56 protein-coding genes, 1 tRNA gene and 1 pseudogene (1 of these 58 only partly in view) are annotated in these 54,843 nt (G+C 71.8%); 17 read left to right on the top strand and 41 right to left on the bottom strand.

What is annotated here, in order from left to right:
- The 5 genes from CIB93_RS37420 to CIB93_RS10950 all read right to left on the bottom strand — a co-directional run.
- Window positions 1-46, bottom strand: partial view of a hypothetical protein gene (locus CIB93_RS37420; RefSeq protein WP_143660023.1) — the start only. 245 nt of this gene lie to the left of the window's left edge; only the first 46 of its 291 coding nucleotides appear in the window; it begins with the start codon at window positions 44-46; the stop codon falls past the left edge of the window.
- A 171-nt stretch (window positions 47-217) separates the two neighbouring features.
- A tRNA-Ser gene (locus CIB93_RS10965) sits at window positions 218-305 on the bottom strand.
- A gap of 90 nt (window positions 306-395) precedes the next feature.
- On the bottom strand, window positions 396-824 hold the full coding sequence (gene tadA, locus CIB93_RS10960; protein ID WP_096626557.1) for a tRNA adenosine(34) deaminase TadA: 429 nt from the start codon (window positions 822-824) through the stop codon (window positions 396-398).
- Between the two features lie 183 nt (window positions 825-1,007).
- Window positions 1,008-1,562, bottom strand: a complete 555-nt coding sequence (locus tag CIB93_RS10955) for a hypothetical protein (RefSeq protein WP_096626555.1) — start codon at window positions 1,560-1,562, stop codon at window positions 1,008-1,010.
- 239 nt (window positions 1,563-1,801) lie between these two features.
- Window positions 1,802-2,053, bottom strand: a complete 252-nt coding sequence (locus CIB93_RS10950) for a hypothetical protein (protein WP_096626553.1) — start codon at window positions 2,051-2,053, stop codon at window positions 1,802-1,804.
- A 102-nt stretch (window positions 2,054-2,155) separates the two neighbouring features.
- Between CIB93_RS10950 and upp the strand changes: the two genes are divergently transcribed.
- On the top strand, window positions 2,156-2,791 hold the full coding sequence (upp, locus tag CIB93_RS10945; protein ID WP_096626551.1) for a uracil phosphoribosyltransferase: 636 nt from the start codon (window positions 2,156-2,158) through the stop codon (window positions 2,789-2,791).
- Window positions 2,792-2,828: 37 nt separating this feature from the next.
- On the opposite strand, the gene CIB93_RS10940 is transcribed toward upp, so the two are convergent.
- Window positions 2,829-3,428: a LytR C-terminal domain-containing protein gene (locus tag CIB93_RS10940; RefSeq protein ID WP_096626549.1), complete on the bottom strand. Its 600-nt coding sequence runs from the start codon at window positions 3,426-3,428 to the stop codon at window positions 2,829-2,831.
- 185 nt (window positions 3,429-3,613) lie between these two features.
- Window positions 3,614-3,910, bottom strand: coding sequence for a type II toxin-antitoxin system VapB family antitoxin (locus CIB93_RS10935; protein ID WP_096626547.1), 297 nt, complete (start codon window positions 3,908-3,910; stop codon window positions 3,614-3,616).
- A 116-nt stretch (window positions 3,911-4,026) separates the two neighbouring features.
- Between CIB93_RS10935 and CIB93_RS10930 the strand changes: the two genes are divergently transcribed.
- On the top strand, window positions 4,027-5,700 hold the full coding sequence (locus tag CIB93_RS10930; RefSeq protein WP_096626545.1) for a helicase HerA-like domain-containing protein: 1,674 nt from the start codon (window positions 4,027-4,029) through the stop codon (window positions 5,698-5,700).
- Between the two features lie 58 nt (window positions 5,701-5,758).
- On the opposite strand, the gene CIB93_RS10925 is transcribed toward CIB93_RS10930, so the two are convergent.
- The 4 genes from CIB93_RS10925 to CIB93_RS10910 all read right to left on the bottom strand — a co-directional run bounded on the left by CIB93_RS10925 (window position 5,759) and on the right by CIB93_RS10910 (window position 9,936).
- Entirely contained in the window at window positions 5,759-7,285 is a 1,527-nt protein-coding gene (locus tag CIB93_RS10925) for a M28 family metallopeptidase (RefSeq protein WP_096626543.1), read from the bottom strand.
- 143 nt (window positions 7,286-7,428) lie between these two features.
- Window positions 7,429-8,157, bottom strand: coding sequence for an HhH-GPD-type base excision DNA repair protein (locus tag CIB93_RS10920; RefSeq protein ID WP_096626541.1), 729 nt, complete (start codon window positions 8,155-8,157; stop codon window positions 7,429-7,431).
- 96 nt (window positions 8,158-8,253) lie between these two features.
- Window positions 8,254-9,501, bottom strand: coding sequence for an RNA polymerase sigma factor (locus tag CIB93_RS10915; protein ID WP_096626539.1), 1,248 nt, complete (start codon window positions 9,499-9,501; stop codon window positions 8,254-8,256).
- Between the two features lie 42 nt (window positions 9,502-9,543).
- Window positions 9,544-9,936, bottom strand: coding sequence for a YciI family protein (locus CIB93_RS10910; RefSeq protein WP_096626537.1), 393 nt, complete (start codon window positions 9,934-9,936; stop codon window positions 9,544-9,546).
- A 207-nt stretch (window positions 9,937-10,143) separates the two neighbouring features.
- Between CIB93_RS10910 and cbiE the strand changes: the two genes are divergently transcribed.
- The 4 genes from cbiE to CIB93_RS10890 all read left to right on the top strand — a co-directional run bounded on the left by cbiE (window position 10,144) and on the right by CIB93_RS10890 (window position 13,360).
- Window positions 10,144-11,415, top strand: coding sequence for a precorrin-6y C5,15-methyltransferase (decarboxylating) subunit CbiE (gene cbiE / locus CIB93_RS10905; RefSeq protein ID WP_096626535.1), 1,272 nt, complete (start codon window positions 10,144-10,146; stop codon window positions 11,413-11,415).
- Window positions 11,412-12,161 carry a precorrin-4 C(11)-methyltransferase gene (gene cobM / locus CIB93_RS10900; RefSeq protein WP_096626533.1) on the top strand — a complete coding sequence of 250 codons (750 nt, stop codon included), beginning with the start codon at window positions 11,412-11,414 and terminating at the stop codon, window positions 12,159-12,161. The genes cbiE and cobM overlap by 4 nt, the downstream gene beginning before the upstream one ends.
- A 183-nt stretch (window positions 12,162-12,344) precedes the next feature.
- Window positions 12,345-12,692 carry a transcriptional regulator gene (locus tag CIB93_RS10895; protein ID WP_096626531.1) on the top strand — a complete coding sequence of 116 codons (348 nt, stop codon included), beginning with the start codon at window positions 12,345-12,347 and terminating at the stop codon, window positions 12,690-12,692.
- Window positions 12,689-13,360, top strand: coding sequence for a nucleotidyl transferase AbiEii/AbiGii toxin family protein (locus CIB93_RS10890; RefSeq protein ID WP_096626529.1), 672 nt, complete (start codon window positions 12,689-12,691; stop codon window positions 13,358-13,360). The genes CIB93_RS10895 and CIB93_RS10890 overlap by 4 nt, the downstream gene beginning before the upstream one ends.
- A 267-nt stretch (window positions 13,361-13,627) precedes the next feature.
- On the opposite strand, the gene CIB93_RS10885 is transcribed toward CIB93_RS10890, so the two are convergent.
- The 3 genes from CIB93_RS10885 to CIB93_RS10875 all read right to left on the bottom strand — a co-directional run bounded on the left by CIB93_RS10885 (window position 13,628) and on the right by CIB93_RS10875 (window position 16,297).
- Complete coding sequence (locus CIB93_RS10885) at window positions 13,628-15,082, bottom strand: flotillin family protein (RefSeq protein WP_096626527.1); 1,455 nt, start codon at window positions 15,080-15,082, stop codon at window positions 13,628-13,630.
- 97 nt (window positions 15,083-15,179) lie between these two features.
- Window positions 15,180-15,689: a hypothetical protein gene (locus CIB93_RS10880; protein WP_096626525.1), complete on the bottom strand. Its 510-nt coding sequence runs from the start codon at window positions 15,687-15,689 to the stop codon at window positions 15,180-15,182.
- Window positions 15,690-15,793: 104 nt separating this feature from the next.
- A complete protein-coding gene (locus tag CIB93_RS10875) occupies window positions 15,794-16,297 on the bottom strand; it encodes a peroxiredoxin (RefSeq protein ID WP_096626523.1) in 504 nt (167 codons plus the stop codon).
- A 79-nt stretch (window positions 16,298-16,376) separates the two neighbouring features.
- On the opposite strand from CIB93_RS10875, the gene CIB93_RS10870 reads away from it, so the two are divergent.
- Window positions 16,377-17,105 (top strand): alpha/beta hydrolase, encoded by a 729-nt coding sequence (locus CIB93_RS10870; RefSeq protein WP_096626521.1) that lies wholly within the window; start codon window positions 16,377-16,379, stop codon window positions 17,103-17,105.
- A 223-nt stretch (window positions 17,106-17,328) separates the two neighbouring features.
- On the opposite strand, the gene CIB93_RS10865 is transcribed toward CIB93_RS10870, so the two are convergent.
- Window positions 17,329-17,574 carry a hypothetical protein gene (locus tag CIB93_RS10865; protein ID WP_096626519.1) on the bottom strand — a complete coding sequence of 82 codons (246 nt, stop codon included), beginning with the start codon at window positions 17,572-17,574 and terminating at the stop codon, window positions 17,329-17,331.
- A gap of 280 nt (window positions 17,575-17,854) precedes the next feature.
- Between CIB93_RS10865 and CIB93_RS10860 the strand changes: the two genes are divergently transcribed.
- Window positions 17,855-19,393 (top strand): ParB/Srx family N-terminal domain-containing protein, encoded by a 1,539-nt coding sequence (locus CIB93_RS10860; RefSeq protein ID WP_096626640.1) that lies wholly within the window; start codon window positions 17,855-17,857, stop codon window positions 19,391-19,393.
- A 93-nt stretch (window positions 19,394-19,486) separates the two neighbouring features.
- Here the strand turns inward: CIB93_RS10860 and CIB93_RS10855 are convergent, their stop codons facing one another.
- The 4 genes and pseudogenes from CIB93_RS10855 to CIB93_RS10840 all read right to left on the bottom strand — a co-directional run bounded on the left by CIB93_RS10855 (window position 19,487) and on the right by CIB93_RS10840 (window position 22,609).
- Window positions 19,487-20,128 (bottom strand): hypothetical protein, encoded by a 642-nt coding sequence (locus tag CIB93_RS10855; protein ID WP_257002137.1) that lies wholly within the window; start codon window positions 20,126-20,128, stop codon window positions 19,487-19,489.
- Window positions 20,125-21,387 carry an MAB_1171c family putative transporter gene (locus tag CIB93_RS10850; protein ID WP_096626517.1) on the bottom strand — a complete coding sequence of 421 codons (1,263 nt, stop codon included), beginning with the start codon at window positions 21,385-21,387 and terminating at the stop codon, window positions 20,125-20,127. The genes CIB93_RS10855 and CIB93_RS10850 overlap by 4 nt, the downstream gene beginning before the upstream one ends.
- Before the next feature lie 67 nt (window positions 21,388-21,454).
- On the bottom strand, window positions 21,455-22,042 hold the full coding sequence (locus CIB93_RS10845; RefSeq protein WP_096626515.1) for a toxin: 588 nt from the start codon (window positions 22,040-22,042) through the stop codon (window positions 21,455-21,457).
- A gap of 10 nt (window positions 22,043-22,052) precedes the next feature.
- Window positions 22,053-22,609: pseudogene (locus CIB93_RS10840) on the bottom strand (hypothetical protein).
- A gap of 414 nt (window positions 22,610-23,023) precedes the next feature.
- On the opposite strand from CIB93_RS10840, the gene CIB93_RS10835 reads away from it, so the two are divergent.
- From CIB93_RS10835 to CIB93_RS10825, 3 genes are all read left to right on the top strand, one after another.
- A complete protein-coding gene (locus CIB93_RS10835) occupies window positions 23,024-23,377 on the top strand; it encodes a MerR family transcriptional regulator (protein ID WP_096626511.1) in 354 nt (117 codons plus the stop codon).
- 303 nt (window positions 23,378-23,680) lie between these two features.
- Complete coding sequence (locus tag CIB93_RS10830; RefSeq protein ID WP_015609674.1) at window positions 23,681-23,884, top strand: cold-shock protein; 204 nt, start codon at window positions 23,681-23,683, stop codon at window positions 23,882-23,884.
- Window positions 23,885-24,085: 201 nt separating this feature from the next.
- A complete protein-coding gene (locus CIB93_RS10825) occupies window positions 24,086-25,672 on the top strand; it encodes a DEAD/DEAH box helicase (RefSeq protein WP_096626509.1) in 1,587 nt (528 codons plus the stop codon).
- Between the two features lie 202 nt (window positions 25,673-25,874).
- Here the strand turns inward: CIB93_RS10825 and CIB93_RS10820 are convergent, their stop codons facing one another.
- Both CIB93_RS10820 and CIB93_RS10815 read right to left on the bottom strand, forming a co-directional pair.
- Window positions 25,875-26,960 carry an acyltransferase family protein gene (locus CIB93_RS10820; protein ID WP_096626507.1) on the bottom strand — a complete coding sequence of 362 codons (1,086 nt, stop codon included), beginning with the start codon at window positions 26,958-26,960 and terminating at the stop codon, window positions 25,875-25,877.
- A 50-nt stretch (window positions 26,961-27,010) separates the two neighbouring features.
- Window positions 27,011-29,278, bottom strand: a complete 2,268-nt coding sequence (locus tag CIB93_RS10815) for an MMPL family transporter (RefSeq protein WP_096626505.1) — start codon at window positions 29,276-29,278, stop codon at window positions 27,011-27,013.
- A gap of 259 nt (window positions 29,279-29,537) precedes the next feature.
- On the opposite strand from CIB93_RS10815, the gene CIB93_RS10810 reads away from it, so the two are divergent.
- The gene (locus CIB93_RS10810; protein WP_096626503.1) at window positions 29,538-30,764 is read left to right on the top strand and encodes a cation:proton antiporter; all 1,227 of its coding nucleotides are present in this window, start codon (window positions 29,538-29,540) and stop codon (window positions 30,762-30,764) included.
- Window positions 30,765-30,813: 49 nt separating this feature from the next.
- Here the strand turns inward: CIB93_RS10810 and CIB93_RS10805 are convergent, their stop codons facing one another.
- Window positions 30,814-31,239 carry a universal stress protein gene (locus tag CIB93_RS10805; protein WP_096626501.1) on the bottom strand — a complete coding sequence of 142 codons (426 nt, stop codon included), beginning with the start codon at window positions 31,237-31,239 and terminating at the stop codon, window positions 30,814-30,816.
- Window position 31,240: 1 nt separating this feature from the next.
- Window positions 31,241-32,776 carry an APC family permease gene (locus CIB93_RS10800; RefSeq protein WP_096626499.1) on the bottom strand — a complete coding sequence of 512 codons (1,536 nt, stop codon included), beginning with the start codon at window positions 32,774-32,776 and terminating at the stop codon, window positions 31,241-31,243.
- Between the two features lie 172 nt (window positions 32,777-32,948).
- Between CIB93_RS10800 and CIB93_RS10795 the strand changes: the two genes are divergently transcribed.
- Window positions 32,949-33,719, top strand: a complete 771-nt coding sequence (locus tag CIB93_RS10795; protein ID WP_096626638.1) for a peptidoglycan recognition protein — start codon at window positions 32,949-32,951, stop codon at window positions 33,717-33,719.
- 17 nt (window positions 33,720-33,736) lie between these two features.
- Here the strand turns inward: CIB93_RS10795 and CIB93_RS10790 are convergent, their stop codons facing one another.
- The 14 genes from CIB93_RS10790 to CIB93_RS10725 form a co-directional block, all read right to left on the bottom strand.
- Entirely contained in the window at window positions 33,737-34,102 is a 366-nt protein-coding gene (locus tag CIB93_RS10790) for a PH domain-containing protein (protein WP_096626497.1), read from the bottom strand.
- 123 nt (window positions 34,103-34,225) lie between these two features.
- Window positions 34,226-36,172: an ABC transporter permease gene (locus CIB93_RS10785; RefSeq protein ID WP_096626495.1), complete on the bottom strand. Its 1,947-nt coding sequence runs from the start codon at window positions 36,170-36,172 to the stop codon at window positions 34,226-34,228.
- Window positions 36,173-36,255: 83 nt separating this feature from the next.
- Complete coding sequence (gene modA / locus CIB93_RS10780; protein WP_096626493.1) at window positions 36,256-37,074, bottom strand: molybdate ABC transporter substrate-binding protein; 819 nt, start codon at window positions 37,072-37,074, stop codon at window positions 36,256-36,258.
- A 79-nt stretch (window positions 37,075-37,153) separates the two neighbouring features.
- A complete protein-coding gene (locus tag CIB93_RS10775) occupies window positions 37,154-37,549 on the bottom strand; it encodes a molybdopterin-binding protein (protein ID WP_096626637.1) in 396 nt (131 codons plus the stop codon).
- A 190-nt stretch (window positions 37,550-37,739) separates the two neighbouring features.
- A complete protein-coding gene (locus CIB93_RS10770) occupies window positions 37,740-38,543 on the bottom strand; it encodes a VOC family protein (RefSeq protein ID WP_096626491.1) in 804 nt (267 codons plus the stop codon).
- 85 nt (window positions 38,544-38,628) lie between these two features.
- Complete coding sequence (locus CIB93_RS10765; RefSeq protein WP_096626489.1) at window positions 38,629-38,829, bottom strand: hypothetical protein; 201 nt, start codon at window positions 38,827-38,829, stop codon at window positions 38,629-38,631.
- 61 nt (window positions 38,830-38,890) lie between these two features.
- Window positions 38,891-39,892: a TerC family protein gene (locus CIB93_RS10760; protein WP_257002136.1), complete on the bottom strand. Its 1,002-nt coding sequence runs from the start codon at window positions 39,890-39,892 to the stop codon at window positions 38,891-38,893.
- 31 nt (window positions 39,893-39,923) lie between these two features.
- Window positions 39,924-40,769: an enoyl-CoA hydratase/isomerase family protein gene (locus CIB93_RS10755; RefSeq protein WP_373558732.1), complete on the bottom strand. Its 846-nt coding sequence runs from the start codon at window positions 40,767-40,769 to the stop codon at window positions 39,924-39,926.
- Entirely contained in the window at window positions 40,766-41,896 is a 1,131-nt protein-coding gene (locus tag CIB93_RS10750) for a cytochrome P450 (protein ID WP_096626635.1), read from the bottom strand. Before CIB93_RS10750 ends, CIB93_RS10755 begins: the two co-directional genes overlap by 4 nt.
- Before the next feature lie 281 nt (window positions 41,897-42,177).
- Complete coding sequence (locus CIB93_RS10745; RefSeq protein WP_096626487.1) at window positions 42,178-43,593, bottom strand: cytochrome P450; 1,416 nt, start codon at window positions 43,591-43,593, stop codon at window positions 42,178-42,180.
- 65 nt (window positions 43,594-43,658) lie between these two features.
- Window positions 43,659-44,249, bottom strand: coding sequence for an ATP/GTP-binding protein (locus tag CIB93_RS10740; protein WP_096626486.1), 591 nt, complete (start codon window positions 44,247-44,249; stop codon window positions 43,659-43,661).
- Window positions 44,224-44,598 carry a DUF742 domain-containing protein gene (locus tag CIB93_RS10735; protein ID WP_096626484.1) on the bottom strand — a complete coding sequence of 125 codons (375 nt, stop codon included), beginning with the start codon at window positions 44,596-44,598 and terminating at the stop codon, window positions 44,224-44,226. The genes CIB93_RS10740 and CIB93_RS10735 overlap by 26 nt, the downstream gene beginning before the upstream one ends.
- Window positions 44,595-44,999, bottom strand: coding sequence for a roadblock/LC7 domain-containing protein (locus tag CIB93_RS10730; RefSeq protein ID WP_096626482.1), 405 nt, complete (start codon window positions 44,997-44,999; stop codon window positions 44,595-44,597). The genes CIB93_RS10735 and CIB93_RS10730 overlap by 4 nt, the downstream gene beginning before the upstream one ends.
- Window positions 44,996-46,324, bottom strand: a complete 1,329-nt coding sequence (locus tag CIB93_RS10725; protein WP_096626480.1) for an ATP-binding protein — start codon at window positions 46,322-46,324, stop codon at window positions 44,996-44,998. The genes CIB93_RS10730 and CIB93_RS10725 overlap by 4 nt, the downstream gene beginning before the upstream one ends.
- A gap of 457 nt (window positions 46,325-46,781) precedes the next feature.
- On the opposite strand from CIB93_RS10725, the gene CIB93_RS10720 reads away from it, so the two are divergent.
- The 4 genes from CIB93_RS10720 to CIB93_RS10705 all read left to right on the top strand — a co-directional run bounded on the left by CIB93_RS10720 (window position 46,782) and on the right by CIB93_RS10705 (window position 49,732).
- Window positions 46,782-47,432 (top strand): response regulator transcription factor, encoded by a 651-nt coding sequence (locus tag CIB93_RS10720; RefSeq protein WP_179500056.1) that lies wholly within the window; start codon window positions 46,782-46,784, stop codon window positions 47,430-47,432.
- Window positions 47,429-48,610 (top strand): sensor histidine kinase, encoded by a 1,182-nt coding sequence (locus CIB93_RS10715; RefSeq protein ID WP_096626476.1) that lies wholly within the window; start codon window positions 47,429-47,431, stop codon window positions 48,608-48,610. Before CIB93_RS10720 ends, CIB93_RS10715 begins: the two co-directional genes overlap by 4 nt.
- A 260-nt stretch (window positions 48,611-48,870) precedes the next feature.
- Window positions 48,871-49,488 (top strand): response regulator transcription factor, encoded by a 618-nt coding sequence (locus CIB93_RS10710; protein WP_096626474.1) that lies wholly within the window; start codon window positions 48,871-48,873, stop codon window positions 49,486-49,488.
- Window positions 49,489-49,537: 49 nt separating this feature from the next.
- On the top strand, window positions 49,538-49,732 hold the full coding sequence (locus tag CIB93_RS10705) for a hypothetical protein (protein WP_096626472.1): 195 nt from the start codon (window positions 49,538-49,540) through the stop codon (window positions 49,730-49,732).
- 99 nt (window positions 49,733-49,831) lie between these two features.
- Here the strand turns inward: CIB93_RS10705 and CIB93_RS10700 are convergent, their stop codons facing one another.
- The 4 genes from CIB93_RS10700 to CIB93_RS38785 all read right to left on the bottom strand — a co-directional run.
- The gene (locus tag CIB93_RS10700; protein ID WP_096626470.1) at window positions 49,832-50,680 is read right to left on the bottom strand and encodes an ABC transporter permease; all 849 of its coding nucleotides are present in this window, start codon (window positions 50,678-50,680) and stop codon (window positions 49,832-49,834) included.
- Window positions 50,677-51,417 (bottom strand): ABC transporter ATP-binding protein, encoded by a 741-nt coding sequence (locus CIB93_RS10695; RefSeq protein WP_096626468.1) that lies wholly within the window; start codon window positions 51,415-51,417, stop codon window positions 50,677-50,679. Before CIB93_RS10695 ends, CIB93_RS10700 begins: the two co-directional genes overlap by 4 nt.
- Window positions 51,418-51,455: 38 nt before the next feature.
- A complete protein-coding gene (locus CIB93_RS10690) occupies window positions 51,456-53,606 on the bottom strand; it encodes a peptidase domain-containing ABC transporter (RefSeq protein ID WP_257002135.1) in 2,151 nt (716 codons plus the stop codon).
- Window positions 53,607-53,617: 11 nt separating this feature from the next.
- The coding region (locus CIB93_RS38785; protein WP_306454808.1) for a lanthionine synthetase LanC family protein at window positions 53,618-54,843 on the bottom strand (1,226 nt) is incomplete at its 5' end.

Raw genomic sequence — 54,843 nt, 5'->3', positions numbered from 1 at the left:
CAGCCACCAGCACCGTGGCGATCGCCTGTGTCACTTCTGGGTCCATGCTCCGCCTTCCCCCCGCCGGACGACCCTCAGATTGTGAGGCCTCCGAAGACTGCCCGCTGGCTAATCGGAAGACTCAGTACGAGTAACTGAGACGGGAAGTGAGACGGGAACCGAGACAGAGGGCAACGCGAAGGGCCCGGCTCATCGAGCCGGGCCCTTCGTCTACCAGCGGTAGCGGTGGGATTTGAACCCACGGTGACGGGTTACGCCACACTCGCTTTCGAGGCGAGCTCCTTCGGCCGCTCGGACACGCTACCGAGAGAGAGCTTAGACCATCCCGGGGTGCGGAAAGAAATCGGTTCCCGGCGGCCGGACCGCAGGGAACGGCAGCGTGCGACCGTACGGGGTCAGAGCGCCCGGAAGAAGGCCGTCAGCTGCTCGGCGCACTCCGCTTCCAGCACCCCGCCGATGACCTCCGGACGGTGGTTGAGGCGGCGGTCGCGGACGACGTCCCAGAGAGATCCGGCCGCCCCCGCCTTCTCGTCCCGGGCCCCGTAGACGACCCGGTCCACCCGGGCCTGGACCAGCGCGCCCGCGCACATCGTGCAGGGCTCCAGGGTGACCACGAGCGTGCAGCCGGTCAGCCGCCACTCGCCGTGGGCCGCGGCCGCGCGGCGCAGGGCCAGGATCTCCGCGTGCGCGGTCGGGTCGCCGGTGGCCTCGCGCTCGTTGTGCCCGACGGCGAGCGGCGCGCCGTCGGGGCCGAGGACGACGGCGCCGACCGGTACATCGCCGGCCGACGCCGCCTGCGCGGCCTGGGCCAGGGCGCGGCGCATCGGTGACTGCCAGGGGTCGCGTACCGGATCGGGCTGGGGTACAGGACCGGGGGAGGGCGGGGGTGAGGGGTGCGGAGGCGGTGCGGTCACCCGCGGACCCTAGTTAATCGCACGACAAAAACGACGGTCAGCGGACAGGGCACGACGGTCAGCGGACTGCGGACGGCGCACCCCGGCGCCGCCCTAGCGGACCGATTCCAGGACGTCGGACGCTCCCACGGCCTCCGCGATCTCCGCGAGCGCGTCCGTCTGCAGGGTCAGCAGCTCCTTCTCGGACATCCCGAGGTCCGCGAGGACCCCGAGCTCACCGATCGGTCCCGCCGGTACGGCGTCCGGGTCGGCGGCGTCGTCGTCCGGGCCGGCGGCCCCGGGGGCGGATCGTTCCGGCTCGCCGTCCTCGGTGCCGTCGAGGTCGACGAGCTCCTCCAGGGCGGCGATCTCGTCCTCGGCCCCTGGTTCGCGGCCGAGCATCTCGTCGGTGAGCAGGATCTCCCCGTACGAGGAGCGGGCGGCGGCGGACGCGTCCGAGACGTAGATACGGGGGTCCTCCTCACCGTCCACCCGGACGACGCCGAACCAGGCGTCCTCCTGCTCGATGTAGACCAGGACCGTGTCCTCGTCCACCGAGGCGTCCCGGGCCAGATCCGTCAGGTCGGACAGGGTCTCCACATCGTCGAGCTCTGTGTCGCTCGCTTCCCACCCGTCTTCGGTGCGCGCGAGCAGTGCGGCGAAGTACACCGTGACTCTCCCACTGGTCATAGGTGAATCGGTCCGACGGGAGGGCAGCCGGTGATCCGTCCGCCCTGAGCCCCGCCCAATCGGCATCGTGGCAGAAACAAGCGCCGTGCGAGACCTCTTCGACCGTTGCGTCGGCCATCAGTTCCAGGAGTGCCTGGTCGGCCCTCGCCCTGACGGAGCCGATGATGGCTCGATCAGAGGGGGAGTGCGCCGGTGGTACGAGAGGGCGGCACGGGGCTTCACCAGCGGAAGGTGCGCATCCGCATCTGTTGCCGCATACGGGCCGCACGGGCCCGGCGCGGCTGCACCCGGTCGCGCAGCTGCTTGGCCTCGTGGAGCTCGCGGAGGAACTGGGCGCGTCGGCGGCGGCGGGCCGCGTCACTCTCCTGCGCGTCCTCGACATCACCCGTCACGCCCTGCGGGTCGCGCGCGTCGAGCGCGTCGCCCACCCCGCGTGAGCCCGGGTTCCGCTGCTCTTCCCCGTGCGGCATCGACTCACCACCCCAATGCTGGGTCCGTATGCCCCCACCTTCCCCCCGAACAGGTGGTTGATGCCAGCGCAGAGTGCCGGGCGGCACGGTTACTGTTGACGCATGCGGATCCACGTCGTCGACCACCCGCTGGTGGCGCACAAACTCACCACGCTGCGCGACAAGCGCACCGACTCCCCGACCTTCCGGCGGCTCGCCGACGAGCTGGTCACCCTCCTCGCCTACGAGGCCACCAGGGATGTGCGCACCGAGCAGGTCGACATCGACACCCCGGTGACGCCCACGACGGGGGTCAAGCTGTCGCACCCCCGTCCCCTCGTCGTCCCGATCCTGCGCGCCGGCCTCGGCATGCTGGACGGCATGGTGCGCCTGCTGCCGACCGCCGAGGTGGGCTTCCTCGGCATGATCCGCAACGAGGAGACGCTGGAGGCGGAGACGTACGCGACGCGGATGCCCGAGGACCTCTCCGGCCGCCAGGTCTACGTCCTGGACCCGATGCTGGCCACCGGCGGCACCCTCGTCGCGGCGATCCGCGAGCTGATCAAGCGCGGCGCCGACGACGTCACCGCCGTCGTCCTGCTCGCGGCGCCCGAGGGCGTCGAGGTGATGGAGCGCGAGCTGGCGGGCACCCCGGTCACCGTCGTCACCGCCTCGGTCGACGAGCGGCTCAACGAGCACGGCTACATCGTGCCGGGCCTCGGCGACGCGGGTGACCGGATGTACGGCACGGCCGAGTAGTCCGTGGGGCCTGCGGGTACCCCGGGTACCCGCAGGCTCAGCAGGAGGACGGGGCCGGGGACGGCTTCGCCGTCAGGGCCGCCATCGCGGCGGTCGCCTCCTGCGGGGTGTTGAACGCCTTGAACTTCGCGCCGAGGATCAGGTCGACCTCCGCGGTCTTGCGGGTGTCGGTCTTCTGCACGGTGCCCACCAGCTGCGTGCCGAGCACGGTGAAGCTCCCGTTCGTCGCGGTCGGCGCGCCCAGCAGCACGGCCGTGCCCGGCACCTTCTTGTCGTACTCCTTGGACGCGTTGCCCACCTCGCCGACGGCGAAGCCGCGCTTCTTGAGCTCCTCGGCCGCGGACTTGGCCAGGCCGCTTCGGGTCGTCGCGTTGTAGACGTTCACCTTGATGGCGGCCGGTTTCGGCAGCGCCCGGGCGGGGGTCGATGGCTTCGGGGTGGGGCAGTCCCGCTGGTGGCCGACCGCGTTGGCGCTCTTGTCGCCGCCGGTGAAGGCGTCGATGAGCTGGAGCGTGCCCCAGCCGGCCAGGCCGAGGGCGACGACCGCGCAGACCCCCGCGAGGACCAGCCTGCCGCGGCGCCGGGGGCGACGCATGCGGGGGTAGGTGTCGCCCGTGATGCGGTACTTTCCGCCCATGCCGGGGGGAGTGAGCATGCTCATGGAGGCAGCGTAGTGCGACCCGGTGATGATGCGTACTAAATGATCAACGTATGGCACCCGGATGCGCACGAAAGCACCCGAAAGGCCCGAATCGGCAGGCGAGGGTCGGGTACGGGTGAAGAGGGCCGGGTGAAGAGGGCCGGGTGAAGCCCCCGGGGGCGTCAGCCCAGGTCGAGGACGCGGGCGTGCAGCACCTGGCGCTGCTGGAGCGCGGCCCGGACCGCCCGGTGCAGCCCGTCCTCCAGGTAGAGGTCGCCCTGCCACTTCACGACGTGGGCGAAGAGGTCGCCGTAGAACGTGGAGTCCTCGGCGAGGAGGGTCTCCAGGTCCAGCTGGCCCTTGGTGGTCACGAGCTGGTCCAGGCGGACCGGACGCGGCGCGACATCCGCCCACTGTCGGGTGCTTTCCCGGCCGTGGTCGGGGTAAGGCCGCCCATTTCCGATGCGCTTGAAGATCACACGGAAAGCCTACCGGGCAAGGGGCTCCGGGCGCAGCCGGGGAACCTCACTGCGATGCTTGCGCAAGGGTCGTATACGGCTGCATAGCGTGAGATACCGGGACAGGGGTCACCAGGATGAGCGGGAGCGCGAACACGGACACGGGTACGGGCGGGGGCACGGACCCGGGCGCCGGCGGGGACCCGGACCCCGCTACGGCCCCGGGCGCCGACCTGGACCCGGACCCCTTGCCGGACCCCGCGCGGGAGATCGCCGCCGGGTACGCCGTCTCCGGCGACGCCCTCGACCTCGGCGCCCTGCTGTGGGACGGCGCCTGCCTGTCCGCCGCCCCCGTCCGCATCCCGCTCGCCATGCTCAACCGGCACGGGCTGGTCGCGGGCGCCACCGGCACCGGCAAGACCAAGACCCTCCAACTGATCGCCGAACAGCTCTCCGCGCACGGGGTGCCCGTCTTCCTCGCCGACATCAAGGGCGACGTCTCCGGCGTATCGGCCCCGGGAGAGGGCGGGGCGGCGGTGGACGAGCGAGCAGCCCAGGTGGGGCAGGAGTGGCGCGCCACGGGTTTCCCGAGCGAGTTCTACGCGCTCGGCGGCATCGGCCCCGGCATCCCGCTGCGGGCGACCGTCACCAGCTTCGGCCCGGTCCTCCTGGCCAAGGTGCTCGGCCTCAACAAGACCCAGGAGCAGTCGCTCGGGCTGATCTTCCACTACGCGGACGCCAAGGGCCTGGAGCTGGTCGACCTCAAGGATCTGCGGGCCGTCGTCGCCTTTCTCGTATCGGAGACCGGGCGGGCCGAGCTCAAGGAGATCGGCGGGCTGTCGACGGCGACGGCCGGGGTGATCCTGCGGTCGGTGACCGCGTTCGAGCAGCAGGGGGCGGGCCCCTTCTTCGGGGAGCCCGAGTTCGACACGGCCGATCTGCTCCGGCAGGCCCCGGACGGGCGCGGACTGGTCTCCGTACTGGAACTGGCCGCCGTACAGGACCGGCCACAGCTCTTCTCGACGTTCCTGATGTGGCTGCTGGCCGACCTGTTCCACGATCTGCCCGAGGTCGGGGACGCGGACCGGCCGCGGCTCGTCTTCTTCTTCGACGAGGCGCACCTGCTGTTCAGCGACGCCTCGAAGGCCTTCCTGGAGTCGATCACCCGGACCGTGCGGCTGATCCGCTCGAAGGGGGTCGGGATCTTCTTCGTCACCCAGTCACCCACGGATGTGCCCGCCGCTGTGCTCGGCCAGCTCGGCAGCCGCGTCCAGCACGCGCTGCGCGCGTTCACGCCCGACGATGAGAAGGCGCTGCGGGCGACGGTGAGGACCTTCCCGGACTCCCCCTACGACCTGGGGGAGGTGCTGACCGGGCTCGGTACGGGCGAGGCGGTGGTGACCGTGCTCAGTGAGCGGGGCGCGCCGACCCCGGTGGCCGCGACCCGGCTGCGGGCCCCGGAGTCGCTGATGGGGCCGGTGGCGCCGGACGTCCTGGAGGCGGCGGTGCGGGGGTCGGTGCTGTACGGGCGCTATGCGGAGGCCGTGGACCGGGAGTCGGCGTACGAGAAGCTCGCGGCGGACGACGAGCAGCGCGTCCGGGATGCGGCGGACCGGGATGCGGTGGACGCGGCGGTGAAGGGGCCGGAGGGGGACGGGGGAGGTCCTGCGAAGGGGCGCGAGGGCGACGCCTCGCTGGTGGAGCAGGTGGTGGGCAGCGGGATGTTCCGGTCGCTGGCCCGTTCGATGGGGACCCAGCTGGGGCGGGAGATCTCGCGCTCGCTGTTCGGCACGGCCCGGCGGAGGCGGTGAGCCCGGTACGGGGTTCCGTACCGGGCTCACGGGCTTCACTCGCTCCGGGAAGGGGCGGTCACTCGGTGACCTCGTGGCCGTGGCCCTCGCGGAGGCCGCCACCGCTGCCCGGGGTGCCGGTGCTGGGGGCGGGGGTGACCGGGCGGGTCAGGGAGCTCAGGTCGTGGGCGTACGTCCCGACGGCGTTGGCGATCACGTCGATGTTGGTGTCGAAGTGGCCCATGTCGATGTTGCTCAGGTCGTCGCAGGCCGCGTGGTAGCAGGGGTCGTACGCGATCCCCGCCTCGCCGCCGAACACCTCGGCCTGGGCCGCCGTCTTGATGCCCTCGGCCCCGGTGTCCGTACCGCCGGAGGGGATGCCGACCTCGATGAACGGACCGTAGTCCGAGCGGCCGGTGAAGTCCGTGCCCTCGTGCGGCTTGCCCTTGCCGTCGAGGAACTCGTTGATGTCACGTTCGAGTTGGGCCGATCCCTCCGGGCCCGGGCCCGCGCCGACCCCGTCGGAGTCGTCGCCGTCGAAGACGAACTGGGCGCCGTTGGGCGAGGCGATCATGTCGAAGTTCAGGTAGAGCTTGATCTGCTCGCGCTGCTTCTCGCTCAGCGCCTCGACGTACTTCTCCGAGCCGATCAGACCGTTCTCCTCGGCCGACCACCAGGCGAACCGGACCTTGTTGGCGGGCTTGCTCTTCGACTTCGCCAGCTTCAGGGCGACGTCGAGCAGCCCGGCGGAACCGGACCCGTTGTCGTTGATGCCGGGGCCCTCGGTCACCGAGTCGAGGTGGGCACCGAGCATCACGGTGCGGTCCGCGCTGCCGCCGCGCGTCTCGGCGATGACGTTGCGGGTGCCCCGCTCCTCCTGGAGCTCGCGGATCTCGAAGGAGACCGTGACCTCGCCGCCCGCGAGGTCGGCGGCGAGCTTCTCGCCCTCCTCCTGGGTGAGCCCACCGGTCGGGATACGGCCCGCGGCGGCCTCGCCGAGCGTGCCGGAGAGCACGCCCTCGGTGTTGTTGTAGATGACCGCTCCGACCGCACCGGCGTCCGCGGCGGCCGCCTGCTTGTCGGCGAAGGTGCAGCCGCCGCGCCGGATCAGCGCGATCGCGCCGGTGAAGTCCGCGGCGGCGTAGTCGGACGCCTCGCAGCCGGTGGTCTCGTCGAGGGGCACCGCGACGAGCGCCGCCGTCACCCCGCCCACCTCGGTCGAGGGGGTGTACGTCATCGCCTTGATCGTCACGTCGCGGGGCGTCGGGGCGGTCACGGAGAGCTTTTCGGCCAGCGTCTGGGTGTAGGTGAAGCGGAAGCTCTCGTACGAGACCTGGTACCCGGCCCGCTGGAGCTGGCGGTAGACGTACGCCGCCGAGGCGTCGTGACCGAGCGACCCCGCGGCGCGGTGGCCCCCGGTCGAGTCGGCTATGGCCTGGAACTGCTGGAGGTGGCGGTAGGCGTCGCGGGCGGACGCGCTCTTCACCAACTTCCTTGAGAGCTTGGCGGCTTCCTTGGCGGGGTCGTGCGGCGTGGTGCGCCCGTGGTTCGGGGACGCGGCCAGGAGAAGCGGTGTGGCCAGGGCGGTGGCGGCCACAACAGCCATGGCTCTGCGACGTGTTGCGTGCACAGGAGTCCTTCCGGTCTGAACGAATGTGCAGGGAAAGCTAGCGAGCGGAGTGACTTCTGTGAACCGTTGTGGCTGGTTCTGACCGATGGGCCGGGTCGGGTGGCCGGTTCGGGAGGGCGTCAGGGCATGGGCGGCTTCTTCGCGGACTTCGTGGCGGAGGCCCTTTTCGCGGCCTTTGCCGGCGCCGCAGGGGCCTTCTTTGCTGCTTTCGTCGCTTTCGCCGTCTTCGCGGCCTTGGCTGCCGCCTTGGCCTCCTGCTTGTACGCGCGTACCTCGGCGAGCGACTCCGGCCCGGTGATGTCGGCGACGGAGCGGCGCGATCCGGCCTCTCCGTACGGGCCCGCCGCCTCCCGCCATCCCGGGGGCCGTACGCCGAACTGCTTGCCGAGCAACGCCAGGAAGATCCGTGCCTTCTGCTCGCCGAACCCCGGCAGCGCCTTCAGGCGTTCGAGCAGCTCCGAGCCGGAGGAAACGTCCCGCCACACCGCACTCGCGTCACCGCCGTACTCCGCCACCAGGTACTGGCACAGCTGCTGCACGCGCTGGGCCATGGAGCCCGGGTAGCGGTGCAGGGCGGGCTTGGCGGTGAACAGCGCGGTGAACGCTTCCGGGTCCTGGGCGGCGATCAGCCCCGCGTCCAGGTCGTCCGAGCCCATCCGCCCGGCGAGCGTGTACGGCCCCGTGAACGCCCACTCCATCGGCACCTGCTGGTCGAGCAGCATGCCGACCAGGGCAGCCAGCGGGCTGCGGCCGAGCAGCTCGTCGGCCTCCGGCTGCTGGGCGATCCGCAGGGCGACGTCCTCGCCGAAGCCCTGCCCGAGGTCTTTGCCGCTGTCGCTGGTGGTCATGGGGCTGATCATCCCGAGCGGTGCGGGAGACGGCGAGCGGGGTCGCGGTTCCGGTCGGCCAAAGGGAGTACGGCGTGGAACCCGGCCGTCACCGGCTCACGGAACGATCCGGTCCGCGCGCCCGCGCAGGTAGCGGGCCTCAGGCTCGCTGAGGGTGGCGTCAGCGGCGGCGAGGTAGGCGGCGCGGGCGGAGTCCGGCTCCCCGGCGCGCTCCAGGAGATGGCCGCGTACGGCGTCGAGGCGGTAGCTTCCCGCCTCGGTGCCCGAGGAGGTCTCCGCCAGCACGTCGACCTCGGCAAGCCCGGCGCGCGGCCCGTGGACCATGGCCACCGCGACGGCCCGCCCCAGCGCGGCGGCGGGATCGGGGGTGCGCCGGACGAGGAGGTCGTACAGGGCGAGGATCTGCGGCCAGTCGGTGTCCTCGGCGCGCGCGGCTTCGTCGTGCAGGGCGGCGATGGCGGCCTGGAGCTGGTAGTCCCCGGCGGGCCCCTGGGCGAGCGCCTCCTCCGCCAGGGCGGTGCCTTCCGCGATGGCCGTACGGTCCCAGAGGGCACGGTCCTGTTCGTCGAGCGGGATCAACTCGCCGCCCGGCCCGGTACGCGCCGGAGTGCGCGCCTCCGTGAGGACCATCAGCGCCAGCAGCCCGGTCACACGCCCTTCGCGGGGCAGCAGCCGGCGCACGGAGCGGGTCAGCCGGATCGCCTCGCGGGCCAGATCGGTGCGGTGCAGGTCGGGACCGGAGGTGGCGGTGTATCCCTCGTTGAAGATCAGGTAGAGAACCTGGAGGACGGCGGCGAGCCGCCGGTCACGGTCCGCCGGCTCCGGCGCCCGGAACCCCGCGCCGCGCACCGCCCGCTTGGCCCGGCTGATGCGCTGCGCCACCGTCGCCTCCGGCACCAGCAGTGCGCGGGCGACCTCCGCCGTCGTCAGGCCGCCGACCGCGCGCAGGGTCAGCGCCAGCTGGGCGGCGGGGGAGAGCGCGGGGTGGCAGCAGAGGAAGAGCAGGGTGAGCGTGTCGTCCTCGGAGGGGGCCCGGCTCTCCCCGGGCGGCGGGGCGACGAACGCGTCGGCCGGGGTGAGGGCGGCCGCGGTCTCCTCCCGCCTCCGGCGCGCGGCGTCACTGCGGAGCCGGTCGGTGAGGCGTCGGGAGGCGACCCGGATCAACCATCCGCGCGGGTTGTCCGGTACCCCGTCCTCGGGCCACTGCGCGGCGGCCGCGATCAGGGCTTCCTGGACGGAGTCCTCGGCCGGGTCGAAGTGCCCGTAACGGCGGACGAGCGCGCCGAGGACCTGCGGCGCGTGCAGGCGCAGCAGGTCCTCGATGTCGTCCCTCACAGGGCCCACCCGGGCACCTCCATGCCCGGCCGGTCCGGGCGGTCCCTCCGGCTATTCGTTGAGACCGCCGCCGTCCAGGGGCCGGATGACCACCGGGTATTCCGGGGCGTCGGGCGGCTGCGGACAGCGCGCCACGCGGGCGGCGATCTCGGTCACCCTGTCCAGGGTCTCGCAGTCGAGCACCCAGAACCCGGCGAGGAGCTCCTTCGTCTCGCTGTACGGCCCGTCCGAGACCACCGGGCGGCCCTCGGCGTCGAGGCTGACGAACCGGGTCTGCGCGGGCTCGACCAGCCCGTAGCCGGTGACCAGCTCACCCGACTCGGCGAGATCGTCGTTGATCTTGCCCATGTAGGCGAACATCTCCTGCATCGCCTTCTCGTCCCAGGCCTTGGCCATCGCCTCGTAGTCCGCCTGGCTGGCCTGGACCATCACCAGATACTTCATGACCGTAACCTCCGTGCCGGTTCTTCGTCCGTTCTTCTTTCCGCTTGCACAGGGGACGTCGGAGCCGGGGAGGGGTTCTCGACACCACGCGCGGTTCTTCTCCGGATTCACCCGGGGATTCACCCGCCGGAGGGCCTGGAGCGGGCGGTTCAGTAAAGTGCCGAACGACTTCCCCCGGCCCTGAACGATGAACCATGAGGTCCCTCCGTGCCTGCCAAGCCGCCCACACCCAGGTACCCCGTCGCCGTGGTGGGGATCGGCGCGGACGGCTGGCCCGGCCTGTCGGACCCGGCGAGGGCGGCGCTCCGCGAGGCGGAGGTGCTGATCGGCGGGCCGCGCCAGCTGGACCTGCTCCCGCCGGAGTGCGCGGGCGTACGGACGGCCTGGCCCACACCCCTGCGCCCCGCCGTGCCCCGTCTCCTGGCCGAGCACCGGGAGCGCCGGACCGCGGTGCTGGCGAGCGGGGACCCGATGTTCTACGGGATCGGCCGGGCACTGGCACAGGAGCTGGGGCCGGAGGGGCTGCACGTGTTGCCGCACCCGTCCTCCCTCTCGTACGCCTGCGCGAGGCTGGGCTGGCCGCTGGAGACCACGGAGGTGGTGACGCTGGTGGGCCGCCCGCCGTCCCGCCTGGTCGCCGCGCTGCACGAGGACCGCAGGCTTCTGGTCCTGAGCGCGGACGCGAACACGCCCGCCGAGGTCGCCGCCCTCCTCACCGCCCATGGCTTCGGCCCGAGCCGCCTGCGCGTCCTGGAACAGCTGGGCGGCGAGGCGGAGACGTACGTCGAGGGCACAGCGGAGACGTGGGAGCACCGGCCGGGGGACCGCCTGAACGTGATCGCGGTGGAGTGCAGGGCGAGGGCGGACGCCCTGCGCCTGGGCTTGCTGCCCGGCCTCCCGGACGAGGCGTACGAACACGACGGCCAGCTCACCAAGCGCCACATCCGGGCGGCCACGCTCGCGGCCTTGGCTCCCGCGCCCGGGGAACTGCTCTGGGACGTGGGCGGCGGTTCGGGCTCGATCGCGATCGAGTGGATGCGGGCGCACCCGTCGTGCCGGGCGGTGAGCGTGGAACGGGACCCGGCGAGGGCGGCCAGGATCGCGCGGAACGCGGAACGGCTGGGGGTGCCCGGGCTGGAGGTCGTCACCGGCGCGGCCCCTGCTTCCCTCTCCTGTCTGGTTCCGCCGGACGCGGTGTTCATCGGCGGGGGCCTGACGGCACCGGGCCTGCTGGACGCGTGCTGGGAGGCGCTGCGCCCCGGGGGCCGGCTGGTCGCGAACACGGTGACGCTGGAGTCGGAGGCGCTGCTGGGGGAGCGGCACCGGGCGTACGGGGGCGAGCTGGTGCGCCTGGCGGTGGCGCACGCGGTGCCGGTGGGCGGTTTCACGGGCTGGCGTCAGGCGATGCCGGTGACGCAGTGGTCGGTACGTAAACCCTTCGGGGCAGAGGCAAGTTCGCACATTGGAGACAGACCATGACCGTGTACTTCATCGGCGCGGGCCCGGGAGCGGCCGACCTGATCACGGTGCGAGGCGCCCGCATCCTGGCCGCCGCACCGGTCTGCCTGTACGCGGGCAGCCTGGTCCCGGTGGAACTGCTGGCCGAGTGCCCGCAGGACGCCCGCGTGATCGACACGGCGAACCTGGACATCGACCAGATCACCGCCGAACTCGTCCAGGCCCACATGGACGGCCACGACGTGGCACGCCTGCACTCGGGCGACCCGTCGGTGTTCAGCGCGGTCAACGAACAGATGAAGCGCCTGGACGAGGCGAACGTCCCGTACGAGATCGTCCCCGGCGTCCCCGCCTTCGCCGCGGCCGCCGCCTCTCTGAAGCGTGAGCTGACGGTCCCCACGGTCGGCCAGACGGTCATCCTGACCCGCATCGCGCAGCGAGCCACGGCGATGCCGGAGGGCGAGGACCTGGAGACCCTGGGCCGCAGCGGCGCACTGATCGTCCTCCACCTGGCGGCGCGCTACGTGGACCGCGTGGTGGCCGAACTGCTCCCGCACTACGGCGCGGACTGCCCGGCGGCGGTGGTGGCGATGGCGTCCCGCCCGGACGAGATCATCCTGCGGGGCCCCCTGGACTCGATCGCCGAGCAGGTGAAGGCTGCGGGCGTGATCAGGACGGCGGTCATCATGGTGGGGCGGACGCTGGGGTCGGACCAGTTCCGGGACAGCCACCTCTACTCGGTGGGGCGGGAGCGGGGCGGGTGCTGACGGCCGTCGGATGAGGGCAGGCCGCCCTCACGCGATACTGCGGGCTTCCTCGACTCCGAACTCGGTGCCCTCGATGGAGCTACCCTGATGGGGCGCGGATCCTCGGGACTCAGTCTCCTGCCCGCAGGAGTGTTACCTGCGGACCGAGCAGCCCACCGCCTGACCTTCCTGGATAATCCCTGTATGGCATCTCAGCCCGGCCTTTCCGACCTTCGTCGTGCCAAGTTCGCCCGGCGACTGCCCGCAGCGCTCTCCGAGCTTGCCGGTCCCCAGCACGGCCCGGTGTCCTTGCCCCTGCACCTTGCGTGGTCGGGGCTGACCACGTTCGATCTCGACCGGCCGCGGCTGCGGATGAGCTACTACCGGATCGTCCTGGCCGAGGGGCAGCACGACGACCTGGTCCAGTACCTCGACAGGGATCTCCTCGTCGGTCTTTGGCCCGTGCTGCGCACCCTGATCGGTCGTGATGTTCGCGAGGCCTGGGAGGGCGCTTTCGCCGAACTGGCCGACAGCGTCCGGGCCGCTGCGTGAACCTCACGGAGCTGCACCGCCGTTTGCTCGCGGACGTGCTCGACGTGGGTGGCGTCTACCCTCTTGCGCTCACCGGCGGCTACGCGGTTCAGGCGCACGGCTTGGTCGACCGGCTCAGCCAGGACCTGGATGTCGCGACCGAGAACCCGGATCGTATGGAGGACATCGCGGCTGTCGTGCGCACCGGACTGGAGCAGCGCGGATGGTGCGTCGAAGCCCTGGAGACGGACCCGCTGTCCGCACGTCTGATGGTTACCGACCCCGCCAGCCGTGAAGAGTGCGAGGTCGACATCCTCAAGGAAGCACTCTGGCGGCCGCCCGTACAGACTGAGCACGGCTTGGTGCTGTCCCTCGAAGATGTCGTCGGGACCAAGGTCCGGGCCTTGGCCGATCGCGGGCTCGCCAGGGATCTGATCGATGTGCGGGCCGGCACCGACCGCTGGAGCCCCGTGGAACTCGAAGAACTCGGTCGCCGCCATGCCCGCGATTCCTTCGATCTCACCGAGCTTCAAGCTCGACTGGTCGGAGCCGACTGGATCGACGACACGGAATTCGCCGCCTACGGACTCGACGACCGGGAGATCGTCGAGCTGAGGCAGTGGGCGCAGATCTGGGCCGACGACATTGGCGAAAGGCTGCACGAGTTGGAGGCTCCGCACGAGGAATGACGGCCTCCGAGAGGTCGGCCCATCGGTGTCCAGGACCCAGCTTTCGGGACCTGGAACCCCCGGAGGCCGAACCCGGCCGGGGGCGGCAGTCGCCGGGCACCGACAATGACTCTGCTCGGCCCGTAGGGCCCGTCCCGTGGCGGACGGCAGGGTGATCATGGCGCGGGCCCGGATTCATGGGGAGAGCCCGCTTGGACATGGCAGTGCCCGGGAGCCGACAGGGCGCTCCCGGGCACTGAACAGGGGTGCTGCGCGAGACCTCGCGCGTCAGCCCTTGATCTCGATCTCGCCGTTCTTCTGCGAGGAGGAGTCCTCGGCGGGCTCCTCCGGGCTCTGGCTCTGCGTACCCGAGATCGTGCGGGCCTTCAGGTTCTCCAGGAGAGCCCCGAGGTCCACGCCCGTTGTCGAGTTGAGCAGTTCCACGCCCTGGGCGACGTTGTCCGTGACCGTGCGGGCCAGCTGGCTTGCGCCGTCCGTGGAGATGACCGTCATCTTGTCGATGGCGCTCAGCGGCTCGGAGGCCTTCGCGACGACGTCCGGGAGGACCTCGACCAGCATCTGGAGGACGGCCGCGTCGCCGTACTGGGCGAACGCGTCGGCCTTCTTCTGCATGGCCTCGGCCTCGGCGGAACCCTTGGCGGCGATGGCCGCGGCCTCCGCCTCACCCTCGATGCGGACCGCGTCGGCCAGGGCCGAACGGTGCAGCTTCTCACCCTGACCGGTCAGGCGCGAGCGCTCCGCGTCGGCCTCGGCCTCCTTGACCTGCGCGATGCGGCGGGCCTCCGCCTCCTGCTCGGCCTGGTAGCGGGCGGCGTCGGCGGGCTTGCGGACCTTCGTGTCGAGCTCGCGGTCGGTCAGCGCCGCCTGGCGCTCGGCGACCTTCTCCTGCTCCTGGAGGACTTCCTGCTGGCGGGCGGCCTCGGCGAGCGGACCGGCGGCGTTGGCCTTGGCGGCCGCGGCTTCGGTCTCGGCCTTGATCTCGGCCTGCTTCAGGTAGTACGTCCGCTCGGCGATGGCGATTTCCTCGGCCGCCTTCAGCCGGGCCTGTTCCGAGGCCCGCTTCGCGATGGCCTCGGCGATGTCGGCCTCCTGCTTGGCGCGGGCGGCCTCCGGGCGGCCGAGGTCCTCAAGGTAGGAGCCCTCGGTGGTGATGTCCTGGATCTGGAAGGCGTCCAGGATCAGGCCCTGGCCGGAGAGGCTGGCCTCGGCCTCCTCCGCGACCTGCCCGGCGAACGCGGCCCGGTCCCGGATGATGTCCTCGACCGACATCCGGCCGACGATGGCGCGCAGCGCGCCCGAGAGCACTTCCTGGGTGAAGCCGACGATGCCGTCCTGCTGCTGGAGGAAGCGCTGGGCGGCCGCGCGGATCGCGTCCTCGCTGCCGCCGACCTTGACGATCGCGACGCCTTCGAGGTTCGACTTGACGCCGCGCAGCGTCACCGCGCCGCGCACGGAGATCGGGATGTGGCGGCTGGAGAGGTCCAGGGTGAACTTCTGCTGGACGAACGGCACGACGAAGACGCCGCCGCCGACGACGACCTTCTGGCCGCTGTTGTCGACGCTGATGCGTCCGGTGACCGGGTCCGTCGACTTCTTGCCCCGGCGGCCGGTGATGATGAACGCCTCGCTGGGCCCGGCGACCTTGTAGCGCGTGATGACGACCAGGCCCAGCAGGACCAGGAGTACGACGATGCCGATGACGGCGATGACGACTGGACTCATGAAACGTGTCCCCCCTGCCTCCCGGTGGGGGACGGCAGATTGCGAATTGCGGTGTTCAGGTGGATGGGTGGAGATGCCTGGGTGAGGTGGTGCAGGGTCAGCGCTCCACCGGGCGGACTGCCACCGACGTGGTCGACAGGGCCTCTTCCACCCAGATCTCCGTCCCGCGTGCGACGGGCGTGGCGGACTTGGCCGCGTACTTCACGGGCTGACCGCCCAGGTTCAGCAGCACCTCGCCGTACCCGGCGGCCGGGATGGCCGTCACGACGGAACCCGAGGAACCGACGAGGTCGGACTCGCGCGGGGTCGTGTGGGTCTGGTCCCGCATCAGTGCCTTGCTGAGTTTCCAGGTCAGCCAGGCCGCGGCGACACCGGAGGCGGTGCCTATGAGCGTCGCCACGAATGGTCCCGCGCTTGTCGCGCCCAGCGTGATGGCCCCGCCGAAACCGAGCATCGAGATGAACCCGGCGATCACCGGCAGCGAGAGCAGTCCGTCGAAGAGGCCGCCGGTCACCCCGCCGAGCAGCCCTTCGAGCAGCCCGTCGAAGATCAGGGAGAAGGCCAGCAGGACGATCCCCGCGATGCCGAGACCGAGAAAGAAGGTCACACGATCACTCCCCTGTTGTCGACTTCCCCCGAGTGCTTTCCGTCGATCTGGCTGGATGATCCCATACGCCAGGCCGCCCGGTCACTGCCGGGTTCCGGCAATCTTTATGCGCTTTTGATGCCGGACAAACGGTCGGTGAGTGTGGAGAGTGACTGGAAGGTCGCTCCGAGCAGCGCCACGTGCTTCCAGCGTAGAACGCCGTCCGGGCCGATGAGGAAGACCGCCCGCCGCACCCCGATGCCCGGCGCGGTGACCCCGTACGACCTGGCGACCTCCCGGCCCTCGTCGGCCAGCAGCGGCATGCGCAGTCCGTGGGCACGGGCGAAGGACTCATGGCTGTCCACACCCTGTGGACTGATGCCCCAGACCTCGGCGTCGAGCCCCTCGAAGGCCTCCATTCCCGACGAGTACGCGCACAGCTGCTTCGTGCAGACTGTGGTGTTGTCCCCCGGGTAGAACGCCAGCACCACCGCCCGGCCGCGGGCGGCGGAGAGTCGGTGGTCGGTGCGTTCGAAGGTGCTCCCCGCGGATTTGGGAGCCGACCGCAGGACTCCGCCCGGGAGTGTGAAGTCCGGTGCCTCGCTGCCCAGTTGAGGTCCTGCTGTCATATCGGCTCCTTGGTGTCGCGTACACGGGTGATCCCGTGACCGTACAGTGAACGGTCCACATCCGGACCTGGAGGCACGTGTGGCCCAACGACCGCCGTCGGCCGCGGTTCTCGTCCTGCACGGCGGGCGCGAGAGCGGTACGGGGCCCCCGCCGCCCGGCCCGCTGAACCTGCCCGGTCTGCGGATGCGGCCCTTCGTCCGCGCCATCGGCCGGGCCGGCCGGGGGTCCGCCGACGACGTGCTCGTACGGCAGGTTCGGTACGCCCACCGGGGGTGGAACGGGCCCCGTGCCGACCCCCTCCACGACGCCCTGGCCGCTCTCGACGCCCTCGGCGAGGAGGTCGGGCACGTACCGGTGGTCCTCCTCGGCCACTCCATGGGCGCCCGCGCCGCCCTGTGCGCCGCCGGGCACCCCCTCGTGCGGGGCGTCGTCGGGCTCGCGCCCTGGTGTCCGCCGGGGGACCCGGTGAGTCAGCTCGCGGGGCGCGACGTCGTCCTCGTCCACAGCAGCCGGGACCGGATGACCAGCCCCCAGGCCTCCCAGTCCCTCACCGCGCGGGCCCGTCGCGCCGGTGCCCGGACGTGCATGGTCACCGTTCGAGGCGGCGACCACGCCATGATCCGGCGCGCCCCGGCCTGGCACCGCCTCACCACCGCGCTGGTTTCCGGACTGCTGGGGTCCGGCAGTCTGCCGGGGCCGGTCCGGGCGGCCCTCGACCTGCCGCCCACCGCCGAAGCCACCGAGGGCACCCTCGACCTCGACCGGCTGCGCGCCGCGATGGAGGGGGCCGCTCCGGCCAAGCCCTGAGGCTCCGGAGGTCCGGCCCGGCCCGGTCCGGCCCGGACCGGGCCGCGACCTGACTGCTCGCCGTCGTCGACCGGTTCGGCGAGGATGCCGAGGATGCCGAGGATGCCGAGGACGACATCGCCGTCCTGGCGTCCCGGACCCGGGAGGGCCCGCCGGTGCTGTGTCCGCCCCCGGGGGCCCGACCGTGCGGGTCACGCCGCCCCCGGGGGCCCGACCGCGCGGGTCACGCCGCTTCGGGGGTCTCCCGCCTGCGGCCCCGCAGCTGCCGCAGTACGAGCGCTGCCGAGGTGATCAGCGGCAGCAGCCCGGCCACCGCGTCGGCGGTGCTCAGCTTGTCGTGCGTGCCCTTGGCCCGGCGGACCTGCTTGGACGCCCTGATGACCGCGAGCGCGCTGCCGCCCAGGCTCAGCACGAGCCCCGCCTTGCTGCCGCGCAGGCCCTTGGCGGGGGCGGACCGGTTCTTCGCCATAGGAGTACCTCCAGGTACGGGGGCGTCGCGTACCCCACGTAACCGGGTGTCCGCCGGCACCGCAAACGGACGGCACCGCAAACGGACGGCACCGCAAACGGACGGCACCGCCAGCGGTCGGTCCCGCCAGGGCATCCGGGAAGTCACCGACCCGCCGTGGCACGGCAGCGTCATCGTGCGTTCACGTCCCGTCCCCGACCCCGTCGCCGCGCCTTGCCATCGTCCCTGCCGAGGACGCGGAGGAGCCGCGGCCCGGAGGGGACGACGGTCGATGAAGTCGATGAACGGATCGGGTACGGGGCTGCCTCGGCGCGGGGCCCTGCTGCTGGCCGGGGCGCTGGCCGCGGGCGCGGTCGTCACCGGTGCGGGAACGGGAACGGCCGCCGTCGGAGCGGGCAGGGGAGCGGCCGCCGTCGGAGCGGATGCCGAGCAGGCGTGCGCCGGGAGCGCGGGCTCCGCGGCGTACCGCTGTGCGCGGCCGGGGGACCTGGTCGGCGTCACCCTGGGGGAGCTGCACCCGACCCAGGCCGTACTCGGCTTCGACCAGGTCTTCTACAAGCTCGGCCGCTACGGCAGCGACCGCGACGAGGCGGCGGGCGACTTCAACAAGCGCTTCGACGACTGGTGCGAGACCAACGGCCAGGGCGAGGCCGCCTCGGTGCGTGACGGGGCCCGGCTGGACGATCCGGCGAGCTTCTCCTGCACCGTACCGATCGGGCAGGAGACCCCGGAGACCATGGCCCCGATGAAGACGGCCGTCGTCGGGCCGGGCGGGAAGCTCTACCTCACCGACGGGCACCACACGCTGACGTCCTTCCTGGAGGGCCCCGGCGGCTCCACCCGGCTGCCGGTCCGGCTCCGCGTCACCGACAACTTCAGCTCCCTGTCGACCGCCGCGTTCTGGCAGCGGATGACCGCCGAGAAGAAGGTGTGGCTGCGCGACGAGAACGACCGGCCGCTGGCCGTGGAGCAGCTGCCGGACCGCCTGGGCATCAGCGGCTTCCGCGACGACCGCTACCGCAGCCTCGTCTACTTCACGCGTGGCATCGGCTACGAAGTCCCCGACGGGGCGACCGAGTTCCTGGAGTTCTCGTGGGGCTCCTGGCTGCGCGGCGAGCACGACGTGTCCGCGTACGACCTGACGGAACCCGGCCCCTACCTCGACCTCGTCAAGGCGGCCTCGAAGTCGATGGCCGCGCTGGAGGCCGACGCGGTTGTCGACGACGGGAGGACCGCCGCCCAGCTGGGCCGGATCGCGGAGTGGAACGGCGGCAAGAAGGAGACCGGAGGTGCGTTCGCCAAGCTGGCCAGGCCGATCGACGCTCCCAAGCCGGGCAAGCTGGCCGGGTCCCTCGACTTCAAGGCCCGCATCCTGCCCGCCCCCGCCTGTACGACGACGCTCACCGGGCCCCGCAACGGGCCGCTGACCGTGGCGAGCGGCGTCACCTGCCTGGAGCGCGCCGCCCAGCGCGGGCCGGTCACCGTCCGCCCGGGCGCCGCCCTCGTGGTCACCGGCTCCACGCTGGAGGGCCCGCTCCAGGCCGACGGCGCGGCAGCCGTCCACCTCTGCGGATCGCGGGTCACCGGCCCTGTCTCCGTCAGCCGCGCCTCCGGTCCCGTACGGCTGGGCGGGCCGGGCTGCACCGCCAACACCGTCACCGGGGTCGTCCACCTCACCGGCAACACCGGTGGCGTGCAGCTCGCCGCCAACACCGTCACCGGGCCGCTCGCCTGCTCCGCCAACCGGCCCGCCCCGGACACCGCCGGCCGGCCCAACGACGTGCGCGGGCCCCGGATTGGGCAGTGCGCCGGGGTCTGAAACACCCCCGGCGCCCGAGCCCCCGCTCGGACGTGGCTTCGGCTCGGATGAAGCCCCGTTCGGACGTGGCCTCGGCTCGCACGTAGCCCCGGCTCAGACGAACACGTACGCCACTGTCGTCGCCGCGCCCAGGCCCGCACCCGCCACGGTCTGGGCGACGGTGTGGTAGCCGAGAGCCACCCGCGACCAGCAGACCGCCGTCGTCAGCACGTAGGCCAGGAGCCACCAGGGGGAGTGGACCACGGCCAGGAGGGCGACGGCCCCCGAGGCGACGGCCGAGTCGACCGAGATCTTCCACACCGTGTTGACGGCCAGCAGACCGATCGTCATCACCCACAGCGCCAGCATCGCGACGAGGATTCCGCTGGGCGCGTTCCCCAGCACCATGACCACCGAACCTGCGCCGATCGAGCCCAGGATCACGAAGAAGATCGGCGCCCGTTTCGTACGGTCCACGACATGGCGGTCGCCCCAGGTGCCGCGTCCGCGCTCCCACTCGATGTACCCCGCCGGGATCAGCCCGGCGCAGAGCGCCCCGAGGAAGCCCCAGAGCAACCCGGTCCATTCACCGCCCGCCGCCGCCAGACCGATGCCGAGCATGCCCACCAGCAGGACGTTGCGGGGCTGGAGGACGTCGGTGACGGTGCGCGCCACGGAGGTCGTAGGCCCTGCCGCGTCCGCGGCCCGGTTGTCTTCGGTGGTGCTGCCGGTGTCCTCGGCGGTGCTGCCGGTCATGCGGTCTTCTCCGTCGTACGGGATGTGTCGGCCGTCGCGGCCCCGAGGACCGCGCGGGCGCGCTCCTCGCCGACCGTGCGGTACGCGGCGGCGACCCGCACCAGCCGGGCCACCTCGCCGTCCTGGTCGGCGGCGTGCTGGGTGGCGACCGTCGCGGCCGCCCCGGCGGGTGCGCCGGAGGCCTTCGCGAGGAGGGCGGCCTTGATCCAGTACGCGTCGGCGAGACCCTTCCCCCTTCGGGGGCCGGTGGCGGCGGCCTCGTCGGCGGCGGCGAGCAGCCCGTCGGGGACGTAGTGGCGCAGCTTCTCCACCGCGTCCGCGATGTCGGCGGCCCAGCGGTCGACCCGCAGGTCCGCCGGAACGTTGAACCGGGTCAGCTCCCGGGGCAGGGACGCGGGCGGGTCGAAGGGCTGGTCGGGGAAGGCGGCCATCAACTCGTACCAGAGGGCGTGCAGTTTCACCTGGGCCCGCCACAGCCGCGCCCGCCGCGCACCGGCCGCGAACGCGGGGATGGAGGCGCCGAGGGCGAAGAAGGCGAACAGCACCAGCTGCGCCGCCTCGGTGATCTGGTCGAAGCGCAGCGCGAACGCCTCGCTCGGCTCGTCCACCACGCTGATCCACAGGAACAGCGTGCGGCTGACGGTGTAGCCGACGCCGATGAACATCGCGAACGTCATCATCCCGAGCCCGATACGCAGATGGCGCCGCCGGGCGTCGGCGGTGGCCAGTGCCCACTGGAAGGCGCAGACGGCGGACGCGGCCCCGAGGTAGAGGTAGAAGACGCTCATGTAGAGCGTGGCGCCCCACTCCCCGGCGTGGTCGGAGACGAAGCGGTCCGAGGGCTCGGAGCGGTCGACCACGGTGAAGAAGAGGACGGTCAGCAGGATCAGCGTGGCGACGGACGCCTTGGCCGCGAGCCGCTGTACGAGCCGGGCGAACCGTACGTGGCGGGGGACGGCGCCCTCTTCGGGATAGCTGCCGTAGATGGCCACGATGTAGCTGAGGATGGCCAGAATCGCCACCGTGGCGGTGTAGTGCTTGATGAGGACGGCGAGGTCGGTGACGGCGCTGTTGTTGAGGCCGATGCGCACCGCCTCGGTCTTCGTCCACAGGGCGATGGCGAATCCGGCGTAGCAGCCCCACAGGGCTCTTCGTCTGCGGTCCTCCTCGTCGCCCCACAGGGCGGCGGGCATGCGCCACAGGGCAACGGCCGTCATCAGGCCTGCTATCAGGTAGCCGGCGAGATCGAGGGGGGTCACGGCGGTGTTCGTCCTCGGGGTCGGGAGCGCGGGGGAGAGGGCCCGCGGTGGGGGCTGGTGGCACGTGTCAGGCGTCGTCGGGTCGTCTTCGGCCGAAGAACCCGCGCCGCCGGTGGGCCACCGGGCGGGACAGGGAGTTGTCCAGCCGCCCCACCATGTCATCGGTGGTGAGGCCCCGCGCCATCCGGGGGATCAGTGAGGCGCCGAATTCGGCCATGCGTTCGTCGTGGGTGTCGTACTGCGCACGGGCCTGGACGGTCCCGCCGCCGGAGGCGAAGGCCTCGGCGGCGGCGGGAGAGATCATCCGGGCGATCAGTGAGGTGTCGAAGACCGGGAGGAGCGCCCGCAGTTGCTCGGCGTCCAGCGTCGTGCCGTGGTCGAACCACTCGTGGCACAGCTCGTGCAGGATGACGTGCTGGGTCTGGTACGCCGTCGGCCTGCGGCGGTAGAGGACGAGGCTGGTGCCGCCCGCCTTCAGGCGCAGTCCGCAGGCGGCGTTGGCGCGGGCGAGGCGGTCGGGCATCTCGTGCAGCCGGATGGTGCGCCCGCTCGCCTGCTCCATGTTCGCGACGAGCCCGTCCAGCGAGAAGGGAACCGGGATGGGCAGGTCGGCGAGCCCGGCCTCGCACTCTTTCCGCAGCTTCCGCAGGGACATGGCGAAGACGCTACGCTGCCGGGCCCGCGGAGCGGCGGGTCGCGGCGGAATCGCTTCCGCCGTCCTCCCCGGCCGGATCCCCGGTTCCCTCCCTCTCGCGGGCCGCGTCCTCCAGCAGGGACAGGGCGAACTGGAGCAGTTCCGGCGGGAGTCCGTCCTCGTTCAGCCCCCTCCCGGCCACTCCGCTGATCTCCCCGGTCCGGCGCTTGGCCAGGAACTGGAGCCCGGCGACGACGTCGTCGACGACCTCGGACTCCTCCTTGAAGAAGCGCCAGTCCACGCCGAAGCCCAGTCCGAGGGCCTTGAGGATGTCCTCGGAGGGCTGGGTGACCTTGCCCGCGAGGATGTTGGAGAAGTAGCTGTGCGACAGCGAACCGCCGCGGTCGCGGACCAGCTCGGCGAAGACCCGGCCCGAGATCTTCTGGCCGGGGAAGGTCTTCTCGACCATGTACTCGACCTTTTCCCGCAGGGAGCCGAGGCGGGGCAGCTCGTCCGGGGCGGTGGGGTCGGCAGGCTCCGGACCGCGTTCGTCGCCGTCGTCCATGGCTATCCGGGCCTCCTGAGCACCTCGGAGTCGGAACTGAGCTTGCGTAAACACTCTACGTCACTGTTAACTCGAAAAAACACGGGCAGGGGACCGCGAGGGGAGTCCCTTGCCCGTGAAGGCCGTCGCGCCCGCCGGAAGGGGCTCCGGACAGGGGTGTAGCCCTTCACGACGGGGGATGCGTGAAGGGCTACGCGTGCATTATGGCCCCGCGGTCCTCCCGACGACAACTGACCAGTCGGTCAGCGACCCTCCGCGGCAGGTCCGCCGTGCCCGCTCCGGTGGCTCAAACCTGTTCCGGTCGCGATAGACATGACCTTCCCGGGCCATTAGGATTTCTTGTGCAGTCACGTGACACAGCGGTACGCAGCAGAGGGGTACCCCGCAGGCGTACGGCGCCCGGCTCCTCCGGTGCCGCGTGACAGGAGAGGTGCAGATTGCCCCCGGAAACCCCCTCGCACGCCGCCGACCGTCTCGATGACGACGACTTCCCCGCCTACACGATGGGGCGAGCCGCGGAGATGATCGGTGCGACGCCGGGGTTCCTCCGCGCGGTCGGCGAGGCCCGGCTGATCACCCCGCTGCGGTCCGAGGGCGGCCACCGCCGTTACTCCCGCTACCAGTTGCGCATCGCCGCCCGCGCCCGTGAGCTCGTCGACGCCGGTACGCCCATCGAGGCCGCCTGCCGCATCGTCATCCTGGAGGACCAGCTCGAAGAGGCGCTGCGCCTCAACGAGGAGCTGCGCGGCCGGTCCGCCCGGGCCGGCGGCGGTCCGGCGGGGCCGCGCTGACGGACCCCGTCCCACCCCGAGAATATCTGTTTTCGCGGGCACAGAATTTCGCGTAATGAGCCGTGAGTCTTTTCTGTTCCGACCGGCGCGGTGATATTAGGCACGGGCTCTTCGGGCTCCATCGTGCTACTGTTGATCTCAGTTGCAGTTGTGGTTCCCAAAGACTTCAAGTGCTCTTGCCGGTCGGATGTCGGCGGGTGCACTTTTGTATTTCCGGTGTTCTTTCCGGATGGGGTAATCATCGCGGCGACGTGGGGCCCGCACAGTGTGGGCCCGCGGGCTCTGCCCCTAAGGAGATATGACATGGCTACTGGCACCGTGAAGTGGTTCAACGCGGAAAAGGGCTTCGGCTTCATCGAGCAGGACGGCGGCGGCGCCGACGTCTTCGCCCACTACAGCAACATCGCCGCCAGCGGCTTCCGTGAGCTGCAGGAGGGCCAGAAGGTGAACTTCGACGTCACGCAGGGCCAGAAGGGCCCGCAGGCCGAGAACATCACCCCCGCCTGATCACTCAGGTCGTACTGCGCAGCTGGGGCCCGCACCTTGGGGTGCGGGCCCCAGCTCGTTGTCGTTTCCGGGGCGCTGGTCCCCGGGGGCGGCCCATTCGTTTTTCTTTTGTCATTTCATCTGTCATTCACCGGCTCGTTCTTGCGATTCTGAGAATCCCTCGATACGTGCCCCACGTGCCTCATCGAGGAAAGGTTCTGCATGAATCGCGAACGTACGCCCCGCTCGAACGACCGCTTCTCCCGCACCCGCTCCGGCGGCGCCCCCCGGCACTCCGGCGGTGAGCGCCGGGCCGCGGGCTTCGGCGGCGGACCCAGGCGGTCCGGCGGCTCCGGCGGCCCTGGCGGATCGGGCGGCTCCGGCCGGTCCGGTGGCTACGGCCGCCGCTCCGCGTCCGGGGTGAAGGGCGAGTTCGCTCTGCCCGTGACCGTCACCCCGGCCCTCCCCGCCGCCGAGACCTTCGGTGAGCTGGAGATGCCCGCTCCGCTGAAGGCGGCGCTCGTCGCCGAGGGCATGACCGTGCCCTTCCCGATCCAGGCGGCCACCCTGCCCAACTCGCTGGCCGGCCGGGACGTCCTGGGCCGCGGCCGCACCGGCTCGGGCAAGACGCTGGCCTTCGGGCTCGCCCTGCTGGCCCGCACCGCGGGCCGCCGCGCCGACGCCAAGCGCCCGCTGGCCCTGGTCCTCGTCCCCACCCGGGAGCTGGCCCAGCAGGTCACCGACGCGCTCACCCCGTACGCCCGATCGCTCAAGCTCCGCATCGCCACCGTCGTCGGCGGGATGTCCATCGGCCGCCAGGCCAGTGCGCTGCGCGGCGGCGCCGAAGTCGTCGTGGCCACCCCGGGCCGCCTCAAGGACCTCATCGAGCGCGGCGACTGCAAGCTGGACCGCGTCACCATCACCGTCCTCGACGAGGCCGACCAGATGGCCGACATGGGCTTCATGCCGCAGGTCACCGAGCTGCTCGACCAGGTGAACCCGGACGGGCAGCGGATGCTGTTCTCGGCCACCCTGGACCGCAACGTCGACCTGCTGGTGCGGCGTTACCTGAACGACCCGGTCGTGCACTCCGTCGACCCGGCCGCCGGTGCGGTGACGACGATGGAGCACCACGTCCTGTACGTCCAGGGCTCCGACAAGTACGCCACCACGACGGAGATCGCGGCCCGCGACGGCAGTGTGATCATGTTCCTGGACACCAAGCACGCGGTGGACAAGCTCACCGACCACCTGCTGCAGAGCGGGGTCCGGGCGGCGGCGCTGCACGGCGGCAAGTCGCAGCCGCAGCGCACCCGGACCCTGGAGCGGTTCAAGACCGGGCACGTCACGGTCCTCGTCGCCACGAACGTCGCGGCGCGCGGCATCCACGTCGACAACCTGGACCTCGTCGTCAACGTCGACCCGCCGAGCGACCACAAGGACTACCTGCACCGCGGCGGCCGCACCGCCCGCGCCGGGGAGTCCGGCAGCGTCGTCACGCTCGTCCTGCCCAACCAGCGCCGCGAGATGAGCCGGCTGATGGCGGACGCCGGAATCACCCCGCAGATCGCCCAGGTCCGTTCCGGCGAGGCCGAGCTGAGCCGGATCACCGGTGCGCAGGCGCCCTCGGGCTTCCCGGTCGTCATCACCGCCCCGCCCAAGGAGCGCGGCAGCCGCGGTGGCGGTGCGTTCATGGGCCGGGGCACCAAGCGCGGCGGCGGGGCTCCGGCCCGGAGCCGTCGCCCGGACCTGCCGACGCGCGAGGCCCGTGCGGCCGCCGCGCAGCGCCGGAGCAACCGCGCCGCGTGAGACCCGTACGGACCGGCGCCTTCCCGGGGCGCTCGCGGCCCCGGGGCACTCGGTCAGGTGACCGTCCGTAACAAGGCGTCGGGCCCGGGCGTCGGTGCGCCTCGCGGGTTTCGGCCCGCACGGGAATCCGCACCATGAAGAGGACGCTGACGCTGCTCGGGGTGACGGTGGCGGCGTCCGTGCTGGGCCGTCGACCCGTTGTTCAGTCCTTGGCCGGCCGGGCGGGGGTGCGCTGTCTGGCCCAGGTCATGCGGGGCTCCAGCAGCGGGCGCAGGAGGCGCCGTACGGGGGGAGTGCACAACAGGGTCACCATGACGGCCGCGCCCACGGTGACGGCGACCGTGCCCGTGGTGGTGTCGAAGACCTGCCGGTCGTAGAAGCCCTCGTAGAACAGTCCGCGGACGACGAAGCCGTGCAGCAGGTACCCGTACAGCGTGCAGGTGCCCAGCGCGGTCATCCAGGTGCGGCCCCGGGGCACCCAGGACAGGAAGCAGGCGCCCAGCACGATGGCGGCCGCGAACAGCAGGAGCGTGGCCGCCGGGCCCGTCCACTGGGCGGTGTCCATCTCCTGGGCGCTGTTCTTGCGGAAGAACCACGAGGTGGAGGTCCGGGGCACCAGCCAGTACGCCACCAGCATCCCGATGGCGAACACGGGCACCGAGACCACGCGCACCCAGGTGCGGCGGACGAGCGCGAAGTGCTGCGGGCCCAGCCGCAGGCCCAGCACGTAGAACGGCAGGAACTGCAAGGTGCGCTGGACCGGCAGGGACCCGTCGGCGGCCGGTGACACCGTCGCCAGGGCGGCGATGCCGAGGGAGACCAGCACCGGGAAGCGTACGGCCTGCCAGATCGGCGTGGACAGCCGCCAGAAGAACAGGGCGGGCAGGAACCACAGCAGCCAGTACGGCGAGAGCAGCGACAGGGAGAAATCCGGGTTGCGCAACGCCCGGTGGAAGAGCGTGTACAGCACCTCGAACACGAGGTAGGGCACCAGCAGGCTGGTGACCAGTTTCCACACCCGGTCCGGCCGCAGCTCGAAGTTCCGTGAGAGGTAGCCCGCGATCAGGATGAACACCGGCATGTGGAAGGTGTAGACGAAGGTGTACGCCGCCTCCACCAGACGGCCGGGTGGCAGCGGCTCCCAGGCGTGCCCGATCGCCACCAGCACGATCGCCAGGTACTTCGCGTTGTCGAAGAAATGGTCCCGGCCATCGGCGGCGGGCGCGCCGGTCCCGGGCGAGGCGGCGGCGGTGGGGCGCGGCAGCTTCCAGATGACGGGGGAAGGCATCCTGACACCCTAGGCGGTGGAAGCGTTCCCTCCGGCCGCTGTGTTCTGTCTCACTTTCCTTCGGTGGTGAGGTGGGGCTCCGCGCTCCCCTCGGCGTCCAGGTGCGGCAGGAACCGGTCCAGCGGGCCCGGAATCCACCAGGCGGACCGGCCCAGCAGGGTCATCACCGCCGGGACCAGCAGCAGCCGTACGACGGTGGCGTCGATGAGCACGCTGGCGGCCAGCCCCAGGCCCAGCATCTTCACCACGATGTTGTCGCTGATCACGAACGCGGCGAAGACGCTCACCATGATCAGGGCGGCGCAGGTGATGACCCGGGCGGTGATCTCCAGTGCGTGCGCGACGCTCGCCCGTGCGTCGCCGGTGCGCAGCCAGGCCTCGTGGATGCGGGAGAGCAGGAAGATCTCGTAGTCCATGCTCAGCCCGAAGACGATCGCGAACATCATCATCGGGACATAGCTCTCGATCGGCACCTTCCCCGACACCCCCAGCGCCGGACCGCCCCAGCCCCACTGGAAGACGGCCACCACGACCCCGTACGAGGCGGCGATCGACAGGACGTTCAGCACGGCGGCCTTCAGCGCGACGAGCAGGCCCCGGAAGACCGCCAGGATCACCAGGAACGCCAGGGCCACGACGACCGCGATGATCAGGGGCAGGCGGCTGGAGACGATGTCCAGGAAGTCGACCTGGGCGGCGGTCGTGCCCGTGACGTACGTGCTCGCGTCGGTGCCGGAGACGGCCTGCGGCAGGACGTCGTCGGTGAGCCGGTTCACCAGGGAGGTCGTCCGCCCGTCCTGCGGGGCGGCCACCGAGTAGGCGGTGGCGGTCAGCACGTCGCCGTCCGACGTGGCGGCGAGCGGGGTGATCACCGCCGCGTCCGGGACGTTGGCCAGCGCCTTCTGCGCCTGGTCGGCGAGGGACGAGCGGTCGGCCGACGGCACGTCGCTCTGGTCGATGACGAGGGTCAGCGGGCCGTTGGAGCCGGGGCCGAACGCGTCCGACATCAGGTCGAAGGCGCGCCGGTCCGTGAACGACTTCGGGTCGGCGCCGTCGCCGATGTGGCCGAGCTGGATGAAGAAGAGGGGGATGGACAGGACAGCCAGCACCACCACCCCGCCCACCAGGAACCACCACGGCCGTCGCTCGACCCGCTGCGCGTACCGGTGCCAGCCGCCGACCTCCGTGTTCGCCGTCGCCGGTACGGTCTCGGCCACCGGTTTCCTCAGGTGCACCCGGTCGATCCGGCGGCCGATCAGACCGAGGACCGCTGGTACGAGCGTGAGGGCGCCGAACACCGCGGTGACGACGGTGACCGCCGCGGCCAGGCCCAGCTTGCCGATGAACCCGATCCCGGAGACCCACAGCCCCGACAGCGCGATGATCACCGTGCAGCCGGAGAGCAGCACCGCGTGGCCGCTGGTGGCGGCCGCGTTCCCGGCAGCCGTCACCGGGTCCTGGCCGTCGATCAGGTTCTGCCGGTGCCGGGTGACCAGGAAGAGCGCGTAGTCGATGCCGACGCCGATGCCGATCATCGTGGCGAGCGTCGGGGAGACCGTCGCGAAGGTCGCCGCGGCGGCCAGCAGCCCGAGCAGGGCGAGCCCGCCCAAGGCGCAGACCAGGGCGGTGACCAGCGGCAGCACGGCGGCCAGCAGACTGCCGAAGCCGATCAGCAGGACCACGATCGCCACCCCGAAGCCGATCGCCTCGCTGGTGCGGTCGTCGGGCTCGGGGCGGGCCAGCTCCCCGAGCGAACCGCCGTACTCCACCTCCACCCCGGCCGAGCGCAGCGGCTGCACCGCCGCGTCGACCCCGTCGAGGTAGGACGGGTCGAGGGTGGAGGGCTGCACGCTGAAGCGGACGGTGATGTACGCGGTCTTCCGGTCGGTGGAGAGCGGCCCGGTGTTCGGGTCGGGCGCCGGGGGCGGGGTGGAGCCGGACGGCGGCAGCGGGTTCTGCGCGGAGAGCACGTCGGGCAGCTTCTCCAGGTCGGCGACGGCCGTGGCGACCTGGTCGGAGACCGAGGTGAGCGTCGTGCCGGCGTCGTGCAGCACCACTTGGGCGCTGTAGCCGCCCGCCTGCGGCGCGTGGGCCTCCAGTACGTCGAGGCCGTCCTGGGACTGGGTGCCGGGGAGCGAGAAGTCGTCGGAGTAGTCGCCGCCGTACGCGTGCTGGAGGACCTGGAGCCCGGCGAGCGCGGCCACCCACAGCACGAGGACCGTCAGGAAGTGCCGGGCGCACCACTCGCCGGTGCGGCGCAGTGCCCCCCGGCGGCGCGGGGCGGTGCCCCGGCCCGTACGGACCTGCGTCGACGGCATGCCGTTCTCCTGCCTCCACCCCGATGCCCGATACCCGATCGCCCCGGACTTCGCATTCAATGGCTCCGGCCGCCGAGCGGCACCCCGGTGCGGGGAAACGGGTGACGGGTGCGGTCCGCAGGGCCCTGTACGGCGATACGGCGTTCGCCCCGCCGCGCCCGACGCGGGACACGTACTGCCCGGACTGAGCGACGTCCCAGTAGTGCACTTTCGGTGTCAATGCGGTCGATTACGGCGCATCCCTTGCTATACACGAGCGATGGAGCACCCCGGGACCCTCGTCCTGATCATGGCCCTGGCGGTTCTCGCCCCGCTGCTCGGCTATGCGACCGGGCGGTGGCTGTCCGTCCCCGTCGTCATCTTCGAGATCGTGCTCGGCATCCTGGTCGGGCCGGATGTGCTCGGCTGGGCCCATCACGACCAGGTCATCGACGCCCTGTCCGACCTCGGCCTCTCGATGCTGATCTTCCTCGCGGGGTACGAGATCCGGTTCGCCGAGGTCCGTGGCGCCACCCTGCGCCGGGGCGGTGGGGCCTGGATCCTCTCCTTCGCCGCCGGGCTCGGGGTCGCCCTGCTCCTCAGCGGCGCGGACCTGGCCAAGAGCCTGGTGATCGGCACCGCGCTCACCAGCACGGCCCTGGGGGCGGTACTGCCGATCCTGCGGGACTCGGGGCGGCTGGAGGGGAGGTTCGGGTCGGTGGTGATGGCGTTCGGGGCGGTCGGCGAGTTCGGGCCGATCGTGGCGATGGCCCTGCTGTTCAGCGGGCGGAGTCCGGGGGCGGCGAGCATGGTCCTGGCGGGGTTCGCCGCCATCACGGTGGGCGCGGTGTTCTGGGCGATGCGGCCCCGGCCCCCGTGGTTCGCCCGGATCATCGCCATGACCCTGCACAGCAGCGGCCAGTTCGCCGTCCGCTTCGTGATGCTGCTGCTCGCCGGGATGCTGGGCCTGGCCCATGTCTTCGGCCTGGACACCCTGCTCGGCGCGTTCGCCGCCGGGATGCTGACCCGGCTGGTCCTCCAGGGGTCGGCGCCCGAGAGCAGCGGGGAGGTCCTGGGGCGGATCGAGGCCATCGGTTTCGGGTTCCTGGTCCCGTTCTTCTACGTCGTCACGGGCATCGACTTCGACCTCGCGGCGCTCCTGGACGGCGGCCGCCCGCTGCTGCTCGTGCCGGTCTTCCTGCTGCTGTTCCTGCTGGTGCGGGGCGTACCGGCGTACCTCCTGGCCCCGCGCGACCTGACCGGGCGGGCCCCCCGCTCCGCGCTCGCGCTGTTCTCCTCCACCTGTCTGCCGCTGGTGGTCGCGATCACCGCCATCGGCCTGGACGACAAGGTGATCGGTACGGGCGAGGCCGCCGCTCTGGTCGCCGCGGCACTGGTGTCGGTGCTGACGTTCCCCCTGCTGGCGTTCCGGCTGCTGCGGAGGGAGGAGGGCGGTGCGGGGCCGGAGGCGCCGACCCGCGCGGCGGAGAGCGGCGAGGCGTGGTGAGGTCCCGCGTCCTCGGCGGCTCTCGGGAGCGCGGGCCCTCCTCCGGCACTCAGGGCGCGTCCTCCGTCGGGACGCACAGCACCGGGACGGGAGACATGTGCAGCAGCTTGTGCGGGGTCGAGCCGAGGAGCGCGCCGCGCATGGGGCTCTCGCCCCAGGTGCCGACCACGATGACCCGGGCCCCGTGCCGCTGGGCGGCGTCCAGGAGCGCCTGGGCCGGGCTCTCGTCCAGCACCTCCACACTCGCCGGTACGCCCGCCGCCTCGGCCGCCGTCAGGGCGTGCTCCAGTCCGGCGCGCCCGGCCTGCCGGATCGCGTCGTAGTGGCTGCGGTATTCGGCCCCGTCGCGCAGGCCCGGGGCGGCCGCCCCGTACACGAGGATCAGTTCCTCCCCGTACGCCGCCGCCACCTCGATCGCGATGCGCAGGGCGCGGGCGGCGCCGGGGGATTCGTCGTAACCGAGCACAACCGACATCTCAGAGCCCCTTACCGTCACCGGAGCCGGCGGGCTCACCGGACCTGGTGACCGTGGCGTGCACCAGGTCCGGGTCGGGGACCGAGGGCCGCTCCTGCCAGAACACCGCGTCGCGCAGCCGCCAGACCACCATGAGGACCACGCCGACCACGGAGATCCCGATGCCGATGACGAGCGGCGGGCCGAGCCCGAACCAGGACGTGCCGCTGTAGGAGTTGGCCGGGTCGGACATGTCCATCACCGAGCGCACCAGCAGCCAGGTCAGCAGCCCGGCGCCGACCACGGGGCCGAGGCCGATGAGGACGAAGTTGTGCACGCTCTCGGTGAGATGACGCCGGTAGTAGACCGCGCAGGCCACCCCGGTGAGCGCGTAGTAGAAGGCGATGAGCAGGGACAGGGCGGTGAGGGAGTCGAACAGTGCTTCGGTGCTGATCCGGTTCACCACCAGGTACCAGGCGATCGCGATCGCGGCGACCCACCACGTACTGACGTCCGGGGTACGGAACCGGGGGCTGATGTGCCCGAAGTGCTGCGGCAGTGCCTGACGCCGGGCCATCGACAGCGCGGTCCGGGACGCCGGGATGATCGTCGTCTGCGTCGAGGCGATCGCCGAGGTGGCCACCGCGAGCAGCAGGATCCAGTCCCAGCCGCCCAGGACGTCCCCGGCGAGCTGGGCGAAGATGAACTCCTCCTCGCCCGCGTTCTCCGCCAGGAACGCCGTGCCCGCGAAGGCGACGACCGCGATGGCGACCGACAGATAGGTCACCAGGAGCACCACGGTGGACCACAGGCCCGCCTTGCCCGGGGCGCTCGCCGAGTTCTCCGTCTCCTCGGTGAGGTTGACCGCGGACTCCCAGCCCCAGTAGATGAACACCCCGAGCAGCAGCCCGCCGGTCAGCGCGGCGCCACCGGCGCCGAACGGGTGCAGCCAGCTCAGGGACGGTTCGATCGAGTCGAAGCCGGTGGTACCCGCGTACACCCGGTACAGCGCCACCACGACGAAGACCAGCAGGAACGCGACCTGAAGAAGGATCAGCGCGTTCTGCACCTTGGCCGACAGCTCGGTGCCGATCACACAGAGCCCGGTCATCACGATGATCAGCAGCACGGTCAGCAGCTGGCGGACGAAGGCGTTGTCGACCCAGCCGTCCAGGCCCACCGCCAGCAGGGTGAAGCTCACCGCCACATCGGCCAGCGAACCGACCACCAGCACACCGGTCATGGTGATCGCCCAACCGCCGAGCCAGCCCGCCCACGGGCCCATCGCCCGGGTCACCCAGGAGAACGTCGTGCCGCAGTCCTGGTCGACCTTGTTCAGGTAGTAGAACGCCGAGGCGATCAGCAGCATCGGCACGAACGAGGCGAACATGACGCCCGGGGCGTAGATCCCCGCCAGGGCCACGATCGGGCCGATCACGGCGGCCAGCGAATAGGCCGGGGAGGTCGAGTTGAGGCCGATGACGAGGGCGTCGACGAACCCGATGGCGTTCGGCTTCAGGCCGACCGCGGGTTCGTCCTGCATACGGTCGTGGGCCATGGTTCCTCGATCCGGCCGGGCTCCCCCCGCAGGGTGCGGCGGATGATCCGGACCTCATCGTAAGAACGCCCGCCCCGGTGTGCATTCCGGACGAAACGCCCACGCTGGACGGGGGTCACCCGATCGGCCCGCTCCTCTGCGAAGCCGGAGGCCGGGGCGCAGGGTGGAGACCATGTGGTCCCGCCGACTCGTCCTGGGCGTCCTGGTCCTGCCCCTGGCCCTCCTGGTGTTCGGGGACGGCCCGGCGGTCCACGCGCCCCGGGCGGAACTGGCCACCGGGCCCCGGCCGCCGCGCGGGCTCCCGCAGCCCGCCGTCGTCAGCCGCCGGGAGTGGCACGCGGACGAGGAACTGGTGAAGGAGGGGCCGCACTACACCGGTGCGGCGAAGGCGCTGTTCGTGCACCACACCGGCAACCCCAACCACTACGACTGCGCGGACGCCCCCGAACTGATCCGGGCCGTCCAGAGCGGGCACATCGAGCAGGACGGCTGGGACGACATCGGCTACAACTTCCTCGTCGACCGCTGCGGCACGATCTACGAGGGCCGGGGCGGCGGGGTCGCCCGGGCGGTGCTCGGGGCCCACACCAAGGGGTTCAACACCGACACCGTCGGCGTCGCGGCGATCGGCAACTTCGGCGAGGGAGCCGAGGTGCCGAAGCCCATGATGGACGCGCTGGTGCGGCTCGCCGCCTGGAAGCTGCGGCCCGGGGCGGACCCGCTGGGCACGGTCGAGCTGGTCTCGACGAACGACGAGAGCCGCTTCGACGAGGGCCAGGTGGCCCGGCTGCACGTCATCTCCGGCCACCGTGACAGCTATGAGACCCGCTGCCCCGGCGAGGCGCTGTACGGGCTGCTGCCCCAGCTGCGGGAGCGCACGGCGAAGCTGCGCGCCTCCGTGCCGGGCCACTCTGAGGCGGCCCGGCTGCGGCCGTACTTCTGAGCGCCGCGCCGGGATGGCTACCGGGCGACGAACTGCGTCAGTATCGCCTGCACCTCGTAGATGTCGACGCCCTTGGTGAAGGTCTTCTGGAGCGGGGTGGCGCTGCCCGAGATCCAGATCTTCAGCTCGGCGTCGAGGTCGAACGTCCCGGCCGTCTCCACGGCGAAGTGGGTGATGCTGCGATACGGGACGGAGTGGTACTCCACCTTCTTGCCGGTGATGCCCTGCTTGTCGACGAGGATCAGCCGCCGGTCCGTGAACAGGATCGTGTCGCGGATCAGCAGGAACGCGGCGTGCACCTGCTCGCCCTGGCCGAGCAGCCGGGCGTAGTCCTGCTGGGCGGTGGCCGGATTGATCGTGTGGGCGTTGCCGAACAGTGCCATGGGTCCCCCGTAGTGCGTCTGTGCGTCTTCCGGCCGTCGTACCGAAGCATCTCCTCGCGCCTCTCGGCCGTCGTAGGAAGTACGTGCCGACGGGGGCGAAGGTTCCCGGCCGCCGCGCCGCCGCTACAGGGGGACGGCCGTCACCTCCGTCGCCTTCACGCTCGTCCAGACGGGTGTCCCCTCGGCGATGCCCAGTTCGGCCGCGGCCTGCGGGGTGATCTCCGCGACCAGGTCCGGGGCCTCGGCCGAGGTGATCAGCAGCCGCAGTCTGCTGCCGCCCGAGGTGATCTCGCGGACCGTGCCCGGCCAGACGTTGCGCGGGCTGCCGGTGGGCCGCTCCCGGTGTACGGAGACGGCTTCCGGGGCGATGACCGCGAGGGCGTCCGTGCTCGCGGGGAGGGGCTCGGCGACCACGAGGTGCCCGCCGCCCTCCAGGGCGAGGCCGTCGGCGGTGGCGGTCCCCGGCCAGGCGTTGCGGCCCAGCATCCGGGCCACCCACGGTGAGCGCGGGTGCCGGGTGACCTCGGCGGGCGGCTCGTCCTGGAAGACCCTGCCGTCCTCAAGCACCAGGACCCGGTCGGCCAGCGAGACCGCCTCGACCGGGTCGTGCGTGACGATCAGGCAGACCCCGCCGAACTCCGCGAGGTGCCCGCGCAGGGTGTGCCGCACCCGGGCCCGGGTGCTCTGGTCGAGGGCGGCGAGAGGTTCGTCCAGCAGCAGGAGGCGCGGGCGGGCGGCCAGCGCGCGGGCCAGGGCGACCCGCTGGGCCTGGCCGCCGGAGAGCTGCGCGGGTCTGTGCTGGGCGAGGTGGCCCACCCCGAGCCGGTCCAGCCAGCCCTGGGCCTCGCGCCGGGCCTGCGCTCGGGGCACGCCGTGGGCGCGGAGTCCGTACGCCGTGTTGGACAGGGCGCTCAGGTGCGGGAAGAGGGCCCCGTCCTGGGGGACCCAGGCGACGCCCCGGCGGTGCGGGGGGAGTTCCGACACATCGCTGTCGCCCAGGCGCAGTCGGGCGTGGGCGCGGGGCGTGAGGCCGAGGAGGGCCCGCAGGAGGGTGGTCTTGCCCGCGCCGTTGGGGCCGACGACCGCGATGGTGGTGCCGGGGTCCGCGTCCAGGGCGAGGCGGGTGAAGCCGGTGACGTCCGCGTGCAGGGACCAGCGTTCCCGGGGGGCCTTCTCCCGTACGTACGGGGGTGGTTCGGGCAGGACGTCCGGTGTGGTGCTCGCCGGCTCCTCCGGGCGGGCCGTCCGCTCGCGGTGGTCGCCAGGGGTGCCGGTCCAGCGGCCGCGCAGGGCGATCAGCACGATCATCGCGATGGCCAGGAGCAGCAGCGACACCGAGGTGGCGGCCTCCGGGGAGTCCTGGAGCAGCAGGTACACCTGGAGCGGCAGGGTCTGCGTGGTGCCCGGGAGGTTCCCGGCGAAGGTGATGGTCGCGCCGAACTCGCCGAGCGCCCGCGCCCAGGTCAGGGCGGCTCCGGCGATGAGCCCGGGGGCGACCATCGGCAGCGTCACGGTGAGGAACACCCGCACCGGCGGGGCGCCGAGGGACGCGGCGGTCTCCTCGTACCGGGGGCGCAGTCCGCCGAGCGCGCCCTCCAGCGAGATGACCAGGAACGGCATCGCGACGAACGTCGCCGCCAGCACGGCCCCCGAGGTGTGGAAGGGGAGCGTGATGCCGAAGGTGTCCTCCAGCCACGGCCCGAGCAGCCCGCGCCGGCCGAAGGCCAGCAGCAGGGCCACCCCGCCGACCGTGGGCGGCAGCACCATCGGCAGCAGCACCAGCGAGCGGACGAACGCCTTGCCGGGGAACGGCACCCGGGCCAGCAGCCAGGCCAGCGGCACCCCGAACAGCAGCGAGAGCCCGAGCGACCAGAGCGAGACCAGCAGGGAGAGCCGGAGCGCCCGGGTGGTCGGCTCGGCGGTGAGGTGCGCCCCGAGCTCGCCCCAGGAGGTACGGGCCAGGATGCCGACGAGCGGCAGCATCAGGAACGCCACGGCCAGCAGCGCGGGCACCGTCAGCAGGAGCGGGGCGCGGCCCCCGGGCGTAGGGTGCGGTGCCGGTCGTTTCATGAGTGACCTCGTCGGGCGGCGGGAGTGCGGTACCCGGCGGGCCCGTCGGACGGAACGGGCCTGCCGGGGTGTGCGGGGTGCGGTCAGGGCTGCTGGAAGCCCGCGCTCCGGAGGATCTTCTGCGCGGCGGGCGTGGTGAGCCAGGCGACGAACGCGGCGGCGGCCTCGGTGTGCTCGGACGCCTTCAGCATGGCGGCCGGGTAGGAGGCGACGGCGTTCTCGGCGTCCGGGATGTCGATCGCGTCGACCTTGCCGGTGGCGGTCGCGGCGTCCGTCCTGTAGACGAGGCCCGCGTCCGCCTCGCCCAGCTCGACCTTGCTGAGGACCGCGCGGACGCTGGGTTCCTGGGAGACCGGCTTCACCTTGATCCGTTGCGCGTCGAGGATCTGCTCGCCGTAGCGGCCCACCGGCACCTCGGGGGCGGCCAGGACGACCTTCAGCCGGGGGTCGGAGAGGTCCTTGAGGCTCTCGACCTTCTCCGGGTTGCCTTTACCGACGGCGATGACGAGGCGGTTCCCGGCGATGACGGTCGGGGTGCCGGTCTCGCCGGAGAGACCGTCCATCGTCCTGGTGTCGGCGGTGACCAGGACGTCGGCGGGGGCGCCCTGCCTCACCTGCGCGGCCAGCTCCTGGGAGCCCGCGAAGGAGAACGTGACCTTCGTGCCCGGGTTCTCCTTCTCGTACGCCGCCCCCGCCTCCTCGAAGGCGTCGGTGAGCGAGGCGGCGGCCAGCACGGTCAGGCCGGCGGCCGGGGCGCCCGGGGCGGAGCCGGACGGCTTCGCGCCGCTGCCGCTGTCCTCGCCGCCTGCGGAACCGTCGTTGCCGCAGGCGGCGAGCGGGACGAGGAGCGCGGTGGCCAGGGCGGCGGCGGCCGCGCGGTGGCGGGTGAGCTGGAGGGACACGAGGCTGAGGCTCCTTGGATGCGTGGGCGGTGCGGAACGGGGGCAGCGGCGGGCTGCCGGCCGGTCGGTCCCGTTGGCCTCAGGCGCGGTCGATGTGCACGCTGGTCGACTTCACGCGGGCGGTCGCCCGCATGCCGACCTCAAGGCCCAGCTCCTCCACCGCCTCCCTGGTCAGGAGCGAGACGAGCCGGTGCGGACCGGCCTGGATCTCGACCTGGGCCGCCACATCGCCGAGCTTCACCGCGGTGACGATGCCCGGGAACGCGTTGCGGGCGGAGGTGTAGGGGGCCTCGTCCTCGCCGCCCGCACCCTGGCCGACCTCGATCGAGAAGGCGGCCAGCGCGCGGCCGCCGATCAGACGGCGCCCGGCCTCGTCGCGATGGGTCGCGACCCGTCCGGCGTCCGCCCAGCGGCGGGCGGTGTCGGGACTGACCCCGAGAAGTCGTGCTGCCTGGCCGATTGTGTAGGACTGCATGTGCAGCACGCTAGGCCAATCAGGCTGGTATTTGCCATTCTCTGGACGATGGTCCATCGCAGATGCGATGGACCTCGGAGGAACGTACGGGGAGGGGCGGGCGTTGCCGGGCACGCCGACGGGCCGCGCCGTTCTCTCCGGCCGCGGCCCGTCGGTGCCGGTCGTTCCTGTCGGCGGGTGACAGTCCCGGTCAGGTCACCGGGCTCGTCGCCGGCATCTCGCCCTCGGTGGTCGTCACGTCGATCACCGAGAACGAGGCGCCCTGCGGATCGCTGAGCGCGGCGAACCGGCCGAACGGGCTGTTCATCGGTCCGAACCGCAGTACTCCGCCGTGCTCGGTCGCCTTCGCCACCGCCGCGTCGCAGTCCGGGACGGAGAAGTACACGTTCAAGAAGGAGGGCAGGTCGGGCGGGAAGTCGTCGCCCATCGCCATCCGGCCGAGGACCGTCTGCCCCTGGACGTCGAACATGGCGAAGTCCATCGACTCGTCGTCGAACTTCCGTGCCGTGTAGGGGAAGACCGCCGGGTAGAAGGCGTCGACGGCCTTCGGGTCACGGGTGAAGACCTCGCCCCAGCAGTACCCGCCGGGGGCGCCCATCTCCGTCTCGAACCCCTCGTGGCTGTTCGCCTGCCAGATGCCGAAGACGGCGCCGCCCGGGTCGCGGGCCAGCGCCATCGTGCCGAAGTCGCCGACCTGCATCGGCTCCACCAGCACCTCGCCGCCGTTGTCGCGGACCTTGCCCGCGGTCGCGGCGGCGTCCGGGGACGCGAGGTAGAGACACCACGCCGAAGGGCTTTCCTCCTCGCCCGGCATGGGCGGGGAGACGGCGGCGGCCGCCTTGCCGTCCGCGAACGCCTGCGTGTAGTCGCCGAACTCCGGCGCGGCCTCACCGAACGTCCAGCCGAGCACATCCGCGTAGAAGCTCTTGGCCCTCTCGGTGTCGGCGAACATCGCGTCCGCCCAGCACGGAGTGCCTTCCGGTCGTACAGCCATGGCACGGTCCTTCCTGCGTCCAGTCGTCGGCCCCACCCGCACGGCCAAAGCTAGTCAGCCGGGCGTGAGACCGCGCGTCGGGACATCAGTGGCGCGACCGGTGCCGGTGCTGCCGCTCCTCGGGGGCGTAATCCGGGCAGTCGGGGTTCTGGCAGGGGCCCGGACGCCAGACCGGGACGAAGATCCCCAGGGTCTTGTGGCGGTGGATCTCGGACGGGACGGGTTCCTTGCAGGTCGGGCACATGAAGGCGGCCCGCTGCCGGGTCTCACGCTCTTTTCTGGCCATTTCCTCACGATAGGCCCGGCCAGGGGCTTTGGAAAGACTTTTCCTCTGCTTTGCCGCTGCTTTACTTGTCGGTATTGGCGGTACCGGCGTCCGTGCCGCCTGTTCCGGCCGCACCGCCCAGCTCGCCCGGGGGCCTCGGGGGGCGGCGGACGCTCAGGGTCACCGATACCGCCAGAATGACGACGATAACCGCCAGGCTCACCGGCGAGGGGATCTCCGGAATGGAGGTGCTGATCATCTTGTGGCAGGCCTGGAGAATGAGCTTGACCCCGATGAAGGCGAGAATGATCGCCAGCCCGTGGCTCAGGTAGTGGAACCGGTCCAGCAGTCCCGCCAGCAGGAAGAACAGGGCCCGCAGCCCCAGGATCGCGAAGGCGTTGCTGGTGTAGACGATGAAGAGGTCGTCGCTGACCGCGAGCACGGCCGGGACGCTGTCGACGGCGAAGATGAGGTCGGCTGCCTCGATCGCGGCGACCACCGCGAGCAGCGGGGTGCCGATCCGCCGCCCCTCCTTGTGCACGACGAAGTGCGTGCCGGCGTATTCGTCCTGCACCGGCATGATCTTCCGCAGCATCCGTACCGCGAAGCTCTTCCCCGGGTCGAAATTCTCCTCCTGGCCGCTGAGGATCTTATAGCTGCTGTAGAAAAGGACCAGGGCGAAGAGGAACAGCACGAACGTGAAGCGGTTCACCACCGCGACACCGGCTGTCAGGAAGATCGCCCGGAAGACGAGAGCGCCGATGACGCCGAAGAACAGCACCCGGTGCTGATACTCCCGGGGCACCTTGAAATAGGCGAAGATCAGTGCGAAGACGAAGAGGTTGTCGACCGAGAGGCTCTTCTCCAGCAGCCAGGCGGTGGTGTATTCCGTGCCCGCCGTCGTCCCGAGGGTCAGGAAGACGACCGCGCCGAAGACCAGCGCGAGGCCGACCCACAGCGCGCTCCACAGCCCGGCCTCCTTGAAGCCGATGACATGCGCCTTGCGATGCGCCAGCAGGTCGACCGCCAGCGAGACGACCACGGTTACCGCGAACACGATCCAGAGCCACACCGGTACGTCCACGCCGGAGACCTCCCCTTCGCCCGTTGGGTTCTTAAGAGTGTGCCCCGCCAAGGCCGCTGCTGCGCGCCGGAGAGCGCGAATTCACGGCCGCGACCGAGGCCATCAGCTCAGCGTCGAGGAACGAGGGGTCGGCCAGCCGGGTGGCGGCAGCGTAGGAGTTGAGCAGCGCCTTGGTCACCCGCAGGGCGGCCTCCGGGCGGCGGACCACCGGTTTCGCCCAGGCGACGACCGCCTCGTCCAGCTCCGCTTCGGCCACCACGCGCTGGAGGACGGAGAGCCCGTGCGCCTCGGTGGCGTCGAAGGAACGCCCGGTGAGGATCAGTTCGCGGACCCGGGCCGCGCCGACCTCGTGGATCAGCCGGGGCAGCAGCCCGCCCCAGGCGGTCGGCAGCCCGAGCGCCAGTTCCGGCAGCCGGAAGGAGGCGGTGTCCGCGCCGACCCGCAGATCGCAGGCGAGGGCGAGCGCGAAGCCCGCGCCGACGGCCTTGCCCTGGACCCGGGCGATGGTCACCGCCCGATTGCCGGAGATCGCCTCGCAGACCCGGCGGGCCTTCTCCCCGGAGACCCGGATGCCCCGGCCGGCGGGGTCCTCCTCCAGCCACCGGGCGAACTCCGTACGGTCGCCGCCCAGGCAGAAGTCGTCCCCGGCGCCGCTGAGCACCACGACCCGCACCTCGGGGTCCGGGGCGGTGTAGAGATCCAGCAGCTCGTCGAGCATCGCCTCGGTCACCGCGTTGCCGGTCTCCGGCGCGTGCAGCTCCACGTGCAGAACGGCCCCCTCGCGCCGGGTGCGTACCGTCGCGGGAGGCTCGTCCGGTGTGGAGGGCCGGGGAGCGGGCGAGGAGGAGTTCAGGAAGTCGGGCAGCGAGAGCTTCACAGCGCCACACCCAGTGAGGTGACCCGGCGGAAGACCATGCGGGTGGCGTACACCGCGGGGGACGTGGTGTGCAGCGTGGGGAATCGGTCCAGCATGCGCGTCAGCAGCGTCCGGGCCTCCAGCTTGGCCAGTGCGGCGCCCAGGCAGTAGTGCACCCCGCCGCCGAAGGTGAGGTGGCTGCCGCCGCGCAGGATGTCGAAGGAGCCGGGGTCCGGATTGCGCCGCGGATCGTGGTTGGCGGCTCCGTACAGGACGTGCACCATACTGTCCTTCTTGATCGGGACCCCGGCCAGGACGGTGTCCTCGGCGGCGATCCGGGTGTTGATGTGGATGGGCGGGTCGTAGCGCAGCGCCTCGTCGACGGCCGCGTCGATGTGCTCCGGGTGCTCCCGCAGCCACTCCCAGCGGCCGGGCTCGGCCAGCAGCAGCGAGGTCATCGCGGAGAGCAGGGTGGCGGTGGTCTCCAGCGAGGCGATCGTGACGAACATGGTGAGGCGGTAGAGGATCTCGTCCGCCCGCTCCCGGTCCGGTTCCATCGCGTCCCAGGTGTGGAGCCAGCCGGTCAGCACATCGTCGCGCGGCTCGGCCCGGCGGCGGGCGATCAGGCCGTTGAAGTAGGCGCGCAGCTGTACGGTCGCCCCGGCGGAGACCGCGAGCTGCGACTTGGTCGGCAGTAACTCCTGTGCGTACACCTGGTTGTGCGTCATCTCCAGGATCCGCGGATAGTCCTCGGGCGGTATGCCGAGCCAGGAGCCGACCGTGCTGATCGGCAGCTGCTCGCTGACCGTGGAGACGAAGTCGGCCTCGCCCCAGCGGAGTTTGTCGGCCAGCTCGTCCAGCAGCCGGTCGGCGTGGCCCTCGACGTCGGGGGTGAGGCGTTCGATGGTCGAGCGGTCGAAGAGATTGCCGAGGCTGCGTCGCTGGCAGGTGTGCTCGGGCGCGTTGAGCCGGGAGAGCGTGCCGGTCATCTCCCGGGTGGCGACGGCCTCCCAGCGCTCGCTGTCCTCCTGCCGCTCCTGCCAGGCGAAGTCGGGGGTCAGCCAGCCGCGGCCGCGCAGGACCTTGGCGCAGGTGTCGAATCCGGTGACGAAGTACCCGTCCCACGGAGCTCGGACGACGTCACCCATCGTCCGTAGCTCCGCGAGTATTCCGTAGGGATCGGCCTGCCCTTCCGGGGAGTTGAGTCTGCGGAGCAGGCCGACCACCGCGCGTCGGCCGTCGGGGGTCCTGTCTTTACCGCCTGTGATACTCACGCAGAGTTCCTTGACTTAGGCCCGTGGTTACCGCCCTGAACCTACCCCTCCGGATATCTGCGCCAAGCGTCGATCCCTGTTGCCCCCGTCACATGCAATCGTTCGCAAATGCCCGTCTTCACCAGTGAATTGTCGGCCTGTGAGCCATACGTCGGTCAGACACGGAACACGTCGAGGAACGAACTCCACCAACCCTTGGTCTTCTTGGCCGGCTCCGCAGCGTGACGGTGTGTCGGAGCGGCGGCGGGCGCCGCGGTCCGGTACGGATCGGGCAGCTGCGCCGAGGTCTGCGCCGGGGCCGGCGGCTGCACCCCGGCCGCCGCGCGCCGGGCGGCCGTCGGGGTGAACCGTACGGGCAGCGCGACCAGGGCGCGGTGGAAGGGGCCCGGCCGCCAGGCGACCCCGGAGGCCGGGACGGCGAGGGAGAGATCCGGGACGGTGTTGAGGATCTTCTCGATCGCGGTCAGCGCGATCAGCGTCGCGGGCGACTTGGCCGGGCACACGTGCGGGCCCGCGCCCCAGGCCAGGTGGGCCCCCTTGCTCAGGGTCTGGCGGGCGTCGGTGAGGGACGGGTCGCTGTTCGCGGCGGCGAAGCTGATCAGCACCGGAGTCTCCGCCTTCAGCGTCACCCCGTCCAGCTCGATGTCCCGCACCGGGTAGTGCGTCGCGTAGTTTGCGATCGGTGGGTTGTTCCACAGCACGTCGTCCAGCGCGTCCTCGACGAGCATCCCCGAACCGCGCCGCTCGGGCGCGCCGGGCTGCTCCCCGGCGAGCATCAGCAGCAGTGCGTTGCCGATCAGATTGCGCTCCGGCTCGACGCCCGCGCCCATCAGCATCACCAGCTGGTCCTTCAGCTCCTCGTCCCGCAGCCCCGCCGGGTGCTGGATCAGCCAGGAGGTGATGTCCTCGCCGGGCTGGCGGCGCTTGATCGCGACCAGCTCCATCAGGCACTCCGTCAGCTCGGCGTTGGCGCGCAGCACGTCCTCGCCGTCGAAGATGGCCGACATCGAGCGGGTCAGCCGGTCGCCGATGTCGCCGGGGCAGCCGAAGAGCTGGTTGAACAGCAGCAGCGGCAGGAGCTTGGCGTACTCGTTGAGCAGATCGGCGGTGCCGCGCTCGATGAACTGGTCGATCAGATAGTCGGCGATCCGCTCGACGTCCCGGCTGAGCCTGCTGCTGTTGAGCCGGGACAGCGACTCGGTGACCGCCTTGCGCAGCCGCAGGTGCTCCGCGCCGTCGGTGAACAGGCAGTTGGGCCGGTACACCATCATCGGCAGCACCGGGCTGTCCATCGGTACGGCGCCCTCGCGCAGCGCCGCCCAGCGCCGCGAGTCCCGGGCGAACAGCGCCGGGTTCTGGAGCACCCGCAGCGCCGCCTCGTGCTGCACGATCAGCGTGGCGTCCACTCCGGGGGCCAGCTCGATCGGGGCGGCGGGGCCGTGCGTCCGGAAGGTGTCGTAGACGCGGTGCGGATCGGCGGCGAACTCCGGTCCGTACAGCGACGTCTGCTGCTGGTGCGCGGGGCACCCGGCGGGCGGGCTGTACGGGGTGGCTCCCGGCGACGGGTCCATGTCGGCTTCCTCGGTGTGATCGCGGGGCCCGGTCGGCCCCGGCGTCGGTATACGTCTGTGGTGCGTCAGGCCGTGTGCGCGAGGAGATGGCGTACGAGAGTGATCAGGGCCTGCGCGGAGGATTTCTGGTCCCGGGCGTCGCAGAAGACGACCGGGGTGTCCGGCAGCAGGTCGAGCGCCTCGCGCAGCTCGTCCTCGGCGTGCCGGGTGTACGGGTCGAAGCTGTTGACGGCGACCGCGTACTCCAGTCCGTACGTCTCGACCAGGTCGATGACCGGGAACGTGTCGGCGAGCCGGGCCGGGTCGACCAGGAGCAGCGCGCCCAGCGAACCGCGCGCCATGTCCTCCCACAGCTCCACGAACCGCTGCTGCCCCGGCGTACCGAACAGGTAGAGCACCAGCTCGTCGCTGAGGGTGAGCCGCCCGAAGTCCAGGGCGACCGTGGTCGTCTTCTTGTCGGGCGCCCCGCGCAGATCGTCCACCTGGGCCGCGGCCTGGGTCATCCGCTCCTCGGTGCGCAGCGGGGTGATCTCGGACAGGGTGCCGATCAGCGTCGTCTTGCCGACGGCGAAGTGCCCGACGACGAGGATCTTCGCCGCGCGCCGCACCGCGTCCGGCACATAGATGCTCTCAGCCGAACCGGAGCTGAAGTCCATGCAACACCTCTTCGAGGATCTTCCTGTCAACGAGCTGGGCCGGCGGCGGCGCCTTCCGGCGCAGCAGGTGTCCCTGCTGGTTTAAGTCCTGGAGCAGCAGCCGGGCCACCCCGACCGGCAGGCCGAGGTGTCCGGCGACCTCGGCCACCGACAGGTAGCCGCCGGAGCACAGCTCCCAGATCGCCTTCACCTCCGGGCTCGGGTTCGGCGGCGGCTGGCGGTCGGGGGCGAGGGTGACCAGGGTGACGAGGGAGAGGTCCTCCGCGTCGGGCAGCCCGCGTCCCCCGGTGATGACATAGGACCGGACGAACCCGCTGCTGACCTGCTGCTCCTCGCCCGGCGCGGTCATATCTCGCTGCCCGCGCTCTGGCGGGGCGGCGTGGTCATCGCCTTCCCCAGCGCGGTGACCTGCTGCTGCATCCGGAAGGACATCGCCTCCATGTCCACGTCGGCGGCCGCGGTCGCAGCCAGATAGGCGCCGCTGCCCGCGGCGATGAGGAAGATCCAGCCGTCCTCGTACTCCAGGAGCGTCTGCCGCCAGCGGCCGGGGTCACGGGTCCCGATGAAGGGGGCGACCGCGCGGCTGAGGGACTGCATGGAGCTCATGGCCGCGGCGACGGTCTCCGCGTCGTCCCGGCCGATCTCGCTGGAGTTGGCGAGCAGCAGGCCGTCGGCGGACACCAGGATCGCGTGCCGGGCGCCGGGCACCTGGAGCAGGTCGTTGAGCACCCAGGACAGATCGGGATTCACTGGAACTCGGGTCCTTCCGTGGTCGTCGTGTCCCGCCCGGACCGGGTGCCGCGCTGGAACGCGCCGAGCCGGGAGGCGGTCTCCTCGTTGCTGCGCACGGGCTGCGGCTCGGCCGATGGCACCGCGGCGACCGGGCTCTTGCGACGACGCTTCGGCAGCCCCCCGGTGGTGGTGCTGATCTGGGCCAGCGGCTGGGTGGCGGTGTCCGGCCGGGGAGCGGGCGGGAAGAGCGGGGTGGGCGCCGGGGCGGCCGGGGCGGGGCCCTGGCGGTGGTCCGCAGCCTGGTGCGCCTGCGTCCGCTGGAGCTGCTGGGGCTGTGCGAACTGCAGGGGCTGCGGGAACTGCTGGGCCCCGGAGGCTTCGGCCATCCCGGACGCCTGAGGTGCTTCGGGAGCTTCGGCGGGTGCCATGGCGGGCGGCGCCTCGGTGGTGAGCAGTTCGTCGGGGATCAGGACCACCGCGCGTACGCCTCCATAGGGGGAAACGGAGTCCACCGAGACCCGGAAGCCGTAGCGGGCGGCGAGCATCCCGGAGACGGCGAACCCGAACTGCGGCGGGATGCCCAGGCTGGAGACGCTGATCGCCGCCTGGGGGGAGAGGAGGGCCGCCGCGCGGTCCTTCTCCTCCTGGCCCATGCCGAGACCGGCGTCGTCGACGATGAGGCAGACGCCCGTCGGCACGGCCTGGATGTTGATCTCCACCGGGGTGCCGGGGGCGGAGTAGTTCGTGGCGTTGGCGAGCAGCTCGGCGAGGACCACGGCGACGGGCTCCACCGCCCGGCTGACCACCGAGAAGTTCACCTGGCCGTTGACCCGGACCCGGTCGAAGTGCCGGATACGGCCCTGGGCGCTGCGGGCCACGTCGAAGACGGAGGCCACGGTCTCGCGCCGCCCGAGCCAGCCGCCGCAGAGCACCGCGATGCCCTGGGCGCGGCGGCCGAACTGGCTGTTGGCGTGGTCGACGGCCATCAGGTCGGCGAGGATGCCGGGGTCGTCGCCGTACTTGCGCTGGGCCTTCTCGATCACGACCTGCTGCTCGTCGGCGAGGCCCTGGAGGGTGCGGACGGCGGCTTTGAGGACCGCCTTCGTCTCCTCCTCCGCGTCCTTGCGGACCTCCGCGAGCTCGGCGGCCTGACGCTGGAGCAGACCGTTGTGGACGACGTGGAGTTCGTCCCGCTGGCGCAGGAGCGCGTCGCGCTCACCCCGCAGCTCGGTGGTCTGTCTGCGCAGTTTGACGTTGGTCGCGCGAGCCCGCAGGACGGCACCCACGGCGACCAGTGCTACGACAGCCAGCGCCCAGATGACGGGGCCCTGTGGAAAGGTCATGAGACTCACTTCAAGTGCCATGGCTGGGAAACGGCTTGACACCCCGTCAGGCGGCACGCGGCCGGGGCGGATCTCGCCGGGGCCGTGCGCCGCTTCGGGAGGTGCCCCTCCGAAGGTGGGGCCGAGGAATCCATTCCTCCCGGAATGCCCCCATATGCCATCAGCCCACTGGAAGTGAGATGATCTTATCATCGGCCGCGCGCTGAAATGTCAAGAGCGCCATGCCGGTGGCCACTTGACGCAGAACGTTCACATCCGGGAGATGTGACGGATGCCGCCCGTACCCTCCCCGTAGGGCGCCGTATCCGTGGCCGTAGGGCGCCACGCTCCTGGCCGTGGGGTGCCGCGTCCCTGGTCGGGGGTGCCGCACCCCCGGAATGCGACATTCCGGCCTCCGTCGACGGGCACCGCCTCCTGCCGTACCCTTCGCATGGTCGGCCGGGTGAAGGGGCGCATCGTGATTCGGGTTGCCGTCGTGGATGACGAGCAGCTGGTCCGGTCCGGGCTGAATTTGATCTTGGGTGCGGCCTCCGATATCGAGGTGGTCGCCTGCTGCGACGGCGCCGAGGCCGTCGACCGCGTACGGAACGGGCGCCCCGATGTGCTGCTGCTGGACATCCGGATGCCCGAGGTGGACGGGCTGACCGTGCTGCGCCGGGTGGCCGCCCTGCCGTCCGCGCCCGCGGTGGCGATGCTGACCACGTTCGACGCGGGCGAGTACGTCGGCGACGCGCTGCGTGCGGGGGCGGCCGGTTTACTGATGAAGAACACCGCCCCGGAACAGCTCGTCCAAGCGGTCCGCGTCCTGGCCTCCGGTGGCAGGATCCTGGCGCCCGAGGCGACCGGCGTGGTGATCGAGGGCTACCTCTCCGCCGCGCGGGGGGCGCCGGACAGCACGGTGGCGCTGACCGACCGCGAACGCCAGGTCCTGGCCCTGGTCGGCGCGGGACTCTCCAACCGCGAGATCGCCCGAGAGCTGCGGCTGTCCCACGGCACGGTCAAGGACCACGTCAGCTCGGTGCTCTGCAAGCTGGGCGGAGTCAACCGCGTCCAGGCCGCCGTGATCGCGGACCGGGCGGGACTGCTCGGGGGTGTCGGCCCGGTATGACCGGCAACACACCCCTTGACGCCGTGAAGCGGCTCCGCCCGCCCGGCCTCCGCCTGCCCCGGCTCCGTGTCTCCCGCCGCCTCCGCGCCGCCGGGCGGGCCGCCGTCCCCGTCGGCATCGCCGTGGTCGACGGGCTCCTCGTCAACGGGCTCGGGCCCGGCCCGGGCCTCTGGGTGGCGCTCGTCGCGGCGGGCGCGCTGGTGGCGCGGCGGCGCTGGCCCGAGCTGGTGCTGCTCGTCGGGCTGCCCGGCCTGTACGCCGGCCACCTCGCCTTCGCACCGCTGATCGCGCTGTACTGCCTGGCCGACCGCCGGCGCAGCGTGGCCGTCGGCGTCGTGGGGGCCGCCGCGGTCGCCCTGGCCCAGTTCCTGCCGTACCCGATCGCGGGCCTCCCGGAGCTGGCTCCGGACCGGGAGACGCTGATCACGGCGCTGGACTCCTGTGTCCTGGGCGCGGGGGCCGTGGTCCTGGGCCGGACCGCACGGCTGCGGCGCGAACGGCAGCGGGAGATCGCGCAGGCCCGGGAGCGCGAGCACCGGCTCCTCGCCGAGCGGACCCTGTCCACCGAACGGGCCTGGCTGGCCCGCGAGATGCACGACGTCGTCGCCCACCAGGTCAGCCTGATCAGCCTCCAGGCCGGGGCGCTCCAGGTCGGCGACCCGGACGCGGCCACCGTACGGACGACCGCCGGGGTCGTCCGGGACCTCTCGGCGAAGACCCTCACCGAGCTCCAGCACATGGTGGGCGTGCTGCGCGCCGACGGGGTCGCACCGTCCACCCTCGCCCCGCAGCCCCGCCTCGCCGACCTCCCCGCCCTGGTCCGCGACAGCGGGCTGCGCGCGACCCTCACCGCTCCCGAGGCCGCCGGGCACTGGCCCCGGGCGGTGGAGCGGGCCGCCTACCGCACGGTTCAGGAAGCCCTCACCAACGTACGCAAGCACGCCCCCGGCGCGGAGGTGGACATACAGGTCCAGCCGCTCGACGGCGGCCTCGGGGTCGAGATCCGCAATACCCCGGCCGACGGGGCCGCGGCCCCTCCGGACCTCCCCGGCGGCGGCCACGGGCTGGCCGGTCTGCGGGAGCGCGCGCAGTTGCTCGGCGGTTCGTTCCGCTCGGAGCGCGAGCCGGGCGGCGGATTCCGGATCCTGGCCGTGTTTCCCTGCCGGGGGGCTTTCTGAAGGGGTGTCCGCACCTGCCGGAACGGCCCGTGCGGTCCCTCTCCAGGAGGAGATCCATAACCCTGCCCCCCGCCGACCGGCGGGGGGTCTCCCCGTCGATTGGCCGGATAATTCGGGCCGATCTCGCTTAAGTGATTGGCTGGTTGCTGTCATTTCCCTGGAAAAGCTAGGATCGCTGTGCGCCTTGACCAGCGCACGCCGTGCGGGGGCCGTCGTGACGATTGCCCCGACGGCGGCCGTACGGGGGAAGTAGGGCAGGAATGGCAGATGACGGCATAGCTGTCGGGCTGATGGTCGCCAGATTGTCGTTGCGGCGGAGACTCACCAGGCTCTTCGCCCATCGCGGCTGGAATGCGGCCGAGAAGGAGGGGGCCGGGGGGCTCCTGCCCTTCGATGTCCTGGTCGCCGATATCGACCGGCTCGACGAGATACGGGATTCCGCGCCCGTCGTGGCGCTGACCTATGGTTCGGAAATACGCGATCTCGCAGCGGTGCAGGCCGATGTCCGGGCCGTCGTCGACCGCGACGACCTGGACGAGGCCTTCCTGGAGGCCGTGCAGGAGGTGGCGGCCGGGCACGGGTGGATCTCGCCCACGCTCGTCCGCCCGCTGCTGCGCGGGCAGGCGCCCGCACCGGTGGCGGCCCCGGCACCGGCCCCCGTGCTCCCGCAGGGGCGGGGGCGGACACTCGATCCGGCCCTGACGGCACGGGAGTACGAAGTCGTCTCGCTGGTGTCGCAGGGAATGAACAACAGTGAGATCGCGGGCGCCCTCTATATCGCGGAGAGCACCGTGAAGTTCCATATGTCGAACATTCTGCAGAAAACCGGATTCCGGGACCGCAGCCAGCTCGTGGCGCGTATGCCGGTGGCCGGCTGACCGGCACGCACAAACGCCACTGGTACATACCAACGTCAAGGAGACTGTCATGGAAAAGAAGAAGGAAGCGCTGCGCTGGGCCCCGGTGGGCATTCTGGTGGTGCTCGCGCTGATCGCTCCGCTCTTCGGCGACAACCCCACCGGCGTCGTGGTTCCGCTTCTGCTCGCGGTGACACTCGCGTGCACCAATGTCGCGATGCAGAAGAACGCGGTGAAGAAGGGCGGCGCCGGCAGCGCCGAGTGAGCCGGGGGCGCCTGGGGCGCCCGAGCGCGAGCCGACAACGCCGGGGCCGCCGCACGATCCGTGCGGCGGCCCCGGCGTTGTCGACTCGTCCGGCGTCGCTCAGGCCGCCTCGTAGCGGGTGAACCGCACCGCGCCGAGAGCGCCGATGGCCAGTGCGTACAGGGCGAGGACCAGGAAGCCGAGGCCCTGCGAGCCGCCGTCGGCCTCGGCGGCGGCCGTCATGATCGTGCCGCCGACCGCCAGGTCGCCCGCCCCGCCGGGAAGCAGATTGCCCAGCTCCGCGTTGCCCAGCGAGGAGGCGAGGATGCGCAGTGTCGGCTCCAGGAACTGGGTGACCAGCAGGATGCCGACGATCGCGGCCACCTGGTTGCGCACCAGCGCCCCCACCCCGACGCCGATCGCGCCCCACAGGGTGAGCACCACGATGCTGCCGCCCAGTGCGCCGAGCACCGTGCCGTCCGTGAGGTACGTGGGCTTCCCGTGCCCCGACAGCAGGGCGGCGGCCACCAGCGCGCCGGAGAGCACGGCCACCGTCCCGTACACGAACGCCGTGCCGAGCCCCACCAGGAGCTTCGCCCCGTAGACCCGGGCCCGGCGCGGCTCGGCCAGCAGCGTGGCGGAGATCGTACGGGAGTGGTACTCCTGCGTCACCACGATGACGCCGATGGCCAGCGGGAAGACGTACGCGAGCGCCACCGCCAGGTTGTACGCGGGCACGGCGTCGCCCGCCGTACCGAAGCTCAGCGGGCTGCGGGGGGCGTTGAGGGCGCCGAAGACGATCAGTGCCGTGAGGGCCGCGCTGCACAGACCGACGGCCAGCAGCAGGACCCACCACAGCCGGGTCGTGGTGAGCTTCAGCACCTCGGACCGCAGGAGGGCGGCCGGGGAGACGGCCCCGGTCTTTGTGCCCGTACGTGCGGGTGCCACCGCGCTTGTACCCGTGCTCATATCCGTACTCCGTTCCCGGCCCGTGTCAGCCGCAGGAAGGCCGACTCCAGGCGTTCGCCCGGCTCCAGCAGACCGTCGAGGGGGCCGTTGCTCAGCAGCCGCCCGTGGTGCATCAGCAGGACGTCGTCGACCGTCTGCTCCATCTCGCCCAGCAGATGGCTGGAGAGCAGCACCGTCCGGCCCGAGGCCGCGAAGTCCCGCAGGAACTCCCTCAGCCACAGCATCCCTTCGGGGTCCAGGCCGTTCGCCGGCTCGTCCAGGATCAGCAGCTCCGGATCGCCCAGCAGCGCCGAGGCCAAGGACAGCCGCTGCTTCATCCCGGTCGAGTACCCGGCGACCGGCCGGTCCGCCGCCCCGGTCAGCCCCACGTCCGCCAGCAGCTGGTCCACCCGCTGCGGTGTGCACCCGGCGGCCGGGGCGTAGCAGCGCAGATGGCCCCGGCCCGTGCGGCGGCCGACGAACGCCCCGCCGTCCAGGCCCACGCCGATCCGCCGGGTGGGGGCTGCCAGTTCACCGTAGGGGCGGCCCCACAGCAGCGCGCTGCCGCCGGTGGGGCGGACCAGCCCGAGGATCATGCGCAGGGTCGTCGTCTTCCCGGCGCCGTTGGGGCCGAGGAAGCCGGTGACACGGCCCGGCCGTACGTCGAAGGAGACCCCGTCGACGGCTCTCGTTCCCCGGAACTCCTTCTGGAGATCCCGGACCGAGATCACCTGCTGTCGCTGTGCTTCCTGTGTCATGCGGCGGCGCCTCCTTCTCTTCGGACTCTTCCGGCTCTTCAGACCGTGTTCAGGTCGACCTGCGAGCGGACCAGTTCCCGGTACGGGCCGGGCTCGGTGATCAGCTCCTCGTGGCGGCCGGTCTGCACGACCCGGCCGTGCTCCAGCACCACCACCAGATCGGCGTCCACGATGGTCGACAGCCGGTGGGCGATGATGATCCGCGTGCACTCCAGCCGTTCCAGCGCGGCCGCGATCCGGGACTCGGTGACCGTGTCCAGCGCGCTCGTCGCCTCGTCGAGCACGAGGACCCGGGGCTGCCGGGCCAGGGCGCGGGCGAGCGCGATCCGCTGGCGCTGACCGCCGGAGAGGCTGCCGCCCATCTCGCGCACCGGCGTGTGGTAGCCCAGCGGCATCGCCGCGATGTCGTCGTGCACATGCGCCTGGCGCGCCGCGTCCACGACCGCCTCCATCGTGGCGTCGGGCACCCCGAAGCGGATGTTGTCCGCGATGCTGCGGTTGCTGAGGACGATGTCCTGCGGGACGTACGCGGCGCTCCGGTAGAACGTCTCCGCGCTGATCTCGCGGATCGACACCCCGTCGTAGTCGACGTCCCCGGACTGGATCGGGTACAGCCCCATCAGCAGCTTGCCGAGCGTGCTCTTGCCCGAGCCCGAACTGCCCACCACCGCGACCCGCTGCCCGGCCCGGATGTCGAACGAGACGTCCGTCAGGGCCGGGGTGCGGGAGCCGGGGTAGGAGAAGCCCACGTTCCGCAGCCGCACCGCGCCCCGCACGAGGGCCGGGCGGTCGCCGAACGCCCCCGGGTCGTCCGGCTGGTGGAGGATGTCGCCGACCCGGGCCACCTGCGCGTTCGCCGTGATCAGCTGGGTGAACGCGCCGGACAGCGACATCACCATGCCCAGGCTCGTCGCGGTCAGCGTCTGCGCCGCCACCGCCGAACCGAGGTCCAGCGAACCGTTCAGCACCAGCCACAGCCCCACCGCCAGCACGAGCAGCGGCCCGAACACCTGGAACACCGCGTAGCCGCTGGTCGCCACGCCCTGGAGGACGATCCGCCGCCGGGTCTGCTCCATCCCCGCCGCGTAGACCTTCTGCCAGTCCCGGAAGAACGTCCCGGTCATCCCGGAGACCTTCAGCGTCTCGATCGAGGACAGCGCCTCCATCTGGAGCGACGAGGACTTCGTCGTCTCGCTGATCTCCCGCTCGGTGATCCGCCGGATCGGCCGGTACGTCGCCACCGCGACGGCCAGCATCGTCAGGAACACCGCGAAGGCCGCAGCCCCCAGGGTGAACGAGCGGTAGAACATATAGCTGAAGATCGCGATCAGGCTGCCGAGGTCGAGCAGCACGACCGACAACTGGCTGGAGATCATGTCCCGTACGGACGTGATGCTCGACAGCCGGTAGAACAGCTCCCCCTGCGAGCGGTTGGCGAAGTACTTGTAGGGCAGGTCGAGGAGCCGTTTGAACGTCTTCCCCATCATCGCCTCGCCCAGGCTCCGGATCACGGACGCCAGCGCCACGGTTCTGAGCAGCGAGAGCACGAAGAACACCGTCATCGGGGCGGTGAACGCCACCAGGACGAGGGCGATCGGGGCCTTCTCCAGATAGCCCGCGTAGTCGTTGACCGCGTACTGGGTGGCGATCGGCATGAAGATCGTGAACGAGTACAGCACCAGTGACATCAGGAACGCCTGGAGCAGCGGGCGCCGGGCGCCGGTCAGCGACCGGACGAACTCCCGCCAGACGCTGGGCTCACGGTGCCGCTCCGGCCGGTGCTCCGGCGTCGGTACGGCTTCGAGGGCCAGGCCCGAGTAGTGCTCGGCGAACTCCTCCGTGCTGTACTTGCGCCGCCCGCCGCCGGGGTCGACGACCGTGACCTGCCGCTCGTCGATCTCCTCGACGATCACGACGTGGCTGTCGTCCCAGTACGCGATGAGCGGCAGGGTGAGCTGCTCCAGCCGCTGGACCCCGGCCCGGAACGCCCGCACCTGGAAGCCCCGGCCGCGCAGGATGCTCGCGATCTCCTTGATGGTGAGGCCGTCGCGGCCCACCTCGTGCTCGCGGCGCAGGGCCGCCACCGAATCGCGGGAGCCGTACGCCGAGAGGACCATCGCGATGCAGCACAGGCCGCACTCGGCCTGGGCGAACTGCTGGACCTCGCGGACCCGTCGGACTCTGCGCATACGCCATGCCATCAGCGGCCTCCGAGGCAGCGGGGGAGGCCCGTTCCGGGGTGGCCGAGCATCTGCTGTGCCGCGAACCAGCCGGAGAGGCCGAGGAAGTAGGAGGGCAGGAGGGGTTCGGTGCCGATCCCGCAGGACCAGCCGCCCTCCCCGTACCGGTCGAGGAAGCCGGTGTGCAGGGCGGCGGCCCCGTCGCGCAGGTCGGGCCTGCCGAGCAGGTCCGCCAGGTGGCACAGGACCGCGATGCGGCCGGCGAGACCGTGGCAGAGGCTGAGGTCGGGGCCGGGTGCGGTGCCGGTGCCGGTTTCGGTTCCGGTGGGGCCCGGCTCCAGCACGCGGGCGATCTCCGGGGCGACCGCATCCGCCACGCGGCCCGCCGGTTCGCCGAGGGCGGTGAGCAGCGTGGCGTGCGCGTACGCGATGCCCGCGTACCCCTTGCACCAGCCGGTGCTGCCCGCCCCCCGGTCGCGCAGGGCGGCGTCCTGCCAGCGGTGGCGGCCGTAGGCCTCGGCGAACAGCTCCAGATGGGCGCGGGCGCCGCTGTCCCCGTCCAGGCCCGCCGCGACCATCGCGGACAGGGCCGTGATCCGGCCGAACCGGCCGTGGGCCAGCCCGAGTTCGGTGCCTTCGGCGTACGTGGCCGGGTCGCCGTCCACCGCGACCAGGCGGCGCAGCAGCCGCTCGGCCCCGGCGCCGGTCACCTCACCCGCCCCGGCCCGGGTGTGGGCGGCGAGGTGGACGAGGTAGCCGCCGTAGCCGTTGAGGTGGTCGAAGTCGGCGGCGGAGAGCGCGTCGACGTCGAACGTGCCGTCCGCCGGGCGGAAGTGGACGTCGTCCCGGAAGCGGGCGTCCGGGTCCGCCAGCCGCCGGATCTCCCAGTCGGTCACCAGGTCGGAGAGCACTCCGGTGAACGGCGACATCGACAGCGGCGACCCGTCGAGCACGGTGGGCCGGGTGTGCACGGCCCCGGCGCACACCCGCTCCAGGTCCACGCCGACCGGGGAGACGCCGGTGCGGGCCGCGCTCTGGGCGAGGTGCAGCAGGAGACCGCCGCCGTCGTACAGCGTGGCGTCGACGCCGCCGAGGCGCAGCCCGTCGCCCCGGAGGCGGGGTGTCAGCCAGGTCGGGGCGTCGGCCCCGCCGACCACGAGGCCACGGAGCAGGGCGTGCCAGTCGCCCGGGTCGGCGAGCCCGGGGAGCGTCGGGTCGCCGCCGGCCGTGGTCCCGGGCCTCCGGG

The sequence above is a fragment of the Streptomyces sp. WZ.A104 genome, assembly GCF_002382885.1.
Classification (GTDB): Bacteria; Actinomycetota; Actinomycetes; order Streptomycetales; family Streptomycetaceae; genus Streptomyces.
Note: the sequence above shows the minus strand (reverse complement) of the source record. Positions and strands in the feature narration are given on the sequence as shown.

Excerpts from the sequence above, each read along its gene's own strand:
- CIB93_RS10745 (WP_096626487.1), bottom strand. The coding sequence starts at position 43,593 with ATGGACCCGTCGCCGGGAGCCACCCCGTACAGCCCGCCCGCCGGGTGC.
- CIB93_RS10950 (WP_096626553.1), bottom strand. The coding sequence starts at position 2,053 with ATGCCGCACGGGGAAGAGCAGCGGAACCCGGGCTCACGCGGGGTGGGC.
- CIB93_RS10790 (WP_096626497.1), bottom strand. The coding sequence starts at position 34,102 with ATGGCACTGTTCGGCAACGCCCACACGATCAATCCGGCCACCGCCCAG.
- CIB93_RS10795 (WP_096626638.1), top strand. The coding sequence starts at position 32,949 with ATGTGGTCCCGCCGACTCGTCCTGGGCGTCCTGGTCCTGCCCCTGGCC.
- CIB93_RS10785 (WP_096626495.1), bottom strand. The coding sequence starts at position 36,172 with ATGAAACGACCGGCACCGCACCCTACGCCCGGGGGCCGCGCCCCGCTC.
- CIB93_RS10925 (WP_096626543.1), bottom strand. The coding sequence starts at position 7,285 with ATGGCTGTTGTGGCCGCCACCGCCCTGGCCACACCGCTTCTCCTGGCC.
- CIB93_RS10860 (WP_096626640.1), top strand. The coding sequence starts at position 17,855 with ATGAACGGATCGGGTACGGGGCTGCCTCGGCGCGGGGCCCTGCTGCTG.
- CIB93_RS10690 (WP_257002135.1), bottom strand. The coding sequence starts at position 53,606 with ATGCGCAGAGTCCGACGGGTCCGCGAGGTCCAGCAGTTCGCCCAGGCC.
- CIB93_RS10825 (WP_096626509.1), top strand. The coding sequence starts at position 24,086 with ATGAATCGCGAACGTACGCCCCGCTCGAACGACCGCTTCTCCCGCACC.
- tadA (WP_096626557.1), bottom strand. The coding sequence starts at position 824 with ATGCGCCGCGCCCTGGCCCAGGCCGCGCAGGCGGCGTCGGCCGGCGAT.
- CIB93_RS10710 (WP_096626474.1), top strand. The coding sequence starts at position 48,871 with ATGGCAGATGACGGCATAGCTGTCGGGCTGATGGTCGCCAGATTGTCG.
- CIB93_RS10695 (WP_096626468.1), bottom strand. The coding sequence starts at position 51,417 with ATGACACAGGAAGCACAGCGACAGCAGGTGATCTCGGTCCGGGATCTC.
- CIB93_RS10810 (WP_096626503.1), top strand. The coding sequence starts at position 29,538 with ATGGAGCACCCCGGGACCCTCGTCCTGATCATGGCCCTGGCGGTTCTC.
- CIB93_RS10775 (WP_096626637.1), bottom strand. The coding sequence starts at position 37,549 with ATGCAGTCCTACACAATCGGCCAGGCAGCACGACTTCTCGGGGTCAGT.
- CIB93_RS10940 (WP_096626549.1), bottom strand. The coding sequence starts at position 3,428 with ATGGGCGGAAAGTACCGCATCACGGGCGACACCTACCCCCGCATGCGT.
- CIB93_RS10885 (WP_096626527.1), bottom strand. The coding sequence starts at position 15,082 with ATGAGTCCAGTCGTCATCGCCGTCATCGGCATCGTCGTACTCCTGGTC.
- CIB93_RS10715 (WP_096626476.1), top strand. The coding sequence starts at position 47,429 with ATGACCGGCAACACACCCCTTGACGCCGTGAAGCGGCTCCGCCCGCCC.
- CIB93_RS10770 (WP_096626491.1), bottom strand. The coding sequence starts at position 38,543 with ATGGCTGTACGACCGGAAGGCACTCCGTGCTGGGCGGACGCGATGTTC.
- CIB93_RS10845 (WP_096626515.1), bottom strand. The coding sequence starts at position 22,042 with ATGTCCCTGCGGAAGCTGCGGAAAGAGTGCGAGGCCGGGCTCGCCGAC.
- CIB93_RS10895 (WP_096626531.1), top strand. The coding sequence starts at position 12,345 with ATGGCATCTCAGCCCGGCCTTTCCGACCTTCGTCGTGCCAAGTTCGCC.
- CIB93_RS10750 (WP_096626635.1), bottom strand. The coding sequence starts at position 41,896 with ATGGGTGACGTCGTCCGAGCTCCGTGGGACGGGTACTTCGTCACCGGA.
- CIB93_RS10725 (WP_096626480.1), bottom strand. The coding sequence starts at position 46,324 with ATGACCTTTCCACAGGGCCCCGTCATCTGGGCGCTGGCTGTCGTAGCA.
- CIB93_RS10930 (WP_096626545.1), top strand. The coding sequence starts at position 4,027 with ATGAGCGGGAGCGCGAACACGGACACGGGTACGGGCGGGGGCACGGAC.
- CIB93_RS10705 (WP_096626472.1), top strand. The coding sequence starts at position 49,538 with ATGGAAAAGAAGAAGGAAGCGCTGCGCTGGGCCCCGGTGGGCATTCTG.
- CIB93_RS10875 (WP_096626523.1), bottom strand. The coding sequence starts at position 16,297 with ATGACAGCAGGACCTCAACTGGGCAGCGAGGCACCGGACTTCACACTC.
- CIB93_RS10740 (WP_096626486.1), bottom strand. The coding sequence starts at position 44,249 with ATGGACTTCAGCTCCGGTTCGGCTGAGAGCATCTATGTGCCGGACGCG.
- CIB93_RS10805 (WP_096626501.1), bottom strand. The coding sequence starts at position 31,239 with ATGTCGGTTGTGCTCGGTTACGACGAATCCCCCGGCGCCGCCCGCGCC.
- CIB93_RS10820 (WP_096626507.1), bottom strand. The coding sequence starts at position 26,960 with ATGCCTTCCCCCGTCATCTGGAAGCTGCCGCGCCCCACCGCCGCCGCC.
- CIB93_RS10735 (WP_096626484.1), bottom strand. The coding sequence starts at position 44,598 with ATGACCGCGCCGGGCGAGGAGCAGCAGGTCAGCAGCGGGTTCGTCCGG.
- cobM (WP_096626533.1), top strand. The coding sequence starts at position 11,412 with ATGACCGTGTACTTCATCGGCGCGGGCCCGGGAGCGGCCGACCTGATC.
- CIB93_RS10800 (WP_096626499.1), bottom strand. The coding sequence starts at position 32,776 with ATGGCCCACGACCGTATGCAGGACGAACCCGCGGTCGGCCTGAAGCCG.
- upp (WP_096626551.1), top strand. The coding sequence starts at position 2,156 with ATGCGGATCCACGTCGTCGACCACCCGCTGGTGGCGCACAAACTCACC.
- CIB93_RS10865 (WP_096626519.1), bottom strand. The coding sequence starts at position 17,574 with ATGGCGAAGAACCGGTCCGCCCCCGCCAAGGGCCTGCGCGGCAGCAAG.
- CIB93_RS10830 (WP_015609674.1), top strand. The coding sequence starts at position 23,681 with ATGGCTACTGGCACCGTGAAGTGGTTCAACGCGGAAAAGGGCTTCGGC.
- CIB93_RS10815 (WP_096626505.1), bottom strand. The coding sequence starts at position 29,278 with ATGCCGTCGACGCAGGTCCGTACGGGCCGGGGCACCGCCCCGCGCCGC.
- CIB93_RS10910 (WP_096626537.1), bottom strand. The coding sequence starts at position 9,936 with ATGAAGTATCTGGTGATGGTCCAGGCCAGCCAGGCGGACTACGAGGCG.
- CIB93_RS10855 (WP_257002137.1), bottom strand. The coding sequence starts at position 20,128 with ATGACCGGCAGCACCGCCGAGGACACCGGCAGCACCACCGAAGACAAC.
- CIB93_RS10920 (WP_096626541.1), bottom strand. The coding sequence starts at position 8,157 with ATGACCACCAGCGACAGCGGCAAAGACCTCGGGCAGGGCTTCGGCGAG.
- CIB93_RS10700 (WP_096626470.1), bottom strand. The coding sequence starts at position 50,680 with ATGAGCACGGGTACAAGCGCGGTGGCACCCGCACGTACGGGCACAAAG.
- CIB93_RS10765 (WP_096626489.1), bottom strand. The coding sequence starts at position 38,829 with ATGGCCAGAAAAGAGCGTGAGACCCGGCAGCGGGCCGCCTTCATGTGC.